The organism is Pseudomonas wayambapalatensis, assembly GCF_049942315.1.
GTDB classification, from domain to species: Bacteria; Pseudomonadota; Gammaproteobacteria; order Pseudomonadales; family Pseudomonadaceae; genus Aquipseudomonas; species Aquipseudomonas wayambapalatensis.
The window spans coordinates 1-55246 of sequence record NZ_JBNFMU010000134.1 but is presented as its reverse complement, the minus strand read 5'-3'; the positions used below and the strand labels follow the sequence as shown (position 1 = coordinate 55246).

The following is a 55246-nucleotide window of genomic DNA, read 5'->3' as shown; positions in this document are numbered from 1 at the left end:
TAGTTTGAGACCAGATTACCACTGGTTTCGGGATTGGAATGGGACGGGAGGGCAGATGTGTGAGCTGTCGAGCTCAGGAGGATTCGAACCTCCGACCGCTCGGTTCGTAGCCGAGTACTCTATCCAGCTGAGCTATGAGTCCGTCGATGGTAGTTTTAGACCAGATTACCACTGGTGAAATGATGCGTCTTCCAGAGAAAACCGCCTCATTGTATGGCGGACTCAGGAGGATTCGAACCTCCGACCGCTCGGTTCGTAGCCGAGTACTCTATCCAGCTGAGCTATGAGTCCGTGTCTTGCCGCGCATTATAGTTCGCCAAATCGTTTTGCCAAGTACTTTTTCGTTTAATTTCAACGACTTAAGCGTTTTGACCGATTGCAGCGCCCTACACGAAGAATGGCGGTGAAGGGGGGATTCGAACCCCCGATACCCTTATGAGGTATACTCCCTTAGCAGGGGAGCGCCTTCGGCCACTCGGCCACCTCACCGCAACACGGGGCGTATATTAACCAGACCCTTCCCCGTTTGCAAACCCTTTTTTGAAAAAAACTTCAAAAAAATTAAAGGGTTGGTTCTTCGTCCTTCTCTTTCTTGATCCGCAGGTAGATTTCCTCGCGGTGAACAGCCACTTCCTTAGGGGCACTCACACCGATTCGTACCTGGTTGCCTTTGACACCCAGGACCGTCACGGTGATCTCACCATCACCAATGATCAGGCTCTCGGCGCACCGACGAGTCAGAATCAACATAGCTTTCTCCTCACGCAGTTCATTCAGGGACAACAGTCTGTTGGAAACAGAGGGCAGCTCGGGACGAAGGCCCAGCCCTCTTTATCGGCGGTCAGGCAGGAAAGGACAGTAACCTGCATGACCGCCAGAAACGCGAAGGGCGCGGCCAGAGCCGCGCCCCCCAGGGCAATGCGTCACTCGCTCTGTCGAGCAGGCGCATCGAGCTCGAACGCGGTATGCAGCGCGCGTACGGCCAGCTCCAGGTACTTCTCTTCGATCACCACCGACACCTTGATCTCGGAGGTGGAGATCATCTGGATGTTGATGCTCTCCTTGGCCAGGGCCTCGAACATACGGCTGGCCACGCCCGCATGGGAGCGCATGCCGACGCCGACGATCGACACCTTGGCGATCTTGGTATCGCCGATCACTTCACGGGCACCGATTTCGCGCGCGGTGTTCTCCAGCACGCTCAGAGCCTTCTCGTACTCGTTGCGGTGCACGGTGAAGGTGAAGTCGGTGGTGTTATCGTGCGAGACGTTCTGCACGATCATGTCCACTTCGATGTTCGCGGCGCTGATCGGGCCGAGGATCTTGAAAGCAACGCCCGGGGTGTCCGGCACGCCGCGAATGGTCAGCTTGGCCTCATCACGGTTGAAGGCGATACCGGAAATGATCGGCTGTTCCATGGATTCCTCTTCATCGATGGTAATGAGGGTACCCGGACCCTCCTTGAAGCTGTGCAGCACGCGCAGCGGAACGTTGTACTTGCCGGCGAACTCCACCGAACGGATCTGCAGCACCTTGGAACCGAGGCTGGCCATTTCCAGCATCTCTTCAAAGGTGATCTTCTCCAGGCGACGGGCCTGCGGCACCACGCGTGGATCGGTGGTATAGACGCCGTCGACGTCGGTGTAGATCTGGCACTCGTCGGCACCCAGCGCTGCCGCCAGGGCAACACCGGTAGTGTCGGAGCCACCACGCCCGAGGGTGGTGATGTTGCCGTGCTCGTCGACACCCTGGAAACCTGCGACCACGACCACGGTGCCAGCCTTGAGGTCGGCGCGGATCTTCTGGTCATCGATCTGCAGGATGCGCGCCTTGTTGTGCGCGCTGTCGGTCAGGATGCGCACCTGGTTGCCGGTGTAGGACACCGCCGGCACGCCACGCTTGATCAGCGCCATGGCCAGCAGCGCGATGGTCACCTGCTCGCCGGTCGACACGATAACGTCCAGTTCACGCGGAACCAGCTGATCGGAGACCTGCTTGGCCAGGTCGATCAGGCGGTTGGTTTCCCCGCTCATGGCCGACAGCACAACCACCAGGTCATCGCCCGCCTCGCGGTGTTTCTTGACCTTGTCGGCCACCTGCTCGATCCGCTCGATGGAGCCGACGGAGGTGCCGCCAAATTTCTGTACGATCAACGCCATTTCAAAGTGCCTCAGCCCACGAAGGGCACCCAGTAAACAATCCTTCCTGACGCGCCCCGCAACAAGACTACGGGGCGCGTCATCTCAAAGCCCCTGCTCGGCGAACGGCACGGCCAGTGCCAGGGCCTGATCCAGTGCAGCGACGTCGACGCCGCCACCCTGGGCCATGTCCGGACGGCCACCGCCCTTGCCGCCAACCGCCGCAGCGGCCTGTTTCATCAGGTCACCAGCCTTGAGTTGGCTGGAGAGGTCCTTGGTCACGCCGGCCACCAGCACGACCTTGCCCTCATGCTCGCTGCCCAGCAGGATCACTGCATGGCCGAGCTTGTTCTTCAACTGATCGACGAGCGCCAGCAGCGCCTTGCCATCCTGCCCATCCAGGCGAGCGGCAAGCACCTTGGCACCCTTGACCTCAACGGCCGCACTGGAGAGATCGTCCCCTGCGGCGCTGGCGGCCTTGGCCTGCAGCTGTTCGAGCTGCTTCTCCAGCTGACGGTTGCGCTCGAGCACAGCCGACAGCTTGTCGATCAGGTTGTCGCGGTTACCCTTGACCAGTTGCGCAGCTTCCTTGACCTGCTCCTCGGCAGCGTTCAGGTAGGCCAGCGCCGCAGCACCGGTGATCGCCTCGATACGACGCACACCGGAGGCTACGCCACCTTCACTGATAATCTTGAACAGGCCGATATCGCCGGTGCGCTTGGCATGAATACCCCCGCACAGCTCGACCGAGAAGTCGCCGCCCATGCTCAGCACACGCACGGTGTCGCCGTATTTCTCACCGAACAGCGCCATGGCGCCCTTGCGCTTGGCGGTCTCGATATCGGTCTCGATGGTTTCGACCGCGGAGTTCTTGCGCACTTCGCGGTTGACGATGTCTTCCAGGGCCTTGATCTGCGCAGGCGTCACCGCCTCGAAGTGGCTGAAGTCGAAACGCAGGCGTTGGCTGTCGACCAGCGAGCCCTTCTGCTGGACGTGCTCGCCCAGCACTTCACGCAGTGCAGCGTGCAGCAGGTGGGTGGCGGAGTGGTTCAGCGAGGTCGCGTGCTGCACGTCGGCATCCACGCGAGCCTCGACCGGGGCACCAATCAGCAGCGCGCCGCTGGCGACCACGCCGTGGTGCAGGAAGGCACCGCCGGTCTTGGTGGTGTCGCGCACGTCGAAGCGCGCAGCCCCAGCCTGCAGGTAGCCGCTGTCACCGACCTGACCGCCAGATTCGGCATAGAACGGCGTGCGATCCAGGACGACCACGCCCTCCTCGCCTTCGCCCAGCTGATCGACCGACTGGCCATCCTTGTACAGGGCGATGATCTTGCCCTGGCCTTCGGTGGTGCTGTACCCGAGGAAATCGGTGGCGGTATCGACCTTGACCAGGCTGTTGTAGTCCATGCCGAAGGCGCTGGCCGAGCGGGCGCGCTCGCGCTGGGCGTCCATCTCGCGCTCGAAGCCGGCTTCGTCGATGGTCAGCTCACGCTCGCGGGCGATGTCGGCAGTCAGGTCCATGGGGAAGCCGTAGGTGTCGTACAGCTTGAACACCACGTCGCCCGGCACGACCTTGCCCTGCAGCTGCGACAGGTCCTGCTCGAGGATGCGCAGGCCCTGCTCGAGGGTCTTGGCGAACTGTTCTTCCTCGGTCTTGAGTACGCGCTCGATGTGCGCCTGCTGGTTCTTGAGCTCGGGGAAGGCTTCACCCATCTCGTTGACCAGTGCAGCCACGACCTTGTGGAAGAAGCTGCCCTTGGCACCAAGTTTGTTGCCGTGGCGGCAGGCGCGGCGAATGATGCGGCGCAGCACATAGCCACGGCCTTCATTGGACGGCAGTACGCCGTCGGCGATCAGGAAGCCGCAGGAACGGATGTGGTCGGCGACCACTTTCAGCGACGACTGCTCTTCGTTGCGGCAACCGATGGCCTGGGCCGCGGCGTCGAGCAGGCTCTGGAACAGATCGATCTCGTAGTTCGAGTGCACGTGCTGCATGACCGCACTGATGCGCTCAAGGCCCATGCCGGTGTCGACCGACGGGGCGGGCAGCGGGTGCAGGACGCCGTCGGCAGTGCGATTGAACTGCATGAAGACGTTGTTCCAGATCTCGATGTAGCGGTCGCCGTCTTCTTCCGGCGAGCCGGGCGGGCCACCCCAGATGTCGGCGCCGTGGTCGTAGAAGATCTCGGTGCACGGACCGCAAGGACCGGTATCGCCCATGGTCCAGAAGTTGTCGGAAGCGTAAGGAGCACCCTTGTTGTCACCGATGCGCACCATGCGCTCGGCCGGCACGCCGACTTCCTTGGTCCAGATGTCGTAGGCTTCGTCGTCGGTGGCGTAGACGGTGACCCAGAGCTTTTCCTTGGGCAGGTTCAGCCACTTGTCGGAGGTCAGGAAGGTCCAGGCGAAGGTGATCGCGTCGCGCTTGAAGTAGTCACCGAAGCTGAAGTTGCCCAGCATTTCGAAAAAGGTGTGGTGACGCGCGGTGTAGCCGACGTTTTCCAGGTCGTTGTGCTTGCCACCGGCGCGCACGCACTTCTGGCTGCTGACAGCGCGGGTGTAGGCACGCTTTTCGGCACCCAGGAAGCAGTCCTTGAACTGGTTCATGCCTGCGTTGGTGAACAGCAGGGTTGGGTCGTTGTTCGGGATCAGCGAACTGGAGGCGACTCGGGTATGTCCCTGCTCTTCGAAGAAGCGAAGGAAGGCTTCACGGATTTCTGCGCTTTTCATAGGTTCTTCCACGGAAACGGCGGCCGTTTGGGCTAACGCGTCGGATCGACGAAACGACGGCAAAGGGCCGCATTATATCGGTCCTGCAATCGAGGTGCAGTGTGTTTATGCGATGGAAACCGGCAATCGGACAGTTTTTCCGTTGCGAACGGGCAAAAACGACATGAGCGGATGCTAAATCGCGGCTTTCGTCACTGACAAGCCAATTACCGCCCAGAGGAAGGGAAAAGGGAATAGGCGGCAAATTAAATCCCCTTCATCCGCCTTCTCATGCTGATTATTCAGGCGGTACATGAGTACCACTGGAACCACCGAAGCAACGCCAGAATGCAATCTCCCCCATGAAAGGAGACGCCCATGGCGCCCGAAGACCTGAAGATCCACACCCCTTCCGGCCTTGTGCTGATACAACGACTGCCATACAGAAGCGGCCCACTGGCGATCAGTCGCCATGACCACACGCTGCTGATCGAAGCACTGGCCCCAGACACCGAACTGTCGGTTCATCCAAGCCCCGAAGGCATCGTGCTGCGCATCGAAGGCGCCCGCTATACGCTGGCCCTGGCAAAAACAGAGATGCTGCATATCCGCACCGGCGCCGGTGACGACAACGTATTTGTCGAATCCACCCTCGACAGCCGCATCGTGATAGAGACCGGCGATGGCAACGACAGCATCCGGATCGAGGGCCAATTGCCTCCTGACGGCCAGCCCCTGAATGCCGGCTCGGTGCTCATTGATGCCGGGGCAGGCGATGACCACATCGTGGTAGAGGGGGTCCGGCAAGCGGAAATCGATGGCGGCAAGGGCAACGACGCCCTGCACAGCGCCGCCGCCCACAGCACGCTGTATGCTGGCGCTGGCGACGATGTCATCAGGGTCAACGCGGGCAATGCGACCATCGAGGCCTTCGCCGGACATAATCGCCTGTCAACAGGGCCACTGGACGATCGACTCTACGGCAACGCCACCAGCATTCTCGTCGAGGAGGGTTTCAACGCACCACTGCTCTACGAGGCATACGCTGCAGAGCTACCAGCGGAATACCTCGAAACCTTCGATATCCAGGGTGATCCCGCGTACACCGACAAAGTCAGGCGCCAGCTGGTGATGCTACGGGCCAGCCCGAGTGCCTCGGTGCTTCTGGAACAGTTGGTGGCGCACAAGGTGAAAGTCGTCATTACGCCGACATCAGCGATGGACAATGCTTATGCTCGATTTGATCCTGCCCAAGGGGACCCGACAATCCGAAACGGCGCACGAGGCGACCGCATCCTGAACTGCGAAGTCGGCTACAACCCGCTAGCCTCCAGGCTCGATGCACCCTCGCTGGTGATGCTCTACCATGAGCTCTGTCACGTCTGGAACTTCGCGACCGGAAGCGTAAACGACAACATCGAACGCTTGGCTGTCGGACTAGAGAACCCAGGTTCCTTGTTCGATTTCGACGACGACCCAAGGACCCCTGACACCGACACCAATCCTGCGCCGTTCAACGAAAATGCCTTGCGACACGAACTGGGCCTACCACCGAGACTGACCTACCCCTGAACACCTATCCCAGGCGCTGCCCGGAATCCGGCACGATCAGGATCCCTGCCCGCAAACCGTTCCTGACCTTTGGGTTGGGGAAAATGATACGTGCCCCCTCCTCTTCCACGATCCAACGTGTTTCGGCCAGGTCCTCGGCCAGCAGATAGCCCTTGCTCAGCTCGGAAAAGTTCTCGATATCCGCCGGCAGGTGCAGGTGGAAGCTGTCGCTGTGCTTGATGATTTCCCGGGCGACACTGAAGAGCTTCAGGCCATCGAGGCTCTGCTCGGTCTCAGGTTCGGTATGCTCGATCAACTGCACCAGGCGCGTCTCGAGCTTGTCGAGGTTGACCTGCTCGTTCTGCCCGAACGGACGGGCCTTGCCCAACTCCAGGGTGAAGGCTTCGGCGTCGAGCTGCTCATAGGTAAAGGCGCTGAAGGTGATCGACGACTTGCTCTGCAGCAGCACAGCTTCCATGCCGGCGGCCGCCAGGCGCGCCAGCTCGCGCCGTGAGTGCTTGCGCCCTTCCTTGAACGGGTACAGCGCGAACTGCTCGATCTTCGAACCACGAATGGCCGTGTGCAGGTCGTAATGCAGGCGAGTGCGCTCGGGCTTGCTGAAAAACACCCGGGCAAACTGCTCGAGTTCCGCGGCGCGCAGCGCCTCGAAACCACTGGAAAGCTCATGCCGACCGTTAAACAGGCGATTGATGTCCTGCTCGATGAAGCGCTCGCCCTTGCGTATCGCCGCTGGATTGCCGAACAGGAACAACACCCGGGCACGCGGCTTGATCTTGCCGTTGGCCACACCATGCAGTAGCCGCTCGAGCAACTCGATCGGCGCGGTCTCGTTGCCATGGATGCCGGCCGACAACAACAGGTCGAGCCCACAATCCTCGCTCTCGGCCGGACGCACTTCCAGCGCGCCCTCCCCCAACCAGCGCAAACGCACGCCCTTGGGGGTCACTTGGGTCTTCTCGGCCGGTTCGTGATCGGTCAGGGTCAGCTCAAGCAGTTTGCCGAGGGCGAGCATAGGGTATTTCCTTAGTGGTGGTGACCGCAGTCCGGACCGTGCACGTGATCGTCGTCTTCACCGACCTCGGCAGGCTCCATCTCCAGTTGCAGGCTGACCAGGTTGGTGGCCATCGGGCGCAGCAGCAGGTTGGCGTACTCGGTATCGCCTTCCTCGACATCGACACCGATCAGCAGTTGACCGCGGCCATCCTGCTGAATCCAGACCTCCTTGCCTTGCCAGACCACCGCAAAGCGGGTGCAGGAGGTTTCCAGCTGGGTGCCGTCTTCATCTTCCAGGATCAGGCGCAGGGCGTCGGACATTGCAATTCTCTCTATCAAGGTTGGCGTTGGAACGGATAGACCGAACCCAACTTCAGGATCTGGGTCAACTCATCCAGTGCCGTACGGCATTCGTCCAGCAACTGCGGGTCGGCAAGGTCAGCTTCGCCCAGGCGGTCGCGGTAGTGCTTGTCGACCCACTGCACCAGGGTGTCGTACAGCGGGGCGGTCATGATAACGCCTTGGTTGACCGCTGCCAGTTCCGTTTCCTTCAGGGCCACGCGCAAGCGCAGGCAGGCAGGGCCACCGCCGTTCTGCATGCTCTGCTTGAGGTCGAACACCTTGACCTCCTTCACCACGCTCTGCTGGCCGGTCAGCTGGTTCAGGTAACTCCACACCCGCTCGTTGTTGCGGCACTCTTCAGGCACCACCAGCAGCATGGAGCCGTCGTCGCGCGACAGCAACTGGCTGTTGAACAGGTACGAACGCACTGCGTCTTCCACCGTCACGGCCGAACGCGGCACGCGGATGGCCTGGAAGTTGCCGCCCTTTGCAGCCAGTTTAGCTTGCAGCTGGCCAAGCACCGTGTCGGTCTCGAGGAAGGCGTCCTCGTGGTAGAACAGCACCTCGCCGTTGCCTACCGAAATCACGTCGTTATGGAACACACCCTGGTCGATCACCGCCGGATTCTGTTGAGCGTAGACCACGCCCTGCTCGCCCAGGCCATGCAACCGGGCCACAGCCTGGGAGGCCTCGAGGGTCTGGCGCGCCGGATACTTCTGTGGCGCCGGGTAGCGCGCATCGAAGGCGCTGCGGCCATAGACGAAGAACTCCACGCCCGACTCGCCGTACGCACGGCAGAAACGCGTATGGTTGGCCGCACCCTCGTCGCCGAACTGGGCCACCGCCGGCAGCGCCTCATGATGGGCGAAATGCTGCTCGTCAGCGAACATCGCCGCCAGCACACGGCTGGTGGTCGGGTGTTCGATGCTGCGGTGGTACTTGCAGTTGAGGTTGGCTGCAGTGAAATGCACCCGGCCGTCTGCCGTGTCGGCGCTGGGGCTGACGGTGGCGGCGTTGGCCACCCACATGCTCGAGGCCGAGCAACTGGCGACCAGCAGTGGCATGGCCTCCTTGGCGGCGCGACGGATCACTTCGCCGTCGCTGCCGGTGAAGCCCAGGCGGCGCAGGGCAGCCACATCCGGTCGTTCCTGCGGGGCCAGCACGCCTTGCTTGAAGCCCATCTCCATCAGGGCTTTCATTTTCGCCAGGCCCTGGCGCGCCGCTTCTCGCGGATTGGAGCACTGCTGGCTATTGCTCTGCGAGGCCACGTTGCCGTACGAGAGGCCGCCGTAGTTGTGGGTTGGCCCCACCAGGCCATCAAAATTCACTTCATAGGATTTCATCGGCTAGCTCCGAGACCTGTTGTTATAGGGTGACGCCCGGCGTCAGGGTCGCCGGCAGGGCAAGGCTGGCGGTCTCCAGCGAAGCCACAGGATAGGCGCAGTAGTCCGCCGCGTAATAGGCACTGGCCCGATGGTTGCCGCTGGCCCCCACGCCACCGAACGGTGCGCTGCTGGCGGCGCCGGTGAGTTGCTTGTTCCAGTTGACGATACCGGCGCGGCTGCGCAGCCAGAAGTACTGGTAACGGGCGCGCGAGTCGGACAGCAGCCCGGCTGCCAGGCCGTACTGGGTGTTGTTGGCCTCATCGATCGCGGCGTCGAAGTCGCTGTAGCGAATCACCTGCAGCAGCGGGCCGAAGAACTCTTCGTCGGGCCGGTCGGCAACTGCCGTCACATCGAGGATGCCCGGCGTCAACAAGGCCGCACCGGCCTTTGGCTGGGTCATTTCCAGCAGCGCCTGCGCGCCCTTGGCCTGCAGTTCGGATTGCGCCGCCAGCAAGGCAGCGGCAGCCTGCAGCGAAATCACCGAACCCATGAACGGCGCTGGTTGCTGATCGAAGGCGCCGACACTGATGCTGCGACTGACCTCGACCAGGCGCGCAAGCAGCTTGTCACCCCAGGCGCCGTGCGGCACCAGCAGGCGGCGGGCACAGGTGCAACGCTGCCCGGCCGAAATGAACGCTGACTGGATGATGGTGTAGACCGCGGCGTCCAGGTCTTTGACCTCATCGACCACCAGCGGATTGTTGCCGCCCATTTCCAGCGCCAGGATCTTGTCCGGGCGACCGGCGAACTGCTGGTGCAGCAGGTTGCCGGTGCGGCTGGAACCGGTGAAGAACAGCCCATCGATACCCGGGTTGGCCGCCAGCGCCACGCCGGTTTCGCGCGCGCCCTGCACCAGGTTGAGCACACCGCTCGGCAATCCGGCGGCGATCCAGCACTTGACCGTCAGCTCGGCGACCTTGGGGGTCAGTTCGCTGGGCTTGAACACCACGCAGTTGCCCGCCAGCAATGCCGGCACGATATGACCGTTAGGCAGGTGGCCGGGGAAGTTGTATGGGCCGAACACTGCCACCACACCATGCGGCTTGTGGCGCAGCACGGCGGTCGCGTCCGCCAGCGGGCCGCTCTTCTCACCGGTGCGTTCGCGGTAGCTCTGCACCGAGATCGCCACTTTGTTGACCATGCTGGTGACTTCGGTGGCCGACTCCCACAAGGGCTTGCCGGTTTCCTCACCGATGCAGCGGGCCAGTTCCTCGGCGTTGGCCTTGAGCTGGTCGGCAAAGCCTTCTAGTACGGCGATGCGCGCCTCCAGACTCAGTTGCGCCCAGGCCGGGAAGGCCTTGCGCGCCGCCTGCACAGCAGCGTCGACCTGAGCAGGCGCCGCGCCCTGCCCTTGCCAGACCACGGCCTGGCTGACCGGGTCGAGCGATTGCAGGGCGTCACCCTGGCCGGCCTGCCAGTTTCCGGCGATGTAATGCGTGGTCATTATTGGGCCTCCCGAGGTGCAGTCAGCGGCACGGCGCGAACGTTATCGCCAACGCCCAGGCGCAGGCGCTTGGCAGTCTGCGGATCGACGACCAATGTCCCGGCCGCCAGGCGCGCGGGCGCTGCGGTGATGCGGCAGTCTTCGCGCTTGCGGTTGTGAATGATGTAAGGGGTGGCGTCGTCACCCGGCGTACCGACCGCCAGTACCAGGGTCTCACTCTCGCGCACGGCGCGGATCTTCGCGGTCTCGCATTCGATCGCCGGGCCGGCATCGAAGATGTCGACGTAGCCTTGATAGTTGAAGCCCTCGCGCTTGAGCATCGCCAGCGCAGGCTCGGTGTCGGTGTGCACACGCCCGATGACACTGCGCGCAGCCTCCGACAGGAAGCAGGTGTACAGCGGGAACTTGGGCATCAGCTCGGCAATGAACGACTTGTTGCCCACGCCGGTGAGGTAGTCGGCCTGGCTGAATTCCATCTTGAAGAAGTGACGGCCCAGGCTTTCCCAGAACGGCGAACGACCGGCAGCGTCGGACATGCCACGCATCTCGGCGATGATCTTCTTGCCGAACAGGTCAGGGAATTCAGCGATGAACAGCATGCGCGACTTCGACAGCAGGTGCCCATTGCGCCCGCTGCGGTAGTCACTGCGCAGGAACAGCGAGCACAGCTCGGAGTTGCCGGTCAGGTCGTTGGCCAGGAACAGGGTCGGGATCTCGCGGTAGATGTTCAGCTCCTGCGAAGCGCTGACCGTCAGACCGACCCGATAGTTGTACCAAGGCTCGCGCAAACCGACGGCGCCGGCGATGGCGCTGATGCCGACCACCAGGCCTTCGTCGTTCTCCAGCACGAACAGGTAGTCGGTGTCGCCGCGCTCGGCTTCGCCACTGAAGCTCTTCTCGGCCCAGCCGACACGGCGGGCCAGTCGCTCCTCGTTGGCAGGAAGCGTGGTCAGCCCGGTGGTACCGGTGCTGCGGGCCAATTCGATCAGCGCAGGTAAATCGCTGCTGCGTACAGGACGAACGATCATGCTATCTCCTTGTGCGGCGGCCTCTGCCTGCCGCGAATCGCGCTTGCCAGCTTCGCGCAGGCTCAGGCGGCAACCAGACGGACGCTGCCACCTTCACCGACGCCCAGGGCGTCGGCAGCTTCATTGCTCAGTGCCACCGGCTTGCCCGGCACCCAGTCCAGCTCCAGCAGCACGGCGCGGTAGTCCTGCAACTGGCCGTTGCACACCAGATAGGGGCGGCCGCCTTTGACTGGCGTATCGTCAAGCCTGACCGGCGCCACGCGGCTCTGGGCAATCGAGCGGATCGCCGAGGTGCGCGCATGCAGGGTCGGACCACCGTCGAAGATGTCGATGTAGTGCTCGGTCTCGAAGCCCTCGCGCATCAGGATGTCGAAGGTGATCTGCGCGCGCGGGTGCACCTGGCCCATGGCTTCCTGGGCTTCGTCGTGCAGCAGGGGCACATAGATCGGGTAGTGCGGCATCAGCTCGGCGAGGAAGGTCCGGCTCTTCAGCCCGCACAGGCGCTCGGCGTCGGCGTAGTTGAGGTCGAAGAAGTTGCGCCCGATGGCGTCCCAGAACGGCGACTCGCCCTGATCGTCGCTGTAGCCGACGATCTCGGTCACCACCGAGTCGGCAAAACGCTCGGGATGCGAGGCCATGAACAGCAGGCGACCGCGCGAATTGAGCTCGGCCCAGCCGCTGTTCACCAGTTCGGGCAATACGTAGAAGCTGGTCAGCAGGCTGTTGCCGGTCAGGTCGTGGCACAGCGACAGGACATGGATCTTGTTGTGGATCTTCAGCTCGCGCGAGGCGTGCACGAAGGTTTCGTTGCGAAAGCTGTAGAACGGCTCGGAATAGCCGGCCGAGGCGACGATGGCCGAACAGCCGGCGAGCTTGCCGGAGGTGCTGTCTTCAAGCACGAAGAAATAGCTCTCCTCTCCGTTGAAGCTCACCTCGGCGGCGAAGGAGGTTTCCGAGGCGGCGATCTTGTCGCCCAGGCGGCCCGCGTCATCGGGCAGCGAGGTGACACCAATGGGGCTGTCGGCAGCCATGCGCTGCACTTCATTCAGATCCGCCATTTGCGCGGGGCGCATCACCAGCATGGTGTCACTCCTTTGGAATACGGGCCGACCCGGTCGGCACGGAAGAACGGCGGGCACACCCTTGCTTGCACAAGCAGGCACCCGCACTGGAATTCAGGTATCGCCGGCGCAGTACGATCCGCCCCGGCGATGGGACCGCAGGGCGATCAGCCCTGGGTCAGCTTGGCCACAGCGCGCTCGAAGCGGTCCAGGCCCTCGTCGATGTCAGCGTCCTCGACCACCAGGCTCGGCGCGAAGCGCACGACGTCAGGACCGGCCTGCAGCACCATCACGCCTTCTTTCTCGGCGGCATTGAGGATGTCCTTGGCCTTGCCCTTCCAGGCCTCGCTCAGCACACAGCCGATCAGCAGGCCGACGCCACGCACCTGGGTGAACAGACCGGTGTCCTGGCCGATCTTTTCCAGGCGGGTCTTGAAACGCGCGTGCTTGGTCTTGATGCCTGCCAGCGTCTCAGGGGTGTTGATCACGTCCAGCACCGCACAGGCGACGGCGCAGCCCAGCGGGTTGCCGCCATAGGTGGTGCCGTGGGTGCCAACGGCCAGGTGTTTGGCCAGCTCGGTGGTGGTCAGCATGGCACCGATCGGGAAGCCGCCGCCCAGGCTCTTGGCGCTGGTCAGGATATCCGGGGTCACGCCGTAGTGCTGGTAGGCGTACAGCGAACCGGTACGGCCGACGCCGGTCTGCACTTCATCGAAGATCAGCAGGGCGTTGTGCTCGTCGCACAGTTTGCGCGCGCCTTCCAGGTAGGCCTTGTCGGCCGGAACCACGCCGCTCTCGCCCTGGATCGGCTCGATCACCACGGCGCAGGTCTTGTCGGAGATCTGTGCCTTCAGCGCTTCCAGGTCGTTGTACGGGACATGGCTGATGCCGGTGATCTTCGGCCCGAAACCGTCGGAGTACTTGGGCTGGCCGCCGACGCTGACGGTGAACAGGGTGCGACCGTGGAAGCTGTTCACGGTGGCGATGATTTCGTGCTTTTCCGGGCCGAAGCGGTCATGAGCGACGCGCCGGGCGAGCTTGAAGGCGGCCTCGTTGGCTTCCGCGCCGGAGTTGCAGAAGAAGGCACGGTCGGCAAAGGTGGCGTCGACCAGCTTGTGGGCCAGGCGCAGGGCCGGCTCGTTGGTGAAGACGTTGGACACATGCCACAGGGTGTTGGCCTGTTCGGTCAGTGCCTTGACCAGCGCCGGGTGGCAATGACCCAGGGCGTTCACCGCGATGCCGCCGGCGAAGTCGATGAGCTCGCGGCCCGACTGGTCCCAGACGCGGGAGCCCTCGCCTCGAACAGGAATGAAGGCCGCCGGGGAGTAGTTGGGAACCATGACCTGGTCGAAATCGGCACGTTGCACCGGGGCTTGCTCAACGGACATCTGAGTCTCCTGAAGAGGAACGCTGGCCTGAAAGTGGCGAGCGATGGGGGGATTGTAAGGACTGATCGGCGCCTGTCCTTGCTGCCAGGCGACAACTTGTTACAGCGCCAAACCCTGTTTTACCTGGGTTTTCGGCAATGCGACAAACAGTGTCGCAATCGCGCAGTGTAACGGGCGGGCGGGGTGGCGGGGAGAGGGGCGGGGAAATTGAGAGAACGGGTGTTCACAGGAGAGGGAGGCGCCCACGGCGGCCCTATCGCGGGATCAGCCCGCTCCCAAAGCTACCCCGCCGAACTCAGAATCAGCGGGGCAGCTATGGGAGCGGACTCGCCCCGACCTCACCCGCGCTCGGCCGGCGCCGAACTCAACTCGAACGGGCTGCTGCTGCGCCGCTGGTTGCGGTCTTCCCGCGGCGTGGCGCCGAAGAAGTTGCGGTAAGCGCTGGAGAAATGCGGCCCGGAGGAGAACCCGCACGACAAGCCGATCTGGATGATCGACTTGCTGGTCTGCATCAGCATCTGCCGCGCCTTGTTCAACCGCAGCTCCAGGTAGTACTGGCTGGGCACGCGATTGAGGTACTGCTTGAAGATCCGCTCCAACTGCCGGCGCGAGACACAGACATGCTGGGCGATCTCGTCGGTGGTCAGCGGCTCCTCGATGTTGGCCTCCATCAACAGCACGGCCTGGGTCAGCTTGGGGTGGCTGGAGCCCAGGCGATTCTGCAACGGAATACGTTGACGCTCACCACCTTCGCGAATGCGCTCGACCACCAGCTCCTCGGACACCGCCCCGGCCAGCTCCGCGCCATGGTCACGGGCCAGCACCGCCAGCAGCAGGTCGGTCACCGCCATGCCGCCACAGGCGGTCAGACGATCGCGATCCCAGTCGAACAGATGACTGGTGGCGATGACCTTGGGGAAACGCTCCGCAAAGTCATCCTGCCAGCGCCAGTGCACCGCAGCCCGGTAACCATCGAGCAGGCCCAGCAAGGCCAGCGGGTACACGCCCGCCGACAACCCACCGATCATGCAGCCACTGCGGGCCAGGTGCTTGAGCGCCGCCGACAGCGCCGAACCCACCGCCAGCGGCGGCTCGTCAGCAAGCAGCAGGAGCTTCTGGAGGCCCTCCAGGCGCCCGTTCCAGGGCTCGCCCGGCAAGCGCCAGGCGCCCTCCTCGGCTGGCTCGGCCTGCAGGTACGCCAGCTCGTAAACCACATCAGGATGCACCCGCTGGGCCACCTGCAGCACTTCCTCGGCCAGGGCCAGGGTCAGCGGCTTGGTGCCGGGCCAGATAAGAAATCCGATTCGCTGGGTGGTCATAGGCTAGGTCCGAAACCTGAAGTCGAGTGAGGCACGGGTCATGCCGCGCTCGCTGCGCAGCATGCCCTATTCTGGTGCAGGAATGCAGCCTTTACTTCAGGCTGCCGGAGAGAAACTGCTTGAGACGCTCGGATTGCGGATTGACCAACACCTCACGCGGATTGCCCCGCTCCTCGACCACCCCCTTGTGCAGGAACACCAGCTGGTTGGACACCTCGCGGGCAAAGCCCATCTCGTGGGTGACCACCACCATGGTGCGGCCTTCCTGGGCCAGCGACTGCATGACCTTGAGCACATCGCCCACCAGTTCAGGATCAAGCGCCGAGGTCGGCTCGTCGAACAGCATCACCTCGGGCTCCATGGCCAGGGCGCGAGCGATCGCCACGCGCTGCTGCTCACCACCGGACATGTGCCCGGGGAAAGCATCCTTGCGATGCGCCACACCCACCTTGGCCAGGTAGTGCTCGGCCTTTTCCAGCGCCTCCTTCTTGCTCATGCCCAGCACATGCACCGGCGCCTCGATGATGTTCTCGAGTGCGGTCATGTGCGCCCACAGGTTGAAATGCTGGAACACCATCGACAGGCGCGAGCGCATGCGCTGCAGTTGCCTGGGGTCGGCGGCCTTGAGCGCGCCGTCCTTGCCGGCGACCAGCTTGAGCTCCTCGTTGTTGAGAAGGATCTTGCCGGCATGCGGCTGTTCGAGCAGGTTGATGCAACGCAGGAAGGTGGATTTGCCCGAACCGCTCGAGCCGATGATGCTGATCACATCGCCTGCCTTGGCTTCGAGCGAGACGCCCTTGAGCACCTCGTGGCTGCCGTAGCGCTTGTGCAGGTCTTGGACTTGGAGTTTGTACATGCTGTCGATTCTCACAGAGCGGTCAGTGCTTGCGCGGCGCCAGGTAGCTGAGCCAGCGACGTTCGGCCATCTTGAACAGGCGCACGAGGATGAAGGTCAGGCACAGGTAGAACACGCCCGCCGTGATGTAGGCCTCGAAAGGCAGGTAGTACTGGGCGTTGACCGTGCGCGCAGCACCGGTGATGTCGATCAGGGTGACGATCGACGCCAGGCTGGTGGTCTGCAGCATCATGATCACTTCGTTGCTGTACTGCGGCAGCGCCCGGCGCAGGGCCGAAGGCAACAGGATGCGGCGGTACATCTTGAAGCGCGACATGCCCATGGCCTTGGCCGCCTCGATCTCGCCATGGGGCGTGGCCTTGAGGCTGCCGGCAATGATTTCGGCGGTGTAGGCGCTGGTGTTGATGGCGAACGCCAGGCAGGCGCAGAAGGTCGCACTCGACAGCCACGGCCAGAAGATGCTCTCGCGCACCGCCTCGAACTGGGCCAGGCCATAGTAGATCAGGAACAGTTGCACCAGCATCGGCGTGCCGCGGATCACGTAGGTGTAGAGCCATGCGGTCATGTTCACCAGCGGCTGCTTCGACACCCGCATCAACCCCAGCGGGATGGCCGCCAGCAGGCCGAAGAACAGCGACAGCGCCAGCAGCTTGAGGGTGGTCAGCAAACCGCCGATGTACAGCGGCATGGCCTCCCAGATGACGTTGTAGTCGAAGATCATAGTTCAGCCGCCTTTACGCCCACCGAGTAGCGCTTCTCGAGATACTTCAACGCCAGCAGCGAGACGCTGGTCAGCACCAGGTACAGCGCCGCCACCGCCAGGAAGAAGGTGAAGGGTTCGCGGGTGGCATCCGCCGCCTGCTTGGCCTTGAACATCATGTCCTGCAGGCCGACCACGGAAATCAGCGCAGTGGCCTTGGTCAGCACCAGCCAGTTGTTGGTAAAGCCCGGAATGGCCAGGCGGATCATTTGCGGCACCATGATGCGGAAGAAGACCTGCCGGCTGCTCATGCCATAGGCCGCACCAGCTTCGGCCTGCCCCTTGGGAATGCCGAGGAAGGCGCCGCGGAAGGTTTCCGACAGATACGCGCCAAAGATGAAGCCCAGTGTGCCGATGCCGGCGATCATCGGGTTCAGGTCGATGTAGTCATCGTAGCCGACCAGTGGTGCGACCCGGTTGATGATGTCCTGGCCGCCGTAGAAGATCAGCAGGATGAGCACCAGGTCCGGAATGCCACGGATCACCGTGGAGTACAGGTCGCCCAGCCAGGCCAGCCAGCGCACCGGCGACAGCCGCAAGGCCACGCCGATCAGGCCGAGAACGATGGCCAGGGCCATCGACGACAGGGCGAGCTGCAACGTCAGCCACGCCCCCTCGAGGATGACTGCCCCGTAGCCTTTCAACATGATTGGGATTCCTCAGGACTTGGGAATGAAAAATGGTGCAAACCTCAGAGATTCTGCTGTTTGCACCATTGCACAGGTGAAACTCGACGATTTAGTTCGACTCGGGGCCGTAGATGTCGAAGTTGAAGTACTTGGCCTCGATCTGCTTGTACTTGCCATTGGCGCGGATGGCGTCGATGGCAGCGTTGATGCGATCGGCGTTGGCCTTGTCGCCCTTGCGCACGGCAATGCCGACGCCGTCACCGAAGTACTTCACGTCGGTGAAGGACGGACCGACGAAGGCAAAGCCCTTGCCGGCGTCGGTTTTCAGGAAGCCGTCTTCGAGCAGGGTAGCATCGGCCACAGTGCCATCGAGGCGACCTGCGGCGACATCCAGGTAGATTTCGTTCTGGGTGCCGTAAGGCACGACAGTGGCGCCCTTGGGTGCCAGCACTTCCTTGGCGAAACGGTCGTGGATAGAGCCGCGCTGCACGCCGATCTTCTTGCCCTTGAGCTCGTCGAGGCTGTCGCTGACGGTGATACCTTCCTTCATTACCAGGCGCGCTGGGGTGAGGTAGTAGCGCTTGGTGAAGTCGACGGACTTCTTGCGATCATCGGTGATCGACATCGACGACAGGATGGCGTCGATCTTGCGCACTTTCAGCGCCGGGATCAGGCCATCGAACTCCTGCTCGACCCAGGTGCACTTGGCTTTCATCTCTTCGCACAGGGCGTTGCCGATGTCGTAGTCGAAACCAGCGATGCTGCCATCAGGCTGCTTGAAGGCGAAGGGTGGGTAGGCGGCTTCGATACCGATCTTCAACGGCTTCTCGTCGGCCTGCGAGACCAGGGAAAACACAGACAGCGCCAGGGCGCCAAGCAGTGCAAGCTTCTTCATCAGGTAACTCCATCGGTACGGGGCAATACCCGGCAGGGACACGATTGCCGGATATGCGAATGAGTACAACGCGAGCCGCGCAGGGTTCGACCAAGGTCGCAGACCACGAGCGAGTGAGTGGCATTTTAACGACAGCCCGGTAGTCGATATTTCTTCAAAGCGACAACTACGTACAGAAGCGCCTGAAGCTGCGGGCGGCGATATTGACAGCTCTTGCGAAACATGCAAGCGCAAAAGGAAAACAACCTTTAGACGAAGCAATAAGCGGGCCTATTATTGGCAAAGCCTTGTAATCCGGCAAGTGCAGGGTGCAAGGCTGCAAGAAATGGCTACAAGAACGCACTCCGAAGGCACAGAAATGTTTCCTCTGGCCCCGTTTCAGTGCAATCACGGTGACAGCAGCGGGTTACCGATGAATGTCGGGTAACAGAATGCAAAAACCCCGCCGGTATACGGCGGGGTTTGCTTGAGCAGAGGCTGTGGGTTTACCCCGCGAGAGTCATCACGCCGTCGCCAGGCTCATGGCCTTGTGCGTGTCGATCAGGTGCTGCACCACACCCGGGTCGGCCAGGGTGGAGATATCCCCCAGCGCATCGTACTCACCCGTGGCGATCTTGCGCAGGATACGCCGCATGATCTTGCCCGAGCGGGTCTTGGGCAAGCCCGGCGCCCACTGGATGACATCCGGCGAGGCGATCGGGCCGATTTCCTTGCGCACCCAGTTCTTCAGCTCGAGGCGCAATTGCTCGCTGGACTCCTCGCCTGCATTGAGGGTGACGTAGACATAGATGCCCTGCCCCTTGATGTCGTGCGGCACACCCACCACCGCGGCTTCGGCAACCTTCGAATGGGCGACCATCGCGCTCTCGATCTCGGCAGTCCCCATGCGGTGGCCGGAAACGTTGAGCACATCGTCTACCCGACCAGTGATCCAGTAGTAGCCATCTTCGTCGCGACGCGCACCGTCACCGGTGAAATACATGCCACGGAAGGTCTTGAAGTAGGTGTCGACGAAGCGGTCGTGATCGCCATACAGCGAACGCGACTGCCCCGGCCAGGAATCGAGGATCACCAGGTTGCCCTCGGCCGCGCCATCGATCAGGTTGCCCAGGTTGTCCACCAGTGCCGGCACCACACCGAAGAACGGACGGGTCGCCGAGCCCGGCTTGAGGCCGGTGGCGCCCGGCAGCGGGCTGATCAGGATGCCGCCGGTCTCGGTCTGCCACCAGGTGTCGACGATCGGGCAGCGCTCCTTGCCGACGGTCTTGTAGTACCAGTTCCAGGCTTCAGGGTTGATCGGCTCGCCCACCGAACCCAGCAGGCGCAGGCTCGAGCCATCGGCACCGGCGACCGCCGCCTGACCTTCGGCCATCATCGCGCGGATGGCAGTCGGCGCGGTGTAGAGGATGTTGACCTTGTGCTTGTCGACGATCTTCGACACGCGGGTGATGTCCGGGTAGTTCGGCACACCCTCGAACAGCAGTGTGGTCGCGCCATTGGCCAGCGGGCCATAGACGATATAGCTGTGACCGGTGACCCAGCCCACGTCGGCGGTGCACCAGTAGACCTCGCCCTGGCGGTAGTCGAATACGCGCTCGTGAGTGAGCGCGGCATAGACCAGATAGCCACCCGTGGTGTGCAGCACGCCCTTGGGCTTGCCGGTGGAACCGGAGGTATAGAGGATGAACAGTGCTTCCTCGGCCCCCATCTCCTTGGGCGCGCAATGGCTGGAGGCGACCTTCATCAGGTCTTCGTACCAGATGTCGCGGTGCTGGTGCCAGGCGATGTCACCACCGGTGCGCTTGCACACGATGATCTTCTGCACGCTGTTGGTTTCCGGATTGGTCAGCGCCAGGTCAACGTTGGCCTTGAGTGGCGTGCGGCGGCCACCACGCAGCCCCTCGTCGGCGGTGATGACGACCTTGGACTTGCAGTCGATGATGCGCCCGGCCAGGGCTTCGGGAGAGAAACCACCAAACACCACGGAGTGGATAGCACCAATACGGGCACAGGCCAGCATCGCCACCACGGCTTCCGGGATCATCGGCATGTAGATGGTGACCACATCACCACGGTGTACGTCCTGGCCACGCAGGGCGTTGGCGAACTTGCAGACCTGCTCGTGCAGCTCGCGGTAGGTGATGTTGCGGTGTTCGGAAGGGTCATCGCCTTCCCAGATGATCGCCAGCTGGTCGCCGCGCTCTGCGAGGTGGCGGTCCAGGCAGTTGTAGGAAACGTTCAGAGTGCCGTCGGCGAACCACTTGATATCGACATGGTGGTCGTCGAACGAGGTCTGCTTGACCTTGGTGAAGGGCTTGATCCAGTCCAGGCGCTGGGCCTGCTCACGCCAGAAGCCGTCCGGGTTGATCACCGACTGCTGGTACATGGCCTTGTAGGTGGTCTCGTCGGTCAGGGTGTTTGCCGCAACCTCGGGACGAACGGGATACAGTGGAGCCGCACTCATCTGTGTTACCTCGGTGTAATAGTTGTTTTTGTATGAGACGGTTTTAACTGTACCAGAGCGGCCATGACCATTCGACGTTGGTAGTAACGAACAGCATGCGCCACGGCGAAATTTCATCGAGGCGCTCTAGCATGCGGTGCATAAGGCCATCACTGAAGAATCCGGTACGTTCGTACCGATGATTGTTACCGATTCTGTCAAAAGCCCGAAAAACTTTATCAAAACCGGGTCTTTTTCAATTCAAGGTGCACTCCTAGAATTCACCTCGCCAGCAACGGCAAGGCGATTAACTTCTTGTAACAGCCCCCACGAAGGCACGTTAATCCCGCTCTAATTCGACAGTAAGACTCTGGATGTACTCGCGGCACCACAAGTGCCGCGTGCCCCCTCACGACCTTAGACAGGTAAATTGAAAATGAAAGCGTTACTGGTATTGGTACTTGGCAGTGTTTGCAGCGCGGCAATGGCCGATGATGTTGCAACGAACGCCGAGCAGATTCCGGTTGAACAGTACAGTTATTCGCAACACCTGGACATTGCCAAGGTGCTGTCCATGAGCGAAGTCCCGAATGTCTGTGAAGTGGTGCCGGCGCGCATGACCTACGAAGACTCCAAGGGCCAGAAGCACATTCTCGAATACCGCGTGATGGGCAACGGTTGCTCCAACGGCTAACGCCAAGGCCCGCTCCCTTCGGCCGATCTCGATACTTCTGTGGGAGCGGGCTTGCCCGCGAAAACAACACCGTCGATTAAATATTCTTTACCCGGACCTTCTTCAATCCACCGACTTGCCCAACGAATACTCCCGCAACTTGTTGGCAATCGTGGTATGGGAAACACCCAGTCTTTTCCCCAGTGCCCGACTAGTTGGAAACTCCGCCATCAAACTTTCCAACACCGCTTTTTCAAAGCGCCCGACGATTTGCGCAAGTTCCCCTTCCAGCGAAAACTCACCCAGGGGTTGTCGCGCACCATAATCCGGCAAACGTATATGTTCGCCCTTGACCACGCCGCCCTCGCATAACGACACGGCCTGGAACAATACGTTTTCCAGTTGCCGGACATTGCCCGGCCAGTGATATTGACTCAACTTGTCCATCGCCGCCGGCGCCAGACGTGGCAACGCACAGCCGATCTGCCGACTGGCCTGGTCGAGGAAGTGCTGCGCCAGCCCCTCCAGCCCATCCATGCACTCACGCAGTGGCGGAATGTGCAACGACAGCACGTTGAGCCGGTGATAGAGGTCTTGGCGGAATTCGCCCCGCGCGCACAGCTCCGACAAATCGACCTGGGTGGCGCAGATCACTCGCACATCGAGATAGACCTCCTCATCGCTGCCGACCCGACGAAAACAGCCGTCCTGCAGAAAGCGCAGCAACTTCACCTGCAAGCGCGGGCTCATCTCCCCCACCCCGTCCAGAAACAGCGTGCCGCCCGCGGTCAACTCCAGCAACCCCAGCTTGCCCTCGGCCCGCGCCCCCTCGAACGCACCAGGGCCATAGCCGAACAGCTCGGTCTCGGCCATCGACTCCGGCAACCCTGCGCAGTTGAGTGCCATCAGTGGCGCCTGGCCACGCGGGCTGGCCAGGTGACAGGCACGGGCCAGCAACTCCTTGCCGGTGCCGGTTTCCCCCTCGATCAGCAGCGGCGCATCCAGCGGCGCCATGCGCCGCGCCTCGCGCACTACCGAGGCCATCACCCGTGAACTCTGGAAGATGCTGTCGAAACCACGCAGCTCCTGCTTGCGCACGTTGTAGATGCGCTCGCCGATGCGATCGGCGCGGTGCAAGGTCAGCACCGCGCCGGCCAGGGCTTCGCTGTCGTCATGTTCGGACTGCAAGGGCGCGATATCGGCCAGGAACACGTCACCCTTGACCTTGATGCGCAATCCGTTGATCCGCGATTTGTTGGCCCGGACCAGCTCCGGCAGGTCGAAATCCTCGACATAGCGCGCCAGCGGCAGCCCCGGCACCTCATCGACGCGCACCCCGAGCAAATGGGCTGCAGCACGGTTGGCTGCGACGATGCTGCCTCCCATGTCGACCGACAACACCGGAAACTCCAGCGCCCCGAGCAACGCATTGAGCTCCATGTGCCGCCGCTCGCTGGGCATCAGGCCGACGCGCTTGACCCCGAACACCCCGGCGATGGCCTCGAATTTCGGACGCAAGGCCTGGAACTGCAGGTTGATCAGGTTTGGGCAGTGCAGGTAGATGGCGTTGCCATGGTCGCCGCCGACCTCGCCACGCAACACGTTGATGCCGTACTCCACCAACAGGTTGAGGATGTCGCGCAGGATGCCGATGCGGTTCTGGCAATGGACTTTGATACGCATGGAAGGCCCCGAGGCAGCCGACTTTTTCATCGGTGCGCAGAAAATTCGTAAAGATAAGCTGACAGAAATACCTTGGCTATCAGCGTGATTCCCTTGATTTTCCGGGATAACCCTAAAATTGTAAAATTATCGTTACAGAAACACTCTACCTCCTGCTTCTTCCCTGTCAGTTAGGCCAGTGCAAAACCGCCGCCGGAGGGCTATTCCTAGGGCACGCCCCACCCATAACAAGAAAGCCCTCACCAGGAGAGCTCCATGAAACAGACGCAATACGTGGCCCGCGAGCCCGATGCGCAGGGTTTTATCGACTACCCGCAGCAAGAGCACGCCGTGTGGAACACTCTGATCACCCGCCAACTGAAAGTGATCGAGGGCCGCGCGTGCCAGGAATACCTGGACGGTATCGACCAGCTCAAGCTGCCCCATGACCGCATCCCGCAACTGGGCGAAGTCAACAAGGTACTGGGCGCCACCACAGGCTGGCAGGTCGCCCGCGTGCCGGCGCTGATCCCCTTCCAGACCTTCTTCGAACTGCTGGCCAGCAAGCGTTTCCCGGTCGCCACCTTCATCCGCACCCCGGAGGAGCTGGACTACCTGCAGGAACCGGACATCTTCCACGAGATCTTCGGCCACTGCCCCCTGCTGACCAACCCCTGGTTCGCCGAATTCACCCACACTTATGGCAAGCTCGGCCTGGCAGCCACCAAGGAACAACGGGTGTACCTGGCGCGCCTGTACTGGATGACCATCGAGTTCGGCCTGATGGAAACCGCCCAGGGCCGCAAGATCTATGGCGGCGGCATCCTCTCGTCACCGAAAGAGACCGTCTACAGCCTGTCCAGCGAGCCCGAGCACCAGGTGTTCGACCCGATCGAAGCCATGCGTACGCCCTACCGGATCGATATCCTGCAGCCGGTGTACTTTGTCCTGCCGAACATGAAACGCCTGTTCGACCTGGCCCACGAAGACATCATGGGCATGGTCCAGCACGCCATGCAGCTGGGTCTGCACGCGCCGAAATTCCCACCCAAGGCGGCATGAGCCGCCTTACCGACAACAACTCGAAAGCGGAAAACCTCCATGAATGCCTTGAACCAAGCCCACTGCGAAGCCTGCCGCGCCGACGCCCCGAAGGTCAGCGACGAAGAGCTGGCCGAATTGATCCGCGAGATCCCGGACTGGAGCGTTGAAGTGCGCGACGGTCACATGGAACTGGAGCGCGTGTTCCTGTTCAAGAACTTCAAGCACGCCCTGGCGTTCACCAACGCCGTCGGCGAAATCGCCGAAGCCGAGGGCCATCACCCTGGCCTGCTCACCGAGTGGGGCAAGGTCACCGTGACCTGGTGGAGCCACTCGATCAAGGGGCTGCACCGCAACGATTTCATCATGTGCGCACGCACCGACAAGGTGGCAGAGACGGCTGAAGGGCGCAAGTAACGCCCGGCAGATCGCGCCGAACCGTCCGCAGCGGTTCGGCGCGAATGCACTCCCGGCAGAACCCAAGCGAACATCGTCCGCTATTCGCCCGCAAATCGACCGGCGAACAGGAAAATTTATAAACTGTCATCCAGACTGCTGTATCCTGCCCCGGCTTTGCAAAAGCTTCCACTGCGCTACGCGCCGCCTTTTCACTCACACTTGCGAGGAACGACGAGATGCATGAAATCCCGAATCTTCCCTTCCCAAGCCTGAACCCCGAAGAGCAAACCGTTACCGCCCACGCCGCCGAGCCGGCACCTGCTTCGCAGGAAGGTGACGATCAATCCAGCGCCGATCAGGAATAACCGCGCATCCCCACCGACCGTGTGAAAACGGCTGACCTGCGGCTACCCCCCGTCATCGCGTTTTCACACAGTCCAGAACCTCGAAGGCCCCCATGCCCGACTCACCGCGCCCTCTTGCGGTCACCCTGCAAGTCGTCTCCATCGTTCTCTTCACCTTCATCGGCTACCTGAACATCGGCATCCCCCTTGCCGTACTGCCCAGCTATGTGCACAACGACCTGGGTTTCAGCGCCGTGCTCGCAGGCCTGGTCATCAGCGTGCAGTACCTGGCAACCCTGCTCAGCCGCCCGACCGCCAGCCGTATCATCGACAACCTCGGTAGCAAGAAGGCGGTAATGTGGGGCCTGTTCGGCTGCGGCCTGAGCGGGGTGTTCATGCTGGCCTGCAGCTTCCTCACCCACCTGCCCTGGCTGAGCCTCACCTGCCTGCTCATCGGGCGCCTGGTACTGGGCAGCGCGGAAAGCCTCGTGGGCTCGGGTTCGATCGGCTGGGGCATCGGCCGCGTCGGCGCCGAACACACCGCCAAGGTCATCTCCTGGAATGGCATCGCCAGCTATGGTGCGCTGGCCGTCGGCGCACCGCTGGGGGTGCTGATGGTCAAAGGCCTGGGGCTGTGGAGCATGGGTGTGAGCATCATTCTGCTGGGCGTTCTTGGCCTGGCACTGGCCTGGCCCAAGCAGGCCGCGCCGGTGGTGGCGGGCAAGCGCCTGCCCTTCCTGCAGGTGCTGGGCAAGGTGTTCCCGCATGGTTCGGGGCTGGCGCTGGGCTCGATCGGCTTCGGCACCATCGCGACCTTCATCACCCTCTACTACGCCAGCCGCAACTGGCCAGATGCGGCGCTGACCCTGAGCCTGTTCGGCGCCAGCTTCATCTGCGCACGCCTGCTGTTCGGCAACCTGATCAACCGCATCGGCGGTTTTCGCGTGGCCATCGCCTGCCTGTCGGTGGAAACCCTGGGGCTGTTGATGCTGTGGCTGGCACCCAACGCCCAGCTGGCCTTGGTGGGCGCGGCCTTGAGCGGCTTCGGCTTCTCGCTGGTGTTCCCGGCACTGGGGGTGGAAGCGGTGAACCAGGTGTCGGCAGCCAACCGTGGCGCGGCGGTCGGCGCCTATTCGCTGTTCATCGACCTGTCGCTGGGGATCACCGGGCCACTGGTGGGCGCGGTGGCCTCAGGGTTCGGCTTCAGGTCGATCTTCCTGTTTGCCGCCGGGGCGGCGATGTGCGGGCTGGTATTGAGCCTGTACCTGTACCGCCAGGCACGGCTCGGACGGGAGCAGCACGGCTGAAGGTTGCGCTGGCCTCTTCACGGACTTGCCCGCGAAGAGGCCGCGAGATCAGCGCACCACGTACTGCAACACCACCTCCAGCGGATGGCGCAGCTGCTTCTCGGTCATGCGCTTGACCTGGCTGCGGCACGAATAACCGGTTGCCAACGCCTCACCCTCCTTGTCCAGCTTGGTCGCCCACGACTGCTCGAAGATGGTCTTCGAAGCCTGCTGGTTGCGTGCCTCGTGCCCGTAGGTCCCGGACATCCCGCAACATCCGGTGGCCTCGGTGGAAAGCTTCAGCCCCATCCGCGCGAAGACCTGCTCCCACTGCCGGGTGCTGGCCGGGACGTTGGTCTTCTCGGTGCAGTGCGCCATCAGGCGGAAGCTGCCGCCCTGCCCTGCGGCCTGTTCGGGCAGCGCCTCCATCAGCCATTCCTGCGGCAACAACACCGTCGGACAGCCTTCCAGGCCTTCGACCTTCTGGTATTCCTGGCGATAGACCAGGGTCATCGCCGGGTCCAGCCCCACCAGCTGCACACCGCAATCCGCCAGGACCTTGAGCTGCCGGCCATTGCGAATCGCCGCCTTGGCGAAGGCGCCGAGGAAGCCCTGCACGTGCAGCGGCTTGCCGTTGGCGCTGTAGGGCGCCAGGAACACCTTGTAGCCCAGCCGGTGGGCCAGCTCGATGAACGAAGCCAGCAGCGGCGTCTCGAAGTACCGCGTGAAAGCGTCCTGCACCAGCACGATGCTGCGCTCGCGCTGGGCCGGGGTCAGCTCGCGCAGGGCGGGCACACTGGCCACACCCACACGGCAGCGGGTCAGGGTGGACTGGAAATTGAAGCGGCTGATCAGTGGGCTGTCGACCATCCCGACCTTGTCAGCCAGCAGACGGCTGACCCACTTCGACCCCATCACCGCGTTATACACGCCCGGCACATGGGCCAGGTACGGAATGGTGAACTCCAGCGAGCCGATCAGATAATCACGCAGCGGGCGCTGGTAGCGACCGTGGTAGAGCTCGAGGAAGCGTGAACGGAAGTCCGGTACGTTGACCTTGATCGGGCACTGCCCCGCGCACGACTTGCACGCCAGGCAGCCGGCCATGGCGTCGTACACCTCGTGGGAGAAGTCCTCCTGGCCCTGACGCTGGGCCCGCAGGTTGCCCAGGCGCTTGGGCAGGCCCTTGATCCACGACGCCTTGCGCTGCGCCGAGGCCAGCACATCGATGTTGGCCTCGCCCTGCAGGCGCAGCCATTCACGGATCAGCGAAGCGCGCCCCTTGGGTGAATGGCGGCGCTCGCGGGTGGCCTTCCACGACGGGCACATGGCGTCGTTGGGGTCATAGTTGTAGCAAGCGCCGTTGCCGTTGCAGTGCACGGCGCTGCCGAAGCTCTGCCACACGCGCTCGTCGATGTTACGGTCCAGGTCGCCACGCAGGGTGACACCATCGACCGGCGTCAGGCCCTCGGCGCTGTCTGGCGGCGTGCAGATCTTGCCCGGATTGAGCTGGTTGTACGGGTCGAATGCACCCTTGAGCCGCTGCAGGGCCGGATACAGCTCACCGAAGTACTCCGGCACGTATTCCGAACGCAACCCTTTGCCATGCTCGCCCCAGAGCAAACCACCATAGCGCTTGGTCAGCGCCGCCACCGCATCGGAGATCGGCTTGACCAACGCCGCCTGGGCGGGGTCTTTCATGTCCAGCGCCGGGCGCACGTGCAGCACGCCGGCATCGACGTGACCGAACATGCCGTAGGCCAGGCCATGGCCATCGAGCAGCGCTCGGAATTCGGCGATGTAGTCGGCCAACTGCTCCGGCGGTACCGCGGTATCTTCCACGAACGGCTGCGGCCGCACCTCGCCTTCGACGTTGCCGAGCAAACCGACCGAACGCTTGCGCATGGTGTAGACGCGCGTCACGGCCTCGGCGCCCTCGGCGAGGGTGTGGCCCAACCGCTCGACGCTGGTATCGCTGCGCAGGTGTTCGACGAACGCCTCGACACGGGCATTGACCTCAGCCGGCTCGTCGCCACAGAACTCGACCAGGTTGATACCCAGGGTCGGGCGCTCGGCGTCGGCGGGGAAGTACTCGGCGACGCTGTGCCAGACGATATCCTTCATCGCCAGCATCAGTACCTTGGAGTCGACGGTCTCGATCGACAGTGGCTTGTGCGCCATCAACGCATTGGCGTCGCGCAGGGCGTCCATGAAGCTGGTGTAACGCACGTTGACCAACACCGCGTATTTCGGGATCGGCAGCACATTGAGCTTGGCCTCGACCACGTAGCCCAATGAGCCTTCGGCGCCGCACAGCACGCTGTTGAGGTTGAAGCGGCCCTCTTCGTCGCGCAGGTGCGCAAGGTCGTAACCGGTCAGGCAACGGTTTAGCTTGGGGAAGGTGTTCTCGATCAGCTCGCCTTGGGTCTGCTGGATCTCGCGGGCCATGCGATAGACCTCGCCGACCCGGCCAGGTGCGGCGCAGGCCTGCTCCAGCGCAGCCTCGTCGATCGGCAGGCTGTGCAGGCGTTCACCACCGAGCAGCACGCTGTGCAGCTCGAGCACATGGTCACGGGTCTTGCCGTAGGTGCAACTGCCCTGGCCGCTGGCATCGGTATTGATCATGCCGCCGACCGTGGCGCGGTTGGAGGTCGACAGCTCAGGGGCGAAGAACAGCCCGTGCGGCTTGAGCGCAGCGTTGAGCTGATCCTTCACCACACCGGCCTGCACCCGCACCCAACGCTCCTGGGTGTTGATTTCGAGGATGGTGTTCATGTGCCGCGACAGGTCGACGACGATGCCGTCGGTCAATGACTGGCCGTTGGTCCCTGTACCACCGCCGCGCGGGGTCAGTTTGACCTGGCGAAAACGCGGCTCGGCCATCAACGTGGCGACGCGTGCCACGTCGTCAGCGTCGAGCGGGAAGACGGCCGCCTGGGGCAGGCGCTGATAGATCGAGTTGTCGGTGGCCAGCACCGTACGGGTGCCGTAGTCGGCGCTGATCTGGCCACGGAAGCCGCTGGCGCTCAGGGCTTCGAGGAATTCGGGGTAGCCGGCGGCAGGCGCACGGACAGGCAACTGGGCGATCATCGAAGGATGGCCTCTTGTATGGGCAGGTTCACGGTCTGGCATCACCCGGCGGGCGACGCTCTGTTGCTCAGCCGGCATGAATAACTCAGAGCCGGATGACGAGTAGGCCAATGTTCCTGTACTTTCCAGCCGAGGGCAAACGGATAATCCTGCCGCTATCGATGAGTTTCATGAATGAATTACCGCCACCTGACCCCATCGATGTCCTTGCTGCTGGCGTTCGAGGCCGCTGCCCGGCATGAAAGCTACACCCGCGCGGCCGTCGAGCTGTCACTGACCCAGAGCGCCGTCAGCCGCCAGGTCCAGGCGCTGGAGCAGCAACTGGGCCTGACCTTGTTCCGCCGCGAGGGGCGCCAGGTGCAATTGACCGATGTCGGGCGCCTGTACCAGCGCGAGTTGAGCGAAGCCCTCGGGCGCATTCGCAGCGCCACGCTGCAGGCCCTCGCCTATCAGTCCGGGGTCGGCACCCTGCGACTGGCGACACTGCCCACCTTCGGTTCGAAATGGCTGCTGCCGCGCCTGAACGCGTTCTACAGCGCGCATCCCGGGATGCTGGTGCACATCCATTCACGCATCGAGGCGATCAACTTCGACACCAGCGAGATCGATGCCGCCATCGGCGTGGCCAGCCACGACCTGCCCGGCCTGATCTGCCATCGATTGCATGCCGAGGAACTGGTGGTGATCCTGCCGCCGCAGGCTGCGGGCGCAGCGGACACATGGACGCCGGCACGGATCAGCGAAGAGTTGCTGCTCAATGTCGCCAACAACCCGCATGCCTGGGGCGAATGGTTTTCTCATCACGGCCTGGCGCACCGCGCCATGCGGCTGGGGCCGAGCTTCGAGCTGACATCGCACCTGATCCAGGCAGTACGCGCCGGGATCGGCATCGGCCTGGTGCCGAGGATTCTGGTGGCCGAGGAGTTGGCCAAGGGCGAGCTGTTCAGCCCGGGCGAGGCGTTCGCCAGCCAGCGCAGCTATTACCTGATCTACCCGCCGCGCAACGAGGCGCTGCCCTCGCTGAGGGCGTTTCGCGGGTGGTTGTTGGAGCAGATTTAGCGGTTGCCTGGTTGGGCGCTTTCGCGGGCAAGCCCGCTCCCACAGGGCCCGAGCAGACAACAAAAAACCCGGCACCAGCCCCTGGCACCGGGTTTCCCGAATCAAGCTACCGGCTTACTTGGCCACGCTACCCGCCGCAGTACCGGCCTGCGCCATGCGCTTGCTCTTGATCACATAGAACACATACATCACCACCAGCCACACCGGAATCGCGTAGACCGAAATCTGGATCCCCGGGATCTGCAGCATGATGCCCAGGATCAGCACTACGAAGGCCAGGCACAGGTAGTTGCCATACGGGTACCACAGCGCCTTGAACAGCGGCTTCTGGCCGGTACGGTCAAGGTGCTGGCGGAACTTGAGGTGCGAGTAGCTGATCATCGCCCAGTTGATCACCAGCGCCGCGACCACCAGCGACATCAGCAACTCCAGGGCATGCTGCGGCATGAAGTAGTTGAGCAGCACGGCAATCAGGGTGAACGCTGCCGACGCCAGGATCGCCCGCACCGGCACGCCACGACGGTCGATCTTCGCCAGGCCCGCCGGGGCATCGCCCTGGTCGGCCATGCCGTAGAGCATGCGCGCATTGCAGTAGGTGCCGCTGTTGTACACCGACAGTGCCGCGGTCAGTACCACGAAGTTCAGCAGATGCGCCGCGACATCACTGCCCAGCAGCGAGAACACCTGGACGAACGGGCTGCTGCCATAGCTACCACCCGACGCATCGATGCTGGCCACCAGGCTGTCCCACGGGGTCAGCGACAGCAGCACAACCAAGGCGCCGATGTAGAAGATCAGGATGCGGTAGATGACCTGGTTGATCGCCTTCGGGATCACGGTCTTGGGCTTGTCGGCCTCGGCGGCGGTGAAGCCGAGCATTTCCAGGCCACCGAAGGAGAACATGATGATCGCCAGCGCCATCACCAATCCGCTCACGCCATTGGGGAAGAAACCACCATGGCTCCACAGGTTGGCCACCGAGGCGTCCGGGCCGCCACTGCCGCTGGTGAGCAGGTACGCGCCCAGGGCGATCATGCCGACGATGGCGGCCACCTTGATGATCGCGAACCAGAACTCGGCCTCGCCGAACACCTTGACGTTCATCAGGTTGATCGCGTTGATCAGCAGGAAGAAGCCCGCCGCCGTCACCCAGGTCGGGATTTCCGGCCACCAGTAGTGGACGTACTTGCCGACGGCGGACAACTCCGACATGCCCACCAGGATGTAAAGCACCCAGCAGTTCCAGCCCGACAGGAACCCGGCAAAGCCGCCCCAATACTTGTGGGCAAAGTGGCTGAAGGAGCCGGCCACGGGCTCTTCGACGATCATCTCGCCGAGCTGGCGCATGATCATGAAGGCGATGAAGCCGCAGATGGCGTAGCCAAGGATCATCGAGGGCCCGGCGGATTTCATCACCCCGGCCGAGCCGAGGAACAGGCCGGTACCGATGGCGCCCCCCAGGGCGATCAGCTGGATATGGCGGTTCTTCAAGCCACGCTTGAGTTCGCCTGACGGCTGCGAATTGTGTCCACTCATGAACGAAGTCACCTGCTTGTTTTTATCTGTGACGGAATCGGACCCGCCGCGCTCGTGGCACAGCGGAATGAGGCAAGGTGGTTACCTTGGGTTCCCGGACCCTGGCGCCGCGCCTGGCACGGAGCCTGGGGCGGATCAGCCGGGAGTCGGCGAGAATGCGTGGTACGCGAGGGGGTCACAGGTAAAACGCGGCGCATTGTATACCCCTGCGAGCGCGCAGGCGTCAACGCGTTGCGTCGTTTCCTCGAGAAAAAACGCAGCGGTCCTGGGGCAAGGGCCATCAATGGCGTAGTGATCGGCGTACATGGCGCCTCCATTTGTTGTTGTGTAGGCCCGACTGCAGGAGTGGGCTGATGCACTTGGCAATGTCCGTCATATCAGCGCGGGACGGGGCTTTGGGCAATAGCGCGAATGGCCGATGGAAGGCTCTGCGGCGCGGCATGCGGCAAGATCTGTTTACACCAGCCTGGAAGGCAGGAAACCGAACGGTAATCCCGGCAGATTCCGTATAAATTTCGTTACAAGATGGTTCAAATACTTTCCAGCATGACGAAAAACGCTTCCTGTTCAGCAGCTTGAAGGCTCGCACTTTTCGACCAGGCACAAAAAAGCCAGCCCGAAGGCTGGCCCTTTCACCGCCGCATGCGATCAACCACGCGGTTTACCGCGACCACGGCCGGCTGGTTTGTCGCCTTCCGCACGCGCAGGACGCTTGCGCATCTCGCTAGGACGTTCGGCAACGGCGCTGCCGCGGCTACCCTTGCGCGGCGCTTCCTCACGTGCCGGACGCGCCGGGCGCTCGCTGGCCGCGCGTGGCTGACGCTCGCCGGCGCCCTTGGCGGGGCGCAGGTCACGCACGCGCTCGCCACGACCCATGGGGCGCGTGGACTTGCGCTGCAGACGCTCGAGCTTGTCCTTGGCCTTGAGGTTGAGGGTCGGCAGCGCCACCGGCTGCAGCCCGACTTCGGCAGCGAGGATGTCGATCTCGCCCTGGCTCATTTCACGCCAGCGGCCCATCGGCAGGTCGGAGTTGAGGAACACCGGGCCGAAACGCACGCGCTTCAGGCGGCTGACCACCATGCCCTGGGACTCCCACAGGCGACGCACCTCACGGTTGCGGCCTTCCATCACCACGCAATGGTACCAATGGTTGAAGCCTTCACCGCCCGGCGCCTTCTGGATATCGGTGAACTTGGCCGGGCCGTCCTCGAGCATCACGCCCGCCTTGAGGCGCTCGATCATCTCGTCGTCGACCTCGCCACGGACACGCACCGCGTACTCGCGGTCCATCTCGTAGGAGGGGTGCATCAGGCGGTTGGCCAGTTCACCGTCGGTGGTGAACAGCAGCAAGCCCGTGGTGTTGATATCGAGACGACCGATATTGATCCAGCGGCCTTCTTTCGGGCGCGGCAGGCGGTCGAACACGGTCGGACGGCCTTCCGGGTCGTCACGGGTGCAGATCTCGCCGTCTGGCTTGTTGTACATGATGACGCGGCGGGTCGCCTCGGCGGCTTCCTCGCGCTTGATCAGCTTGCCGTCGACAGCGATGGCATCGTGCAGGTCGACGCGCTGGCCAAGGGTGGCCTCGACGCCGTTGACCTTGATGCGACCCTGGCTGATCCAGGCCTCGACGTCACGGCGCGAACCCACGCCGATGCGTGCCAGCACTTTCTGCAGCTTTTCGCCGGACGGCGGGGTGATCTGGGTTTCTTGCAGGTCTTTGTCACTCATCTGGGCACCTCCCGGTGTACGGTGTAGTGAAAGCGGTTTGGCGGCGAATGCGCCAAGGGGGCGCGCATTGTACGCGGTTCATGGGGCGGGTGCATCGGGGTGATGAAATTTTTCTGCTCGGCGGTTAGCCCGCAAAACGCCAGCGCAGATCAAGGCTTGTCCTCGTCCTCGACCACATCCTCTTCCTCGCGTAAATCATCAAAGTCGATCTTGAGCCCCTCTTCCATGGCATCCAGCTCCACCAGCAGGCTGCGGAAGCTGGTTTCCTCCTTCGGCTCACCCTCGCCCTCCAGCTCATCCTCGCCCAGGCTGGCATCGGCCAACGCCTGCAGGTGCGCGGGCACAGGCGCATCGTCCAGGTCGTCGAGCACAGGCTCTGGCTCCATCTCGCGCAGTTCGGCCAGGGGCGGCAACTCATCGAGGCTCTTGAGATTGAAATGATCGAGAAACGCCTTGGTGGTGGCGAACATCGCCGGACGGCCCGGCACCTCGCGGTAGCCGACGATGCGGATCCACTCGCGCTCCATCAGGGTCTTGATGATGTTGCTGTTGACGGCCACCCCGCGCACGTCCTCGATCTCGCCCCGAGTGATCGGCTGGCGGTAGGCGATCAAGGCCATGGTTTCGAGCAGCGCACGGGAATAGCGCTGCGGGCGCTCCTCCCACAGGCGACCGACCCAGGGCGCGAAGTCCTCGCGAATCTGCAAGCGGTAGCCGCTGGCCACTTCCTTGAGCTCGAAGGCGCGGCCATTGCACGACTTGCCGAGCACCTCCAGGGCCTTCTTGAACACGGCCGGCGCCGGACGTTCTGCCTCCTCGAACAACTCGAAGAGGCGCTCCAGGGACTGCGGCTTGCCAGAGGCCAGCAGAAAGGCCTCGATCAGCGACGCCAGGTCGCGGGGTTCGTTCAGGTTCATCGGCGCTCTTAACTGTCACTCGGCCCGGGCACGGACATGGATCGGGGTGAAAGGCTCATTCTGCACCAGTTCGATCAGCGATTCCTTCACCAGCTCGAGAATCGCCATGAAGGTGACCACCACGCCGAGCTTGCCCTCCTCGACGCTGAACAGCTCGATGAAGGGTACGAAGCCGCCGCCCTTCAGACGCTCGAGCACCTCGCTCATGCGCTCGCGGGTCGACAAGGTCTCGCGGGTGATCTGGTGGCTTTCGAACAGATCGTTGCGACGCATGACCTCAGCCATGGACAGCAGGATCTCCTCCAGCGCGACTTCCGGCAGCAGCTTGCGGACCCTGGCCTGCGGCGCCTCCAACTGCGGCACCAGCACCTCGCGGCCGATCCTCGGCAGCTCGTCGATGCCCTCGGCGGCAGCCTTGAAGCGCTCGTACTCCTGCAGACGGCGGATCAGTTCGGCGCGCGGATCGCCCTCTTCTTCCTCGACTTCACTGGAGCGCGGCAGCAGCATGCGCGACTTGATCTCGGCGAGCATCGCGGCCATCACCAGGTACTCGGCAGCCAGCTCCAGGCGCACCGACTTCATCAGCTCGACGTAGCCCATGTACTGCCGGGTGATTTCCGCCACCGGGATGTCGAGGATGTCGATGTTCTGCTTGCGGATCAGGTACAGCAGCAGGTCCAGCGGGCCCTCGAAGGCTTCGAGGAAGACCTCCAGAGCATCCGGCGGGATGTACAGGTCGACCGGCATTTCGGTCAGCGCTTCGCCATAGACCAGCGCCAGTTGCAGTTGCTGCGGCGCCTCGGCCTCGACCAGCGGCGCCTCGGGGGCCTGCACCTGGCTCACGCGTTGACCAGGAAGGGCGTGGGGTTGCCGCAGCCTTCGCGGATCAGCTTTGGCTCGTCACCGGACAGGTCGATGATGGTAGACGCCTTCAGATCGCCGAAGCCGCCATCGATGACCAGATCGACGTGGTGCTCCAAGCGTTCGCGGATTTCGTAGGGATCGGTCATCGGCGCATCGTCGCCGGGCAGGATCAGGCTGACGCTCATCAACGGCTCGCCCAGTTCCGCGAGCAGCGCCAGGGTGATGCCATGGTCCGGCACGCGCAGGCCGATGGTACGGCGTTTTTCATGCAGCAACAGGCGCGGCACCTCGCGGGTCCCGTTGAGAATGAAGGTGTAAGGGCCGGGGATATGGGCCTTGAGCAGGCGGAAGGTGCCGGTATCGACCTTGGCATACAACCCCAGCTGCGACATGTCGCAGCACATCAAGGTGAAATTGTGCGTTTTATTCAGGCCGCGCAGGCGCCGGACCCGCTCGATCGCCGCCTTATCGCCGATCTGGCAACCCAGGGCGTATGCCGAATCGGTCGGATAGACCACCACCCCGCCCTTGCGGATGATCTCCACGGCCTGCTTGATCAGGCGCGCTTGCGGGTTCTCCGCATGAATCTGGAAGAATTGACTCACGTAATCGTCCTGTTCATACCGCCATAGGCTGTTCATGGCTGAATCGGCGCCACAGAGGTGGCAGGTCCTCGGGCAATGGCCGGTAGGCACCGATCTCGCCCCAGGTGCCGGGGCCGTGGAAGTCACTGCCAGCGCTTGCCAGCAGGCCGAACTCACGGGTAAGGATGGACATCGTGCCCACTTGCTCGGGCGGCATCATGCCATTGACCACTTCAAGCGCCTGCCCTCCCGCTTGAATATAGTCGGCGATCAGGCGTCTGCGCTTGCTGCGAGTCAGTTCGTAGTGCATGGGATGGGCCAGGCTCACCCAAGCGTTGGACTGGCGAAGGGTCCCGACAGTTTCCTCGAGCGTCGGCCAATGCAGCTTGACGTCGCCCAGCTTGCCGGCACCCAGCCATTTGCGGAACGCCTCACCGCGGTCCTTGACGTGCCCGGCGCGCACCAGGAACTCGGCGAAGTGCGGGCGCGCCGGGGCGTTGCCACTGTCACCCAGCTCCTGCTGTACGGCACGCGCGCCCTCGAGCGCATCCGGCATGCCCTTGCCCGCCAGACGCCTGGCGATATCCTCGGCGCGCAGCCAGCGACCACGGTGCAATTGCTCGATGGCCTCCAGCAGGGGCGGCGCATCGAGGGGGAAGTTGTAACCCAGCACATGGATGGTCGCCCCACCCCAGGTGCATGACAGCTCCACCCCGCTGACCCATTGCATGCCCAGGTCAAGACACGCCTGGCGCGCCTCGGGGAGCCCTTCGAGGGTGTCGTGATCGGTCAGCGCCAGCGTGCGCACCCCGTGCTCGTGGGCGCGGGCGACCAGTGCCGTGGGCGACAGGGCGCCGTCGGAGGCCGTGCTGTGACAGTGCAGATCAACATTCATGGAGGAGCGCTTTCGCCGGAATCGATGTTTGTTATTATGCCGTCACATCCCGCTTCTGGCTGCCACTGTGAAACAATTCATCGATTTCATCCCGCTGCTGCTGTTCTTCATCGTCTACAAGCTGGACCCGCGCCCGGTCGAATTCGCCGGTCAAAGCTTCGAGTTCGGCGGTATCTACAGCGCCACGGCGATGCTCATCCTCAGCTCCGTGGTGGTCTACGGCGCGCTGTTCCTGCGCCATCGCAAGCTCGAAAAAGGCCAGTTGCTGACACTGGTGGCGTGCCTTGTCTTCGGTGGCCTCACCCTGGCCTTCCACAGCGAAACCTTCCTCAAATGGAAGGCGCCGGTGGTCAACTGGTTGTTCGCCCTGGCCTTCGCCGGCAGCCACTTCATCGGCGACCGGGTTCTGATCAAGCGCATCATGGGGCACGCACTGACACTCCCCGAAACGATCTGGAACCGCCTGAACGTCGCCTGGATCCTGTTCTTCCTGGTCTGCGGCGCAGCCAACCTGTTCGTCGCCTTCACGTTCCAGGAGTTCTGGGTCGACTTCAAGGTCTTCGGCAGCCTGGGCATGACCGTGATCTTCCTGGTGGCCCAGGGCGTGTACCTGTCGCGCCATCTGCACGACGCCGACCCTTCCACCTCCAAACCCAAGGATTGACATGCTCTACGCCATCATCGCCAGCGACGTCGCGAACTCCCTGGAAAAACGCCTGGCTGCCCGCCCTGCGCACATCGAGCGCCTGCAGCAACTCAAGGCCGAAGGTCGAGTGATCCTGGCCGGCCCGCATCCGGCCATCGACAGCAACGACCCGGGCGCTGCCGGTTTCACTGGCAGCCTGATCGTCGCCGAGTTCGACTCCCTTGCCGCCGCACAGGCCTGGGCCGACGCCGACCCGTACATCGCGGCAGGCGTGTACGAGAAGGTGGTGGTCAAACCGTTCAAGCAAGTGCTGCCCTGAGCCCGATCGTTTCTGTTCGCGTGCAAGCCGTGACGACGACTTGCACGCGAACAGGCCCAGGCAATCCACGGATTCATCTATTGCGACCTACTGCCGACAACCTTCTGAATCGAACAAGAATCAGGAGTTCCGATGCGCCAAGGTCCGATATCCCTGCTGCTTTTCTGGCTGTTGCTGCTCTCTCCCCTCGCTCTCGCCGAACAGCCTCTGTCGCTGGAAGCTGGCGCGCGCATCACCGAGCTGCAGCAGCGCCTGGAAGACAGCGAGAAACAGCGCGCTGCGCTGAGCAAACAGCTGCAAGATGCCGACAGCGCCCGGGAAAGCACCCAACTCGAACGCCTGCGCCAGGACAACCAGCGCCTGCAGGCTGCGGTGGAAAAACTGCAGGCCAGCAGCCCCCTGCACCTGCTTACCGACCAGCAGCAATGGTTCCTGATCGGATCGGTCGTTGCACTGTTGTCGGCAGTCTGCGGTATCTTAGCCAGCGGCGGACACAGAAGACGCCGACAATGGTTGAATTGAGTGAGTCATGAGCGAGCTGTTACTGATTGATGATGACCAGGAGTTGTGCGAGCTGCTCGGCAGCTGGCTGACCCAGGAAGGCTTTGCGGTCCGCGCCTGCCACGACGGCGAGAGCGCGCGCCAGGCCCTGGCCGCACACGCCCCGGCGGCGGTGGTGCTGGATGTAATGCTGCCCGATGGCAGCGGTCTGGAACTGCTCAAGCAACTGCGCAGCGACCACGCCGAACTGCCGGTACTGATGCTGTCGGCCCGTGGCGAACCGCTGGACCGCATCCTGGGCCTGGAACTGGGTGCCGACGATTACCTGGCCAAACCCTGCGACCCGCGTGAGCTGACCGCTCGCTTGCGTGCCGTGCTGCGCCGCAGCCACCCGGCGGCGCCCAGCACCCAGATCGAGATCGGCGACCTGGCCTTCAGCCCCGTGCGCGGGGTGGTCAGCATCGATCAGCGCGAGATGAGCCTGACACTCTCCGAGAGCCGCATCCTCGAAGCCCTGCTGCGTCAACCCGGCGAGCCATTGGACAAGCAGGAGCTGGCACAGATCGGCCTGGGCCGCAAACTGACGCTCTATGACCGCAGCCTGGACATGCACGTCAGCAACCTGCGCAAGAAGATCGGCCCCCACGCCGATGGCCGCCCCCGCATCGTCGCCCTGCGCAGCCGCGGCTACTACTACAGCCTGTAAACGCCGCGGGGCGGCCCTGCCCCGCAGCGACACCTTCATTTGCGCAATGGATCGTCCCAGAACGGGCGCTCCACCTCCTGCAGGGTATCCGCCCGACTCAACCCCAGATCGTGCAGCGCATCGTCGCTGAGGCTGGCCAATTGCCGCCGCTGGCGGTACAGCTGTTGCCAGCGCAGCAGTCGCTGAAGCGCCTGGGCGAGAAGTTGGCCCAAGGAGAAGGAGGTGTGCGTGACGCCGAAATGACCTTTCATCGTGAAGCCCTCCGTGTGAGTGGCTTCAGTCTCGCGCTGGGCTTAGGATCAATCCAACGAATGTTTCTTATGTCTTGCATCTGGAGAATTGATGCAATGTCCACCTACCAGAGTCTCGACGCCGAGGTCTTGCGCACCTTCGTCGCCATCGCCGAACAAGGCGGCTTCACCCGCGCCGGGGAGGTCGTCAACCGTACCCAGTCGGCAGTGAGCATGCAGATGAAACGCCTGGAGGAAGACATCCTCCAGCGCCAGTTGTTCGAACGCGACGGACGCCAGGTGCGCCTGACCGCCGAGGGCCAGGTGCTGCTGGGTTACGCCCGGCGCATCCTCAAGCTGCACGGTGAGGTGTTCAACACCTTGCGCATGCCGCACATGGTCGGCGTGGTGCGCATCGGCACTCCAGACGACTACGCCATGCGCTTTCTGCCGGCGATTCTCGCCAGCTTCGCCTGCAGCTATCCGCTGATCCAGGTGGAGGTGCATTGCGAGCCATCGAAGCAGTTGATGCAGCGCCAGGACCTGGACCTGACCATCATCACCCGCGAGCCAGGTGCCGAGGTGGGCCAGCTGCTGCGTCAGGAGCGCCTGGTATGGGCAGCCGCCAAGGGCTTCTGCCCCCACGAACAGAGCCCGATGCCCCTGGCGATGTTCAACACCGACTGTTTCTGCCGCACCTGGGCCTGCAACGCCCTGGACCATCAGGGGATCGATTACCGCATCGCCTACACAAGCCCAAGCCTGGCGGCCATCTTTGCCATCGTCGGCGCAGGCCTGGCGGTTACAGCCCAGTTGCAGAGCCTCATCAGCGACCCTCTGTGCATCCTCGGCGAAGACCAGGGCCTGCCGCAGTTACCGGTGGCCAATGTGATGCTGCTGCGCAATGCGCAAAGCCACTCGCCGATCACCGACTGCATGGCCGACTACGTGATCGACGGCTTCAGGTAAACGCGATTACAGCTCCAGGCCCAGCATCACCGCACAGACAATCAGAAACACGCAGAACAGCGTACGCAGCACTTTCTCGGGCAACGCATGGGCCAGCTTCACGCCCCAGCTGATGCTGAGCAGACCGCCCACCGCCAGTGGAATACCGGCATGCCAGTCAACGCTGCCATGAACGCCATAGGTGAGCAGTGTCACCATGGTGCTCGGCGCCGCAAGCGCCAGCGACAGCCCCTGGGCCACCACCTGGGTGGTGCCGAACACGCTGGTCAGGATCGGCGTGGCCACTACCGCGCCGCCAACACCGAACAGCCCGCCCATGCTACCGGCGAAGCAACCCAGCACACCCAGCCAAGGCCAGGGATAACGCAACTGGCTGCTCGGCGGGCTGACCTTCATGAACATGCGTGCCACGTTCCACACCGCCAGCGCCACCAGGAACGCGACGAAACCCAGGCGCATGGAGTGCGCATCGAGCCCGACCGCCCAGATCGACCCCAGCCACGCAAAAATGAAACTGCACAGCGAAAGCGGCACCGCATGGCGCAGTTCGATGCGGTTGCGTTGATGGTAGCGCCACAGCGCCAGCAGCACGTTGGGCACTACCATCACCAACGCCGTGCCCTGGGCCAGTTGCTGGTCGAGACCGAACAGCACTCCCAGCGCAGGAATAGCAATCAACCCGCCGCCGATGCCGAACAGGCCACCCATGGTGCCCAGCGCCGCGCCTAAAACGATGTACATCACCCACTCGATCATCAGTGCCTCATCCGACAGCATTCTCAATCCTGGCATGCTACCCAGTGCAGGCTGGCGGGGAAACGCACAGCAGCGCACAATGGCTTTGCGTTTTACGCAAAAGCATGGAAAGGGTCATGAGTCCAGATATCCTCACCGAACAACTGAGTCTGTTTCTCGACGTGCTGGAAACCGGCAGCTTCTCTGCCGCCGCGCGTCGTCACCCCTTGACGCCTTCGGCAGTCGCACGACGCATCGACAACCTGGAAAACGCCGTGGGCAGCCGCCTGTTCGTGCGCAGCACCCATGCCGTGCGCCCGACCCCAGCGGGCAATGCCTTCGCCGAACGCGCCCGGCGCATCATCGAGGAACTGCGCCTGGCACGCGCTGAAGCGGTATCCCTGAGCAATGCACCGGAAGGCCTGATCCGCATGGATGCCCCGGCAGCCTTCGGACGCCGTCACCTGGCACCCGCGATCGCCGACTTCCTGGTGGCCTACCCCGGGCTCGATGTGCAACTGCGCCTGATCGACAGTTTCGTCGACATGCACGGCAGCCACCTGGGCGAGGTCGACCTGGTGCTGCGCGCAGGTACTCTGGCCGACACGCGACTGGTCGCCACACCGCTGGCCTACATGGTGCGCATCGCCTGCGCCAGCCCGGCCTACCTGGCCGCGCGAGGGGTGCCTACCTGCCCCAGCGAGCTGCCGCAGCACGACGGCCTGGACTGGGATGGCCTTGCACCACCGTTCGCCTGGCGCTTCGCCGTCGATGGCCAGGTGCGCCTGTACCGCCCGGCACGCCTGCGTATGACCGCCAACAACGCCGAAACCCTGCTGTTCGGCGCCCTCGCCGGCCTTGGCATCGCCCATCTGCCCACCTGGCTGGTCAGCGAATACCTGCTACGGGGTGAACTGCTGCCGCTGTTCTGCGAAAACGGCCTGCCCGGACCGGAAACCACCGGTATCTATGCACTCCGGCTCGAACATGAAACGAACTCTCGCAGCCGCTTGCTGCTCGAATTCCTCAAGAGCCGCTTCAGCCCGGTCCCTCCCTGGGACCTGGCGCTACGCAGTGGACTGCGTGGTTGATGAGCGCTCTAACGATCTGCGTGCTAGATTCTTAACTGAACTCATTCAAGGACTTGCATGAACGCCGACACCAAAGCCCCCTGCGACGAGCTGCTGCTGGACAACCAGGTGTGCTTCGCCCTGCACTCTACCTCGTTGCTGATGACCAAGGTCTACAAACCCTTGTTGCAGGCCCTGGGCCTCACCTACCCGCAATACCTGGCCATGCTCGTGCTGTGGGAGCAGGACGGCCTGACCGTAGGCGAAATCAGCCAGCGCCTGTTGACCGACCCCGGTTCGCTCACCCCGCTGCTCAAGCGCCTGGAAAGCGAAGGCCTGCTCAAGCGCACCCGCAGCCGCGACGATGAGCGCGTGGTGCTGGTGCAACTGACCGACAAGGGCCGCGATTTGCGCGATGAGGCCAGCAAGGTGCCGCACTGCATCCTGGAAGCCTCCGGGCGCACGGTGGAACGCTTGCAGAAGCTGCAGGCCGAATTGCTCGACCTGCGCGACAGCCTGCAAAAAAGCCTCTGAGGACTATGCTGTGAAAGCCTGTCGGACGAATGGTCGAAAATTTATCTTGCGCACTAAATAATTGCGCGCTAATTTAAACCCACACCCACCCAGCGCCAAGGCGCACAGCACACAAGCGAGGCTCAAGATGCAAAAGGTCACTCCCCTGTACATCGCAGAAGCAACCTCCACTGGTGGTCGCGACGGCAAATCCCGCTCCAGCGACGGCAAGCTCGAAGTCAAGCTGAGCACCCCTAAAGAGCTGGGCGGTGCTGGCGGTGAAGGCACCAACCCCGAGCAGCTGTTCGCTGCCGGCTACTCGGCCTGCTTCATCGGCGCGCTGAAGTTCGTCGCCGGCCAGGAGAAGAAAGCCCTGCCTGCCGACGCCTCGATCACCGCCAAGGTCGGTATCGGCCAGATCCCCGGTGGTTTCGGCCTGGACATCGACCTGCACATCAACCTGCCGGGCCTGGCCCAGGCAGATGCCGAAGGCCTGGTGGAGAAGGCGCACAAAGTCTGCCCATACTCCAACGCCACCCGCGGCAACGTCGATGTGCGCCTGCACGTGACGGTCTGAGTAAACGCCAGACACAAAAAACCCGGCCAAGGCCGGGTTTTTTGTGGGTCGCAAGAAGATTACTTCTTGGAACGGCCCTTGAAGCTGTTGTCGCGAGTGTCGATGTCGATCCACTCGTCGATCTGGATGAAGTCAGCTACCGAAATCTCGGTACCGTTCTTCAGCTTGGCAGGCTTCATGACCTTGCCCGAGGTATCGCCGCGAGCAGCGTTCTCGGTGTAGACAACCTGACGGCTGATGGTGGTCGGCAGTTCAACCGATACCAGGCGGCCTTCGAAGAAGACGGCTTCGCAGACATCTTCCATGCCTTCTTCGATGTACGGCAGAACGGCGTCGATGTCTTCGGCGTTCAGCTCGTACATGGTGTAGTCGGTGGTGTCCATGAAGGTGTACGAGTCACCGCTGATGAACGACAGGGTCGCTTCTTTGCGATCCAGGATCACGTCGTCCAGCTTGTCGTCCGCACCGTAGACGGTTTCGGTCTTGTAGCCGGTCAGCAGGTTCTTCAGCTTGGTCTTCATGATCGCGCTGTTACGGCCCGACTTGGTGAATTCCGCTTTCTGGACCAGCCACGGGTCGTTGTCGATCCGCAGTACGGTACCGGGTTTCAGCTCTTTACCAGTTTTCATTACGAAGTATCCGAATCTGGATGGATTTATAAAAATCGAGGCCGCATATCATATCCAATTTCGGTAAAACTGTACCAGCGCTGTGGCAAGGTCCGGCCGAGTGGCCTGTTCCAGACACCATTGCCGGGCGTGCGTCTGCAGTTGCGGCCAGTGTTTGAGCACCCCGCGCCAGGCCTCGCCCATGTCACGATCCATGTTCCAGGCACGCCACAACGCCACCAGTGCATCTGCGGCATCGTCCGACAGCCCCTGTCGATAGATCTTGAGAAAAGCCTCGAGCTTTTCCCAGTGAGCGTTCTCCTCTTGCACGTAGATGTGCCACAGCAGAGGGCGCCCGGCCCACTGGGCACGCACGAAGGAATCCTCGCCGCGCACGGCATTGAAGTCGCAGCACCAGAGGATACGGTCGTAGTCGTCCTGGCTGACGAATCGTAGCACCTGCAAGGTCAGCGCCCCGCGCTGGCGCACCTCGCCCACGGCCAGTCGTTCACCAAGCCACGCATGCAGGTCGGACAGGATTCGACCTTCGGGGACCAACAGGTGGGTGGGCTGATCGTCTGCCGCCAGGGCTTCCAGCCAATGGCCCAACTGCGCATTCTCGTAGGCGAACAACGACATCAGTCGCGCCTCGGGCGCAGGCTTCACGCCGAGGCCGGCAAGGAATGCCTTGCGCGCGGCTGCATCCTGCTCGAACGCAGCACGCTTGCCCAGCAGTTCGCCTTCACGCAGCAAGCCGCCGGTATTGGCGGTGAAGCCTGGGAAGAAAAACACTTTGCGCAGGCCATTGGGTTGTGGCGACGGCAGCCCATGACAACCCTCGACCCAGTCTTCGGCGCTCAGGTATTCGAGGTTCAGCCACAACGCCGGTGTAGGGCGACCGGCCAGGGCTTCGACATAGGCCGCCGGTAGTCGGCAACCGAAGGCACCGATCACCACCTCGGCGGTTTCGCATGCGGGCCAATCGACCGGCCAATGGCATACCTCGACGCCTTGCTGATATTGCCGCGCGGCCTGTGGATCAGCCTCCGGGCACAGGCGTGCGAACGCCTGCAGGTCGTCCACCCAAAGGCGCACGGTCAACGCATGCTCACCCGCGAGCTGGCGTGCCAGGCGCCAGGTGACGCCAATATCGCCGTAGTTGTCGACGACCGTGCAGAAAATGTCCCAGGTGGCTTTCACGACCACTCCCCTCGCAACGCGGAAAAACCATGGATTGTGCGGATAAACGGGCACCGACAAAAGCGCTACCGACACACCGGCAATAAAACAAATCGCACAGCCATGCGACAATGGCCCCTCGATCGACCCCTGCCAGGAGGCCACGATGCCCCGTCGCCGCGAACTGAAGATCACCCTGAACCCTTTGCAGTTGATTGTCTGCGTGGCCCTCGGCCTGTGGCTCGGCGCCGTCGCCATCGCTTCAAGCCTGTGGCTGGCCTGGCAGTTGTGGCCGCAGCAGGTCGCACCACTGGCCCAGGCAGTGGCCCCGGCACGCACCGCCCCCGCCCCGGTTGCCCCGCCGCAACCGGCTGACGCGCAGCAGGCGATGTTCGAGCGCTACAAGGAGATCCTGAACACGCAGCAAGCCCAACAGGCCATCGAGGCCAACCCGCGCAACCTGAACAACCCCAAATGCCAGTTCTGGCTGCAGCAGAACCGCAATGCACCGACCGACAAGAGCCAGGCCAACGTGCTGGAGTTCTGCCACTGACCATGGACAAGCCAACCCTGCTCGCGCGCATCATCGACACCCTCGAGCACGACATGGAGGTGCTGCGCCGCGCCGCCCAGACCGCCTACGAAACCGCCACCGCCGAAGAGAACATCGCCGAGAACAAGTACGACACCCTGGGGCTCGAGGCCTCCTACCTCGCCACCGGCCAGGCACGCCGTACCGCCGAAATCCGCCAGGCGCTGCTGAGCTACCAGCAGTTGCTGCTGCGCGACTACGACCCGGCGCGGGGGATCCAGCTCAGCAACCGGGTAACGCTTGAAGACGAGCAAGGTCGCCAGCAGTTGCTGTTTCTCGGCCCCGAGGGCGCCGGACTGAAAATCGGCGAAGGCCCTGGACTGGTGACCGTGATCACCCCGCGCTCGCCGCTTGGCAAGCAGTTGATCGGCAAGAAACTCGATGACGAAGTAAGCCTGATGCTCGCCGGGGTGGCGCAGGTGCAGTTCGTAGTCGAAGTCGACTGACGGCAGGATTCAGACGCCTGCCATCGCATCGAACTGCTTCGCCAACCCCTGCGCCTCGAAACACGCCACCAGATAGTCGATGAACGCGCGGGTCTTGCCCGGCAGCAGCTTGCGCTCGGCGTAGTAGACACTGACGCTGCCATCATCCACATACCAGTCCGGCAACACCCTGCACAGGCGTTTGCTGGCGAAGTACGGCACGGCGAACGGCATGCTCACCAAGGCAATCCCCAACCCTTGTTCCGCCGCAGCACAGGCTGCATCCGAGTCGCTCATGGTCATTGCCTGGCGCAGTTGCAGCGGGCGCTGCTCCCGGCTGCGACTGGTCAGCGGCCAGGAACGCACTCGCCCGGTCTGCGGCGAACGGATCAGGATGCCATCGTGCTGGGGCAACTGCTCCGGCATCTGGATCGACGCATGCCGCTGCAGGTACTCAGGTGCGGCGACCAAGATCCGGTGTGCAGGCGCCAGCTTGCGCGCAACCACACCCGGCGGCAGGTCGAAGCCGCCGCCGATAGCGGCATCGAACCCTTGGCCGATGAGATCGACCTGGCGGTTGTCGAAATGCCAGTCCGGGGTGATTGCCGGGTATCGGCGCAGGAACTCCCCCAGCAACGGCAGCACGTACAAACGCCCGAACACGATGCCCATGCTGACCCGCAGCACCCCGGCCGGCTGGCCTTCGCTGCTGGCCAGGTTGGCGACGGCGTACTGGATGCTGCGGAAACTCTCGCTCACTTCACCGAGAAAGCGTTGCCCGGCCTCGGTCAGGGTCAACTTGCGCGTACTGCGCTGGAACAGGCGCACACCCAGGCGGGACTCCAACTGGGCGACGTTCTTGCCCACCGCCGCAGGCGTGATCGACAAGCGCCGGGCGGCCTCGGCGAAGCTGCCGACCTCGGCACTGGTGATGAAGCACTCGAGGCTGCTGAAGGATTCCATGGGCGATTCCCAACCAAAAGTTCACTCTGACGATAGCGATTGCCATCTTATCAGCAGGTAATACCCAGCCGATACTGGGCTCATCCAAGGCACACCGCCTTGCTCGCTTCAGGAGAGCAGCATGTCCCACGTATCGAACCTCGAAGGCAAAGTCGCCCTGGTCCAGGGCGGTTCCCGCGGCATCGGCGCCGCCATCGTCCGGCGCCTGGCCCGCGAAGGCGCGCAAGTCGCCTTCACTTATGTCAGCTCCGCTGCCCCCGCGCAGGCCCTGGCTGATGCCATCAACGCCGAGGGTGGCCGCGCCCTGGCCTTGCGCGCCGACAGCGCTGATGCCAGTGCGGTGCAGCAAGCGGTGGAAGACACCGTCAATGCCTTCGGCCGCCTCGACATCCTGGTCAACAACGCCGGTGTACTGGCCGTGGCGCCAGTGACCGAATTCGACCTCGACGACTTCGACCGCATGCTGGCGATCAACGTGCGCAGCGTGTTCGTGGCGAGCCAGGCTGCGGCCCGGCACATGGGCCAGGGCGGCCGGATCATCAACATCGGCAGCACCAACGCCGAACGCATGCCGTTCGCAGGCGGCGCGCCCTACGCCATGAGCAAGTCGGCGCTGGTCGGCCTGACCCGCGGCATGGCCCGCGACCTCGGGCCCCAGGGCATCACCGTCAACAATGTGCAGCCTGGCCCGGTGGACACCGATATGAATCCGGCCAACGGCGAGTTCGCCGACAGCCTGATCCCGCTGATGGCGATCGGACGCTACGGGCATGCCGATGAAATCGCCAGCTTCGTCGCCTATCTGGCCGGCCCGGAAGCTAGCTACATCACCGGTGCCAGCCTGCTGGCCGATGGCGGGTTCGCCGCCTGAGGCCATGGCGACAGGGAGCGGCCCAATGGCCGCCCCTATCCGCCGGCCGCCACGAAGGCTTCGTCTACCCGCGCCAACTGCGCTTCGCTCAAGGTTCCCGCCTGGTAATGCAGCTTGATCCAGGCCAGCAGGTAGTCGTAGCGCGCCCGCGCCAGGTCACGCCGGGTGGTCGCCAGTTGCTGTTCGGCATTGAGCACATCCAGATTGACCCGCTCGCCCCCTTGCACACTCTTGCGCGTCGACACCACCAGAGCCTCGGCCGCCTGCAGCGCCCTTTCGTAGGCGCGCAGGCGACTGGCACCGGACTCGCAGGCGTTGTACTGCTTGCGCAGCTCGATCAAGGTGCTGCGGGTATTACCGTCGAGCTCGTACTCGGCCTGCTCCAGATGCCGGCTGGCCTGGCGCGTCGAGGCGCTGACGCCACCACCGGCAAACAGCGGCACGCTGATTTCGATACCGACGGTGTTGGTGTCGTAGCGCTGGTTGTAGGTATTACCACTGTCCGACTCCTGGCGCCGCGAAGTCGCGAAGGCGCTGACCTTGGGCAGGTGCCCGGCACGATTGCGCTCGACCTCGTAACGCGCCACTTCCAGCGCATGGCGCTGCGAGCCGAGCTGCGGGTTGCTGGCCAGGGCCAGCGATTGCCAGGCCTCGTAACCGCTGGGCATCACCTGCGGCAAGGCAAAGCCGCTGCGCAGGGGGGCGAGCATGTCGATCTGCACCGCCGGTTCGCCAATCAACGCGCCGAGTTCACGCAATGCGGCATCCTCGTCGTTCCGCGCCTGGATTTCCTCGGCATCAGCCAACTCGAAACGCGCCTGGGCCTCGAGAATGTCAGTGCGCGTCCCCTCGCCGGCCTGGAACAGGCGCTGGTTCTGCTGGAATTGCTGGCGATAGGCCTGCTTGCTGGCCACGCTGATAGCGATCTGGTCTCGGGCGTACAGGGCCTGGGTATAGCTGGTCATCACTCGCACCAGCAACTGCTGGCTCTGGTCGCGAAAGCTTTCGTCGGCGAACAGCGCCTGGGCCACCCCTTTGCGATAGGCCGCATAGGCTTCGTAGTCGAACAACGGTTGCTGGAGGATGAAGGTCGAGCCATAGCTGTCATAGCGCCTGTCTTCGCTGGAGCGACGCGAATCACCGAGGTAGCTGGCCTTCGAATCGTTACGGCCCTTGTTGTAGCTGTAGGAAAGGTTGGGCAGCAAGCCTGCGCGGCCGATGGCCCGGTACTCCTGGCCCGCCTCACGGGCCTTGAAGGCTGCAAGGTAGGTCGGATCGCGGCGCAGCGCCTGCTCGTAGACCTGGAACGGCCCCATGCTGGCCTGGGCCAGTGTCGGCAGCAGCACGAAGGCCAGCAGCAGCCTGGTTGCAGATGTGTTCATCAGCGCGTCCTTATTGTTCGGTCAAGGCGCTGCCTGCACGGTCGAGCAGGGGCTTGAACAGGTAGTTGAGCAGCGAGCGCTCGCCAGTGCGCACGAACAGTTTGGCTGGCATGCCCGGGCGGATCGCCAAGCCCTGCAAACGCGCCAGCGCCTCTTCGCTGACGGTGCTGCGCAGCACGTAGTACGGCTGGCCACTGCGCTCGTCGAGCAACTGGTCGGCCGACACCAGCGCCACTTCGCCGGTGACCCGTGGCGTGCTGTTCTGGTTGAAGGCTGTGAACAGGATATCGACCGGCAACTGCGGCGCGACCTTGTCCACCAGGTTCACCGGCAGGCGCCCTTCCACCTCCAGCGCCGTACCTTGCGGCACGATCTCCAGCAACGTGTCGCCTGCCCGCACCACTGCACCTTCGGTGTGTACCCCCAGGTTGACGGCGATGCCGTCGGCTGGCGCGAGGATCTCGCTGTGACGCAACTCGAAGCGCGCCGAGTTGAGCTGCTGCTCCAGCGTCGCGGCCTTGACCTGGGCCTCGGCCAGTTGGGTGCGCACCTCTTTCTGGTATTCCTCACGGCGCTGCTGCAGGTTGAGCCGAGCCTCGACGATGCCCTGTTCCAGGCGCGCGCTGTCGCCCGCGTTCTGCGCCAGGTCACGTTGCACCTGGGACAACTGACGCTGGTATTCGAGCACCCGATTGCGCGGGATGTAGCCCTCGCCAGCCAGCGGGCGCAGGTTGTCCAACTGCTCGCGCAGGGAGTCGGCCTGGGCCTGCAGGTCGCCCCGTGCCCGGCGCATGCCGGCCAGTTGGGCCTGGGAGCCTTCGATGCTGGCCGACACCGCGCCCTGTTCACGGGCCAGGGCCTGGCGACGGCTGTCGAACAACTGGCGCTGACCTTCAAGAACCAGGCCGAGTTGCGCGTCGGACTCATCCATCAGCTCAGCAGGAAACTGCACCTGCCCCGCGTTGTCACGCTCACCGCGCCAACGCGCCAGGCTGGCCAGGGCCAGGCGGTACTGGGCCTGCAGCGCCTCGACATCTGCCTGTACCTGGGTACGGTCGAGACGGAACAGCGGCTCACCCTGACGCACCGTCTGCCCTTCGCGGACCAGAATCCGGCTGACCACCCCGGCAGCCATGGACTGCACCGCCTTGCGCTTGCCCGACACCACCACGGTGCCCTGCACCGCCACGCCCTGATCCAGCGGCGCAAGGCTGGCCCAGGCCATGAATCCGCCAAACCCCAGCAGGGTCAGCAGCCAGCCAAGGCGGACATAAAAACGCGCATCGCTTGTCGCGCGGCTCATGCGCCACCTCCGGCTTGCAGCGGCCGCTGCGTGGTGCCCTGGCCCAGCGCCTGGAGAATATCCCGCGCAGGGCCAAACGCCTGCACACGCCCGTCGTTCATCACCAGCAGCTTGTCGGCCTGGGCCAGAGCCGCACTGCGATGGGTCACCAGCACCACAGTGCGCCCCAGCGCCTTCAACTCAACGATGGCATTGGCCAGCGCCGCCTCGCCAAGGCTGTCGAGGTTGGAGTTGGGTTCGTCGAGCACGATCAGGCACGGGTTGCCATAGAGCGCACGCGCCAGGGCAATGCGTTGTTTCTGGCCTCCGGAGAGGTCGCCGCCGCCCTCGCCAAGGCGTGTGTCGTAACCCTGCGGCAAGCGCAGGATCAACTCATGCACACCCGCCAGGCGCGCCGCTTCCACCACTTTGTGGCCATCAAGTTCGCCGAAGCGGGCGATATTCTCGGCGATGCTGCCGCGCAGCAGCTCGATGCCTTGCGGCAGATAGCCGATATACGGACCAAGCGCATCGCGGTCCCATTGGCAAAGCTCGGCGCCATCCAGGCGCACCTGGCCCGCCAGTGGTTGCCAGACGCCAACCAGCAGCCTGGCCAGGGTCGACTTGCCAGAGCCCGAAGCCCCCAGCACCCCCAGCACCTCACCGGGTGCCAGGGCAAAACTGACCTGCTGCACGGTAGCCACCTTGCGCCCCGGTGGCCCGCCGCTGACCTGCTCAATGGACAACTGGCCGCCAGGCGCCGGTAGCGGCATTGGTAGCGCCGGTTCAGGGTGCTCCTGCAGCAGGGTTTCCAGACGCTTGTAGGCCAACTGGGCACCGCTCCACTGCTTCCACACCGCGATGAGCTGGTCGATTGGCGCCAGCACCCGGCCCATGAGAATGGAGCCGGCAATCATCATGCCCGGCGTCATCTGGCCCTCGATCACCAGCAGCGCCCCAAGGCCCAGCACCAGCGACTGCAAACACAAGCGCAGGGACTTGCTGGTGGCCGTGATCACTGCCGACGTGTCGCTGGCACGGTTCTGCAACTCGAGAAAGCGTCCGTGCAAGGCAAACCAGCGCTGACGCAGCGCACCGAGCATGCCCATGGCCTGGATGCTCTCGGCGTTGAGCAGTTGGCTGCCGGCCAGGCTGCTCGACTGCTGCTGCAGGCTGCTTGCCTCGGCCAACGGGCGCTGGGTCAGGCGTTCGTTGAGCACAGCCAGCAGCACCAACAGCAAGGCTCCGGCACTGGCGAGCACACCCAGCCAGACGTTGAACAGGAAGATCACCGCCAGATACACCGGAAACCACGGTGCATCGAAAAAGGCGAACAACGCGGGGCCGGTGACGAACTGACGCACTTGGGTCATGTCGTTCAAAGCCTGGCCAGCGGCGCCATCACCTTGGCGCAAGTGACGCTCGAACGCGGCGCGATAAATCCGCAGGTTGAAGCGCTGCTCCAGTCGATGGCCGACTCGAATCACAATGAAACTGCGCACCGCCTCCAGTACGCCCATATAGACGAAGAAACCCACCACCATCAGGGTCAACATCCACAAGGTGGTTTCATTCTGCGAAGTCAGTACACGGTCGTACACTTGCAGCATATATATCGATGGCACGAGCATGAGAATATTGATCAACGCAGTAAAACAACCGACGCTGATCAACGTCGATTTGAATTCGCCAAGTGCCGCCCACAGAAGTGCGCCGGGCCTGTTGCTCGGAAGTTTCATGTTTCGCCCTTATGGCCGTTATAACCTGGCCGGGTAATTAGTTGTCCACACGCTCCAGCACCACTGCACTGCCGGCAGCAGACGTCCAGGTATAGCGACCGGCGCCCTGGCGGCTGAAATGCACCACCGTGCTGCCATCGCTGCCCACCAGGGCCAAGGTGTCGGGGGTCACCAGCCAACTGCCCGGGCGCACGCCGAGCAAGGTTTCGGCGCAGGCCAGGTCGCCGTCCAGCGCGCCCTCGCTGGCAGCCAGGTTCAGGCTGCAGGCGCTGGCCTGCTGCGGTTGCGCATAAAGCTGCCAGCGCCCGGCCAGTTGCGCGGCGTTGGGGAGTAGCAGGCTGCTCGCCATACCTACCTCGGTCATCGACATCAGGGAAATCGCGGCCAGCGCGATCATTCGTTTGATTGCTCGCATCCACCCACCTCACGTGGCTGGGAGCGACCCATGCAATACAGCGTGAGCCGCTCCCGGCCCATCAGACCACGATATCCGTGGCGACGGCCTGACCCACCGTGGTCACCAGGAAGTCAGCCAGGCTGTTTCCGGTGAAATCGATGGACAGACTGCCCAGGTTGGTCGCCTGGTCATAGCTCAGGACCGCCTCGCCGGCATGTCCGGTGAAGGCGCTGACGAACTCCAACGGCAGCTTGCCCTGGGAAAACGCCGAGATCGCAGACAGATCGATCTTGTCCTGACCACTGACGAAATCCATGATCCGATCCGGCGCACTGACCGTGGAGTCGCTGATGGCGCCATAGACGAAGGTATCCGCACCGCTTCCCCCCCAGAGGGTGTCAGCCCCGCCACCGCCGTAGATGATGTCGTTGCCGGCACCGCCCTTGAGCACGTTGGCCACCGCGTTGCCAATCAGCAGGTCGTTGCCCGAACCGCCGATGGCGTTCTCCACCGTCACGCCCTTGGCGATCGAGACGTTGCCGATCATGCCGCCAACATCGGAGAACGAAGCCTCGTTGAGGTTGATCTTCTGGTTCTGGGTGAACCCGGAGAAATCCAGGGTGTCGTTGCCACCACCATCCCACACGCTGAACACCACCTTCGACGACGCCGAGGTAGCCGAGTAGAAATCGCGGTCGGCGGTGGAGTTGAAGCCATACACGGTATCGCCCGAGCGGGTGGCGTAGTTGGCGCCGTAGAGCTTCTGGATGGCGGCGATGTCGTCCATCAGCGGGGCCGAGGCATAGTACTGCCCGCCGCCCTTGACGAAGTTCTGCGCCGTGTTGCTCTCGCTCCAGTAGCTCATGACACTGTAGCCACGGGTGTCCTGCGCATACGAAGCGTCACGATAGCTCGGATTGCCTTCGCCGGCGTTGTAGTCGCCGGGATGGGACAGCCCGAGTACGTGACCGATCTCGTGGGTCAGGGTCTGGCGGCCGTAGTTGCCGGTGTCCGGGTTGATGTTCACCTGATAGCCGCTATTGATCAGGTACCAGGACTCACCCTTGTGCGAACCCCGGCCATCGAACGGCAGGTAGGCAAATGCCGCCCCGCCATTGCTGGCGCTGAAGTTGCCGAAGGTCATGTGCCCGTCGCCGCCCGAAGCGGCTTCGGTAAAGGTCACCTTGGCCACATCGCCCCAGGACTCCATGGCCAGCTTGGCCTGGGCCTTCTGCTGGTTGTTGAACTGGCTGAAGCTGCCCAGGCCACGGCTGACGAAGTCCGCCGGTGCCTTGGTCAGGAAGGTGTAGGTGAGGCTGATGGTGCCGTCCTTGTTCAAGTCCTTCCAGGACGCCCCGTCGCGCAGCAGCTGGGTGGCTGCCTGGTCGACGGTGAACGAAGGTTTGCCATTGATGTTCGCGCCACCGCGATCGTACTGGTGGGCGAAGTTGTTGATCAGCCCGAAGGCCGAACTCGGCCCGTTCGGCTGCAACACCGAGGCGGCGGAAACAACAGCATTTGCTTTGACTTTCGACATGCAGACACTTCCTTGTTTGCGGAATAGTTGATGTTCGACAGGAACGCTCAAACTTTCGGCGAGAGCATCCTGTCACTCGCCCTTGTGAGGCGCAAAAAAACTGACACATCCTGAAACTTTCTGTCCAGTGTTTTTTGACGTCATTTTTTCTGCGTGAATCACGCATCTGCTGTATCGCTGTTATTTGCGCAAACTGTTATCGGGCAATTGCATTAGGGAATACCCCCAATCCAGATAATGACTGATCGGTTTAATATTCAGGCCGGGGAAGTTTTATTATGAAAAGGCGACGGAGTGCTGGTGTTTCAATGAGGCCATTCGTTATTGGCGCGGATGTCGCGACAACCGGTCGCATGACCCTCCGTCGCCTGCTCGTTGACTTGCCGAGGGGTGCGGCGCTCAGTAGGTGCTGGTCACAGCCCTTCCACTGACAGGACGACACAATGACAAGACTCACGGTGCAATCCGGCGACTTCTTGCAAGGTGAAGGCGAGTATCGCAACGGATCGCTCACACTCAAGACCCCACGCAGCCAGGCCGGTGAGCGCATCTCACTGGCCCGTATCAAGGACCTCAGGCTTGCCAGCCTGGAATCGAACCGCAATCTGGGCGCCACCCTCGGCTGGGGTGTGGCCGGTGCCTTGGTGGCCGGACCGGTCGGCCTGCTCGCCGGCTTGTGGCTGGGCGGCAAAGAGGAAGAAGCCACCTTTCTTGCCACGTTCAAGGATGGCCGCAAGCTGCTGGCCATTACCGATGGCAAGACCTGGTCGAAGATCGACGACACCTGGCGCCAGCGGCAAAAACCAAGTCAGCAATAAAGCAAGCTGATTCGAGTTCGTCTGAATGATCGAGGTGTTCTTTTCGCGGGGAAGAACGCCCCCCCCGATAACACACCGCCCTTAATTCGTTGGGGCGGGAGTGCCCGCAAAAAAAAAACAACACAAACCCCCAAAACCCAAACC

At 63.1% G+C, this 55246-nt stretch carries 53 protein-coding genes and 3 tRNA genes; 19 read left to right on the top strand and 37 right to left on the bottom strand.

The window, feature by feature from the left end:
• Positions 1-68 precede the first annotated feature (68 nt).
• The 6 genes from ACPZMI_RS08105 to alaS form a co-directional block, all read right to left on the bottom strand.
• Positions 69-142: transfer RNA gene (locus ACPZMI_RS08105), tRNA-Arg, on the bottom strand.
• A 72-nt stretch (positions 143-214) separates the two neighbouring features.
• Positions 215-291 (bottom strand) — tRNA-Arg (locus ACPZMI_RS08100).
• A gap of 107 nt (positions 292-398) precedes the next feature.
• Positions 399-489, bottom strand: a tRNA-Ser gene (locus ACPZMI_RS08095).
• A 72-nt stretch (positions 490-561) separates the two neighbouring features.
• The gene (csrA, locus tag ACPZMI_RS08090) at positions 562-750 is read right to left on the bottom strand and encodes a carbon storage regulator CsrA (RefSeq protein WP_043209419.1); all 189 of its coding nucleotides are present in this window, start codon (positions 748-750) and stop codon (positions 562-564) included.
• Between the two features lie 173 nt (positions 751-923).
• A complete protein-coding gene (locus ACPZMI_RS08085) occupies positions 924-2159 on the bottom strand; it encodes an aspartate kinase (RefSeq protein WP_054891921.1) in 1236 nt (411 codons plus the stop codon).
• A gap of 84 nt (positions 2160-2243) precedes the next feature.
• Positions 2244-4868, bottom strand: a complete 2625-nt coding sequence (gene alaS, locus ACPZMI_RS08080) for an alanine--tRNA ligase (protein ID WP_426352013.1) — start codon at positions 4866-4868, stop codon at positions 2244-2246.
• 357 nt (positions 4869-5225) lie between these two features.
• On the opposite strand from alaS, the gene ACPZMI_RS08075 reads away from it, so the two are divergent.
• Positions 5226-6419, top strand: a complete 1194-nt coding sequence (locus ACPZMI_RS08075; RefSeq protein ID WP_426352012.1) for a M91 family zinc metallopeptidase — start codon at positions 5226-5228, stop codon at positions 6417-6419.
• Between the two features lie 4 nt (positions 6420-6423).
• Here the strand turns inward: ACPZMI_RS08075 and astE are convergent, their stop codons facing one another.
• From astE to acs, 13 genes are all read right to left on the bottom strand, one after another.
• The gene (gene astE, locus ACPZMI_RS08070) at positions 6424-7431 is read right to left on the bottom strand and encodes a succinylglutamate desuccinylase (protein ID WP_186666472.1); all 1008 of its coding nucleotides are present in this window, start codon (positions 7429-7431) and stop codon (positions 6424-6426) included.
• Positions 7432-7442: 11 nt separating this feature from the next.
• Positions 7443-7733 carry a topoisomerase II gene (locus tag ACPZMI_RS08065; protein WP_186666473.1) on the bottom strand — a complete coding sequence of 97 codons (291 nt, stop codon included), beginning with the start codon at positions 7731-7733 and terminating at the stop codon, positions 7443-7445.
• 14 nt (positions 7734-7747) lie between these two features.
• Positions 7748-9097 carry an N-succinylarginine dihydrolase gene (gene astB, locus ACPZMI_RS08060; RefSeq protein ID WP_426352011.1) on the bottom strand — a complete coding sequence of 450 codons (1350 nt, stop codon included), beginning with the start codon at positions 9095-9097 and terminating at the stop codon, positions 7748-7750.
• A gap of 22 nt (positions 9098-9119) precedes the next feature.
• The gene (astD, locus tag ACPZMI_RS08055) at positions 9120-10586 is read right to left on the bottom strand and encodes a succinylglutamate-semialdehyde dehydrogenase (protein ID WP_186719111.1); all 1467 of its coding nucleotides are present in this window, start codon (positions 10584-10586) and stop codon (positions 9120-9122) included.
• A complete protein-coding gene (astA, locus tag ACPZMI_RS08050) occupies positions 10583-11611 on the bottom strand; it encodes an arginine N-succinyltransferase (RefSeq protein ID WP_186666477.1) in 1029 nt (342 codons plus the stop codon). The genes astD and astA overlap by 4 nt, the downstream gene beginning before the upstream one ends.
• A gap of 62 nt (positions 11612-11673) precedes the next feature.
• A complete protein-coding gene (gene aruF / locus ACPZMI_RS08045) occupies positions 11674-12693 on the bottom strand; it encodes an arginine/ornithine succinyltransferase subunit alpha (protein ID WP_186666478.1) in 1020 nt (339 codons plus the stop codon).
• A gap of 146 nt (positions 12694-12839) precedes the next feature.
• Positions 12840-14060 carry an aspartate aminotransferase family protein gene (locus ACPZMI_RS08040; protein WP_186710980.1) on the bottom strand — a complete coding sequence of 407 codons (1221 nt, stop codon included), beginning with the start codon at positions 14058-14060 and terminating at the stop codon, positions 12840-12842.
• Positions 14061-14398: 338 nt separating this feature from the next.
• Complete coding sequence (gene argR, locus ACPZMI_RS08035; protein WP_426352010.1) at positions 14399-15379, bottom strand: transcriptional regulator ArgR; 981 nt, start codon at positions 15377-15379, stop codon at positions 14399-14401.
• 91 nt (positions 15380-15470) lie between these two features.
• The gene (locus ACPZMI_RS08030) at positions 15471-16235 is read right to left on the bottom strand and encodes an ABC transporter ATP-binding protein (RefSeq protein WP_186666484.1); all 765 of its coding nucleotides are present in this window, start codon (positions 16233-16235) and stop codon (positions 15471-15473) included.
• 22 nt (positions 16236-16257) lie between these two features.
• Positions 16258-16956, bottom strand: a complete 699-nt coding sequence (locus ACPZMI_RS08025; RefSeq protein WP_186666486.1) for an ABC transporter permease — start codon at positions 16954-16956, stop codon at positions 16258-16260.
• Positions 16953-17642 carry an ABC transporter permease gene (locus tag ACPZMI_RS08020; RefSeq protein ID WP_054891934.1) on the bottom strand — a complete coding sequence of 230 codons (690 nt, stop codon included), beginning with the start codon at positions 17640-17642 and terminating at the stop codon, positions 16953-16955. The genes ACPZMI_RS08025 and ACPZMI_RS08020 overlap by 4 nt, the downstream gene beginning before the upstream one ends.
• 91 nt (positions 17643-17733) lie before the next feature.
• Positions 17734-18519, bottom strand: coding sequence for an ABC transporter substrate-binding protein (locus ACPZMI_RS08015; protein ID WP_186666488.1), 786 nt, complete (start codon positions 18517-18519; stop codon positions 17734-17736).
• A 502-nt stretch (positions 18520-19021) separates the two neighbouring features.
• A complete protein-coding gene (gene acs, locus ACPZMI_RS08010; RefSeq protein ID WP_426352009.1) occupies positions 19022-20983 on the bottom strand; it encodes an acetate--CoA ligase in 1962 nt (653 codons plus the stop codon).
• Positions 20984-21398: 415 nt separating this feature from the next.
• Between acs and ACPZMI_RS08005 the strand changes: the two genes are divergently transcribed.
• On the top strand, positions 21399-21656 hold the full coding sequence (locus ACPZMI_RS08005) for a DUF2790 domain-containing protein (protein ID WP_054891937.1): 258 nt from the start codon (positions 21399-21401) through the stop codon (positions 21654-21656).
• A 102-nt stretch (positions 21657-21758) separates the two neighbouring features.
• Here ACPZMI_RS08005 and ACPZMI_RS08000 read toward each other — a convergent pair whose 3' ends face one another.
• Positions 21759-23318, bottom strand: coding sequence for a sigma-54-dependent transcriptional regulator (locus ACPZMI_RS08000; protein WP_186666494.1), 1560 nt, complete (start codon positions 23316-23318; stop codon positions 21759-21761).
• A gap of 255 nt (positions 23319-23573) precedes the next feature.
• On the opposite strand from ACPZMI_RS08000, the gene phhA reads away from it, so the two are divergent.
• The 4 genes from phhA to ACPZMI_RS07980 all read left to right on the top strand — a co-directional run bounded on the left by phhA (position 23574) and on the right by ACPZMI_RS07980 (position 26388).
• Entirely contained in the window at positions 23574-24359 is a 786-nt protein-coding gene (gene phhA / locus ACPZMI_RS07995; protein WP_186710978.1) for a phenylalanine 4-monooxygenase, read from the top strand.
• Between the two features lie 39 nt (positions 24360-24398).
• On the top strand, positions 24399-24755 hold the full coding sequence (locus ACPZMI_RS07990; RefSeq protein WP_186666497.1) for a 4a-hydroxytetrahydrobiopterin dehydratase: 357 nt from the start codon (positions 24399-24401) through the stop codon (positions 24753-24755).
• 218 nt (positions 24756-24973) lie between these two features.
• A complete protein-coding gene (locus ACPZMI_RS07985; protein ID WP_256093873.1) occupies positions 24974-25102 on the top strand; it encodes a hypothetical protein in 129 nt (42 codons plus the stop codon).
• 92 nt (positions 25103-25194) lie between these two features.
• Positions 25195-26388 (top strand): MFS transporter, encoded by a 1194-nt coding sequence (locus tag ACPZMI_RS07980; protein WP_426352008.1) that lies wholly within the window; start codon positions 25195-25197, stop codon positions 26386-26388.
• Positions 26389-26436: 48 nt separating this feature from the next.
• On the opposite strand, the gene ydiJ is transcribed toward ACPZMI_RS07980, so the two are convergent.
• Entirely contained in the window at positions 26437-29457 is a 3021-nt protein-coding gene (gene ydiJ, locus ACPZMI_RS07975; RefSeq protein WP_426352014.1) for a D-2-hydroxyglutarate dehydrogenase YdiJ, read from the bottom strand.
• 174 nt (positions 29458-29631) lie between these two features.
• Between ydiJ and ACPZMI_RS07970 the strand changes: the two genes are divergently transcribed.
• Positions 29632-30516, top strand: a complete 885-nt coding sequence (locus ACPZMI_RS07970) for a LysR substrate-binding domain-containing protein (protein WP_186666499.1) — start codon at positions 29632-29634, stop codon at positions 30514-30516.
• A gap of 114 nt (positions 30517-30630) precedes the next feature.
• Here ACPZMI_RS07970 and ACPZMI_RS07965 read toward each other — a convergent pair whose 3' ends face one another.
• From ACPZMI_RS07965 to ACPZMI_RS07940, 6 genes are all read right to left on the bottom strand, one after another.
• Positions 30631-32052: an amino acid permease gene (locus ACPZMI_RS07965; protein WP_186666500.1), complete on the bottom strand. Its 1422-nt coding sequence runs from the start codon at positions 32050-32052 to the stop codon at positions 30631-30633.
• A gap of 648 nt (positions 32053-32700) precedes the next feature.
• The gene (gene rluB / locus ACPZMI_RS07960) at positions 32701-33783 is read right to left on the bottom strand and encodes a 23S rRNA pseudouridine(2605) synthase RluB (protein WP_426352007.1); all 1083 of its coding nucleotides are present in this window, start codon (positions 33781-33783) and stop codon (positions 32701-32703) included.
• A 149-nt stretch (positions 33784-33932) separates the two neighbouring features.
• Positions 33933-34700 (bottom strand): SMC-Scp complex subunit ScpB, encoded by a 768-nt coding sequence (gene scpB / locus ACPZMI_RS07955; protein WP_186719089.1) that lies wholly within the window; start codon positions 34698-34700, stop codon positions 33933-33935.
• A 15-nt stretch (positions 34701-34715) separates the two neighbouring features.
• Complete coding sequence (locus ACPZMI_RS07950) at positions 34716-35414, bottom strand: segregation and condensation protein A (protein WP_186666677.1); 699 nt, start codon at positions 35412-35414, stop codon at positions 34716-34718.
• A 125-nt stretch (positions 35415-35539) separates the two neighbouring features.
• Complete coding sequence (locus ACPZMI_RS07945; protein ID WP_426352006.1) at positions 35540-36169, bottom strand: L-threonylcarbamoyladenylate synthase; 630 nt, start codon at positions 36167-36169, stop codon at positions 35540-35542.
• 13 nt (positions 36170-36182) lie between these two features.
• The gene (locus ACPZMI_RS07940) at positions 36183-37043 is read right to left on the bottom strand and encodes a PHP domain-containing protein (RefSeq protein ID WP_186666505.1); all 861 of its coding nucleotides are present in this window, start codon (positions 37041-37043) and stop codon (positions 36183-36185) included.
• 67 nt (positions 37044-37110) lie between these two features.
• Between ACPZMI_RS07940 and ACPZMI_RS07935 the strand changes: the two genes are divergently transcribed.
• From ACPZMI_RS07935 to ACPZMI_RS07920, 4 genes are all read left to right on the top strand, one after another.
• Positions 37111-37707 (top strand): septation protein A, encoded by a 597-nt coding sequence (locus ACPZMI_RS07935; protein ID WP_186666507.1) that lies wholly within the window; start codon positions 37111-37113, stop codon positions 37705-37707.
• 1 nt (position 37708) lies between these two features.
• Positions 37709-38008: a YciI family protein gene (locus ACPZMI_RS07930; RefSeq protein ID WP_186666509.1), complete on the top strand. Its 300-nt coding sequence runs from the start codon at positions 37709-37711 to the stop codon at positions 38006-38008.
• A 132-nt stretch (positions 38009-38140) separates the two neighbouring features.
• The gene (locus tag ACPZMI_RS07925; RefSeq protein ID WP_426352005.1) at positions 38141-38530 is read left to right on the top strand and encodes an SH3 domain-containing protein; all 390 of its coding nucleotides are present in this window, start codon (positions 38141-38143) and stop codon (positions 38528-38530) included.
• Positions 38531-38537: 7 nt separating this feature from the next.
• Positions 38538-39215 (top strand): response regulator transcription factor, encoded by a 678-nt coding sequence (locus ACPZMI_RS07920; RefSeq protein WP_054891952.1) that lies wholly within the window; start codon positions 38538-38540, stop codon positions 39213-39215.
• 35 nt (positions 39216-39250) lie between these two features.
• Here ACPZMI_RS07920 and ACPZMI_RS07915 read toward each other — a convergent pair whose 3' ends face one another.
• On the bottom strand, positions 39251-39466 hold the full coding sequence (locus ACPZMI_RS07915) for a DUF1127 domain-containing protein (RefSeq protein ID WP_426352004.1): 216 nt from the start codon (positions 39464-39466) through the stop codon (positions 39251-39253).
• 96 nt (positions 39467-39562) lie between these two features.
• Here ACPZMI_RS07915 and ACPZMI_RS07910 point away from each other — a divergent pair, with 96 nt between their 5' ends.
• On the top strand, positions 39563-40414 hold the full coding sequence (locus ACPZMI_RS07910; protein WP_186666515.1) for a LysR family transcriptional regulator: 852 nt from the start codon (positions 39563-39565) through the stop codon (positions 40412-40414).
• A gap of 6 nt (positions 40415-40420) precedes the next feature.
• On the opposite strand, the gene ACPZMI_RS07905 is transcribed toward ACPZMI_RS07910, so the two are convergent.
• On the bottom strand, positions 40421-41170 hold the full coding sequence (locus ACPZMI_RS07905; RefSeq protein ID WP_186666678.1) for a sulfite exporter TauE/SafE family protein: 750 nt from the start codon (positions 41168-41170) through the stop codon (positions 40421-40423).
• A 116-nt stretch (positions 41171-41286) separates the two neighbouring features.
• On the opposite strand from ACPZMI_RS07905, the gene ACPZMI_RS07900 reads away from it, so the two are divergent.
• From ACPZMI_RS07900 to ACPZMI_RS07890, 3 genes are all read left to right on the top strand, one after another.
• On the top strand, positions 41287-42240 hold the full coding sequence (locus tag ACPZMI_RS07900; RefSeq protein WP_411383009.1) for a LysR family transcriptional regulator: 954 nt from the start codon (positions 41287-41289) through the stop codon (positions 42238-42240).
• A 57-nt stretch (positions 42241-42297) separates the two neighbouring features.
• Positions 42298-42753, top strand: coding sequence for a MarR family winged helix-turn-helix transcriptional regulator (locus tag ACPZMI_RS07895; RefSeq protein WP_186666519.1), 456 nt, complete (start codon positions 42298-42300; stop codon positions 42751-42753).
• A 127-nt stretch (positions 42754-42880) separates the two neighbouring features.
• Positions 42881-43309, top strand: coding sequence for an organic hydroperoxide resistance protein (locus ACPZMI_RS07890; protein WP_426352003.1), 429 nt, complete (start codon positions 42881-42883; stop codon positions 43307-43309).
• A 59-nt stretch (positions 43310-43368) separates the two neighbouring features.
• On the opposite strand, the gene efp is transcribed toward ACPZMI_RS07890, so the two are convergent.
• Together efp and earP are read right to left on the bottom strand one after the other, a co-directional pair.
• Entirely contained in the window at positions 43369-43938 is a 570-nt protein-coding gene (gene efp / locus ACPZMI_RS07885; RefSeq protein WP_028691737.1) for an elongation factor P, read from the bottom strand.
• Positions 43939-43986: 48 nt separating this feature from the next.
• Positions 43987-45117 (bottom strand): elongation factor P maturation arginine rhamnosyltransferase EarP, encoded by a 1131-nt coding sequence (gene earP / locus ACPZMI_RS07880; RefSeq protein ID WP_288376165.1) that lies wholly within the window; start codon positions 45115-45117, stop codon positions 43987-43989.
• Between the two features lie 145 nt (positions 45118-45262).
• Here earP and ACPZMI_RS07875 point away from each other — a divergent pair, with 145 nt between their 5' ends.
• Together ACPZMI_RS07875 and ACPZMI_RS07870 are read left to right on the top strand one after the other, a co-directional pair.
• Entirely contained in the window at positions 45263-45649 is a 387-nt protein-coding gene (locus ACPZMI_RS07875; RefSeq protein ID WP_426352002.1) for a hypothetical protein, read from the top strand.
• 2 nt (positions 45650-45651) lie between these two features.
• The gene (locus tag ACPZMI_RS07870; protein WP_426352001.1) at positions 45652-46134 is read left to right on the top strand and encodes a GreA/GreB family elongation factor; all 483 of its coding nucleotides are present in this window, start codon (positions 45652-45654) and stop codon (positions 46132-46134) included.
• Between the two features lie 9 nt (positions 46135-46143).
• Here ACPZMI_RS07870 and ACPZMI_RS07865 read toward each other — a convergent pair whose 3' ends face one another.
• Entirely contained in the window at positions 46144-47076 is a 933-nt protein-coding gene (locus tag ACPZMI_RS07865) for a LysR family transcriptional regulator (protein ID WP_426352000.1), read from the bottom strand.
• 121 nt (positions 47077-47197) lie between these two features.
• On the opposite strand from ACPZMI_RS07865, the gene ACPZMI_RS07860 reads away from it, so the two are divergent.
• Entirely contained in the window at positions 47198-47947 is a 750-nt protein-coding gene (locus tag ACPZMI_RS07860) for a 3-oxoacyl-ACP reductase family protein (protein WP_426351999.1), read from the top strand.
• 35 nt (positions 47948-47982) lie between these two features.
• On the opposite strand, the gene ACPZMI_RS07855 is transcribed toward ACPZMI_RS07860, so the two are convergent.
• The 5 genes from ACPZMI_RS07855 to ACPZMI_RS07835 all read right to left on the bottom strand — a co-directional run bounded on the left by ACPZMI_RS07855 (position 47983) and on the right by ACPZMI_RS07835 (position 54284).
• A complete protein-coding gene (locus ACPZMI_RS07855; protein ID WP_411383013.1) occupies positions 47983-49329 on the bottom strand; it encodes a TolC family outer membrane protein in 1347 nt (448 codons plus the stop codon).
• A gap of 10 nt (positions 49330-49339) precedes the next feature.
• Positions 49340-50632, bottom strand: a complete 1293-nt coding sequence (locus ACPZMI_RS07850; RefSeq protein ID WP_426351998.1) for an HlyD family type I secretion periplasmic adaptor subunit — start codon at positions 50630-50632, stop codon at positions 49340-49342.
• Entirely contained in the window at positions 50629-52350 is a 1722-nt protein-coding gene (locus ACPZMI_RS07845) for a type I secretion system permease/ATPase (protein ID WP_426351997.1), read from the bottom strand. The genes ACPZMI_RS07850 and ACPZMI_RS07845 overlap by 4 nt, the downstream gene beginning before the upstream one ends.
• Before the next feature lie 37 nt (positions 52351-52387).
• Positions 52388-52765 carry an AprI/Inh family metalloprotease inhibitor gene (locus ACPZMI_RS07840; protein WP_186711674.1) on the bottom strand — a complete coding sequence of 126 codons (378 nt, stop codon included), beginning with the start codon at positions 52763-52765 and terminating at the stop codon, positions 52388-52390.
• A 61-nt stretch (positions 52766-52826) separates the two neighbouring features.
• Entirely contained in the window at positions 52827-54284 is a 1458-nt protein-coding gene (locus ACPZMI_RS07835; RefSeq protein ID WP_186711675.1) for a serralysin family metalloprotease, read from the bottom strand.
• A 443-nt stretch (positions 54285-54727) separates the two neighbouring features.
• Here ACPZMI_RS07835 and ACPZMI_RS07830 point away from each other — a divergent pair, with 443 nt between their 5' ends.
• Positions 54728-55102, top strand: a complete 375-nt coding sequence (locus ACPZMI_RS07830; protein WP_186666536.1) for a hypothetical protein — start codon at positions 54728-54730, stop codon at positions 55100-55102.
• The last annotated feature ends 144 nt before the right edge of the window (positions 55103-55246 follow it).

Bases quoted from the DNA above. Each gene is read 5' to 3' on its own strand.
- ACPZMI_RS07910 (WP_186666515.1), top strand. From the start codon at position 39,563: ATGTCCACCTACCAGAGTCTCGACGCCGAGGTCTTGCGCACCTTCGTC.
- astE (WP_186666472.1), bottom strand. From the start codon at position 7,431: ATGCTCGCCCTCGGCAAACTGCTTGAGCTGACCCTGACCGATCACGAA.
- ACPZMI_RS08075 (WP_426352012.1), top strand. From the start codon at position 5,226: ATGGCGCCCGAAGACCTGAAGATCCACACCCCTTCCGGCCTTGTGCTG.
- ACPZMI_RS08025 (WP_186666486.1), bottom strand. From the start codon at position 16,956: ATGATCTTCGACTACAACGTCATCTGGGAGGCCATGCCGCTGTACATC.
- ACPZMI_RS07980 (WP_426352008.1), top strand. From the start codon at position 25,195: ATGCCCGACTCACCGCGCCCTCTTGCGGTCACCCTGCAAGTCGTCTCC.
- scpB (WP_186719089.1), bottom strand. From the start codon at position 34,700: ATGAACCTGAACGAACCCCGCGACCTGGCGTCGCTGATCGAGGCCTTT.
- ACPZMI_RS08015 (WP_186666488.1), bottom strand. From the start codon at position 18,519: ATGAAGAAGCTTGCACTGCTTGGCGCCCTGGCGCTGTCTGTGTTTTCC.
- ACPZMI_RS07900 (WP_411383009.1), top strand. From the start codon at position 41,287: ATGAGTCCAGATATCCTCACCGAACAACTGAGTCTGTTTCTCGACGTG.
- ACPZMI_RS07855 (WP_411383013.1), bottom strand. From the start codon at position 49,329: ATGAACACATCTGCAACCAGGCTGCTGCTGGCCTTCGTGCTGCTGCCG.
- ACPZMI_RS07890 (WP_426352003.1), top strand. From the start codon at position 42,881: ATGCAAAAGGTCACTCCCCTGTACATCGCAGAAGCAACCTCCACTGGT.
- ACPZMI_RS08065 (WP_186666473.1), bottom strand. From the start codon at position 7,733: ATGTCCGACGCCCTGCGCCTGATCCTGGAAGATGAAGACGGCACCCAG.
- ACPZMI_RS08085 (WP_054891921.1), bottom strand. From the start codon at position 2,159: ATGGCGTTGATCGTACAGAAATTTGGCGGCACCTCCGTCGGCTCCATC.
- ACPZMI_RS08040 (WP_186710980.1), bottom strand. From the start codon at position 14,060: ATGTCCGTTGAGCAAGCCCCGGTGCAACGTGCCGATTTCGACCAGGTC.
- ACPZMI_RS07930 (WP_186666509.1), top strand. From the start codon at position 37,709: ATGCTCTACGCCATCATCGCCAGCGACGTCGCGAACTCCCTGGAAAAA.
- ACPZMI_RS07965 (WP_186666500.1), bottom strand. From the start codon at position 32,052: ATGAGTGGACACAATTCGCAGCCGTCAGGCGAACTCAAGCGTGGCTTG.
- ACPZMI_RS07895 (WP_186666519.1), top strand. From the start codon at position 42,298: ATGAACGCCGACACCAAAGCCCCCTGCGACGAGCTGCTGCTGGACAAC.
- ACPZMI_RS07905 (WP_186666678.1), bottom strand. From the start codon at position 41,170: ATGATCGAGTGGGTGATGTACATCGTTTTAGGCGCGGCGCTGGGCACC.
- ACPZMI_RS07875 (WP_426352002.1), top strand. From the start codon at position 45,263: ATGCCCCGTCGCCGCGAACTGAAGATCACCCTGAACCCTTTGCAGTTG.
- astB (WP_426352011.1), bottom strand. From the start codon at position 9,097: ATGAAATCCTATGAAGTGAATTTTGATGGCCTGGTGGGGCCAACCCAC.
- alaS (WP_426352013.1), bottom strand. From the start codon at position 4,868: ATGAAAAGCGCAGAAATCCGTGAAGCCTTCCTTCGCTTCTTCGAAGAG.
- ACPZMI_RS07860 (WP_426351999.1), top strand. From the start codon at position 47,198: ATGTCCCACGTATCGAACCTCGAAGGCAAAGTCGCCCTGGTCCAGGGC.
- ACPZMI_RS07920 (WP_054891952.1), top strand. From the start codon at position 38,538: ATGAGCGAGCTGTTACTGATTGATGATGACCAGGAGTTGTGCGAGCTG.
- ACPZMI_RS07830 (WP_186666536.1), top strand. From the start codon at position 54,728: ATGACAAGACTCACGGTGCAATCCGGCGACTTCTTGCAAGGTGAAGGC.
- ACPZMI_RS07840 (WP_186711674.1), bottom strand. From the start codon at position 52,765: ATGCGAGCAATCAAACGAATGATCGCGCTGGCCGCGATTTCCCTGATG.
- ACPZMI_RS07915 (WP_426352004.1), bottom strand. From the start codon at position 39,466: ATGAAAGGTCATTTCGGCGTCACGCACACCTCCTTCTCCTTGGGCCAA.
- phhA (WP_186710978.1), top strand. From the start codon at position 23,574: ATGAAACAGACGCAATACGTGGCCCGCGAGCCCGATGCGCAGGGTTTT.
- efp (WP_028691737.1), bottom strand. From the start codon at position 43,938: ATGAAAACTGGTAAAGAGCTGAAACCCGGTACCGTACTGCGGATCGAC.
- ACPZMI_RS08000 (WP_186666494.1), bottom strand. From the start codon at position 23,318: ATGCGTATCAAAGTCCATTGCCAGAACCGCATCGGCATCCTGCGCGAC.
- acs (WP_426352009.1), bottom strand. From the start codon at position 20,983: ATGAGTGCGGCTCCACTGTATCCCGTTCGTCCCGAGGTTGCGGCAAAC.
- ACPZMI_RS07845 (WP_426351997.1), bottom strand. From the start codon at position 52,350: ATGAAACTTCCGAGCAACAGGCCCGGCGCACTTCTGTGGGCGGCACTT.
- argR (WP_426352010.1), bottom strand. From the start codon at position 15,379: ATGACCACCCAGCGAATCGGATTTCTTATCTGGCCCGGCACCAAGCCG.
- aruF (WP_186666478.1), bottom strand. From the start codon at position 12,693: ATGCTGGTGATGCGCCCCGCGCAAATGGCGGATCTGAATGAAGTGCAG.
- ACPZMI_RS07850 (WP_426351998.1), bottom strand. From the start codon at position 50,632: ATGAGCCGCGCGACAAGCGATGCGCGTTTTTATGTCCGCCTTGGCTGG.
- ACPZMI_RS08030 (WP_186666484.1), bottom strand. From the start codon at position 16,235: ATGTACAAACTCCAAGTCCAAGACCTGCACAAGCGCTACGGCAGCCAC.
- ACPZMI_RS08020 (WP_054891934.1), bottom strand. From the start codon at position 17,642: ATGTTGAAAGGCTACGGGGCAGTCATCCTCGAGGGGGCGTGGCTGACG.
- ACPZMI_RS07925 (WP_426352005.1), top strand. From the start codon at position 38,141: ATGCGCCAAGGTCCGATATCCCTGCTGCTTTTCTGGCTGTTGCTGCTC.
- ACPZMI_RS08005 (WP_054891937.1), top strand. From the start codon at position 21,399: ATGAAAGCGTTACTGGTATTGGTACTTGGCAGTGTTTGCAGCGCGGCA.
- csrA (WP_043209419.1), bottom strand. From the start codon at position 750: ATGTTGATTCTGACTCGTCGGTGCGCCGAGAGCCTGATCATTGGTGAT.
- rluB (WP_426352007.1), bottom strand. From the start codon at position 33,783: ATGAGTGACAAAGACCTGCAAGAAACCCAGATCACCCCGCCGTCCGGC.
- ACPZMI_RS07940 (WP_186666505.1), bottom strand. From the start codon at position 37,043: ATGAATGTTGATCTGCACTGTCACAGCACGGCCTCCGACGGCGCCCTG.
- ACPZMI_RS07970 (WP_186666499.1), top strand. From the start codon at position 29,632: ATGAATTACCGCCACCTGACCCCATCGATGTCCTTGCTGCTGGCGTTC.
- ACPZMI_RS07835 (WP_186711675.1), bottom strand. From the start codon at position 54,284: ATGTCGAAAGTCAAAGCAAATGCTGTTGTTTCCGCCGCCTCGGTGTTG.
- astA (WP_186666477.1), bottom strand. From the start codon at position 11,611: ATGATCGTTCGTCCTGTACGCAGCAGCGATTTACCTGCGCTGATCGAA.
- ACPZMI_RS07990 (WP_186666497.1), top strand. From the start codon at position 24,399: ATGAATGCCTTGAACCAAGCCCACTGCGAAGCCTGCCGCGCCGACGCC.
- ACPZMI_RS07985 (WP_256093873.1), top strand. From the start codon at position 24,974: ATGCATGAAATCCCGAATCTTCCCTTCCCAAGCCTGAACCCCGAAGAG.
- ydiJ (WP_426352014.1), bottom strand. From the start codon at position 29,457: ATGATCGCCCAGTTGCCTGTCCGTGCGCCTGCCGCCGGCTACCCCGAA.
- ACPZMI_RS07870 (WP_426352001.1), top strand. From the start codon at position 45,652: ATGGACAAGCCAACCCTGCTCGCGCGCATCATCGACACCCTCGAGCAC.
- ACPZMI_RS07865 (WP_426352000.1), bottom strand. From the start codon at position 47,076: ATGGAATCCTTCAGCAGCCTCGAGTGCTTCATCACCAGTGCCGAGGTC.